The organism is Pseudomonas sp. AN-1, from assembly GCF_034057115.1.
Lineage (GTDB): Bacteria > Pseudomonadota > Gammaproteobacteria > Pseudomonadales > Pseudomonadaceae > Geopseudomonas.
This window is the reverse complement of record NZ_CP139195.1, coordinates 1,521,864-1,578,106: the sequence shown is the minus strand read 5'-3', so window position 1 is coordinate 1,578,106 and position 56,243 is coordinate 1,521,864. Positions and strand designations below refer to the sequence as shown.

General features: G+C 69.8%; 50 protein-coding genes, 1 tRNA gene and 2 pseudogenes (2 of these 53 cut by a window edge). 30 read left to right on the top strand and 23 right to left on the bottom strand.

The features are described from left to right. A protein-coding gene (locus SK095_RS07320; RefSeq protein WP_320548435.1) for an NUDIX hydrolase crosses the window boundary here: on the top strand, positions 1–44 show its end. 655 nt of this gene lie to the left of the window's left edge; the window shows 44 of its 699 coding nt (coding positions 656–699); its start codon lies beyond the left edge, outside the window; its stop codon occupies positions 42–44. Between the two features lie 52 nt (positions 45–96). Here SK095_RS07320 and SK095_RS07315 read toward each other — a convergent pair whose 3' ends face one another. From SK095_RS07315 to SK095_RS07300, 4 genes are all read right to left on the bottom strand, one after another. After that, the gene (locus tag SK095_RS07315) at positions 97–543 is read right to left on the bottom strand and encodes a DUF411 domain-containing protein (protein ID WP_201487662.1); all 447 of its coding nucleotides are present in this window, start codon (positions 541–543) and stop codon (positions 97–99) included. 16 nt (positions 544–559) lie between these two features. Further along, positions 560–829: a heavy-metal-associated domain-containing protein gene (locus SK095_RS07310; protein ID WP_201487663.1), complete on the bottom strand. Its 270-nt coding sequence runs from the start codon at positions 827–829 to the stop codon at positions 560–562. Positions 830–915: 86 nt separating this feature from the next. Next, positions 916–2,997 (bottom strand): copper-transporting P-type ATPase, encoded by a 2,082-nt coding sequence (locus SK095_RS07305; protein WP_268932807.1) that lies wholly within the window; start codon positions 2,995–2,997, stop codon positions 916–918. A gap of 117 nt (positions 2,998–3,114) precedes the next feature. Beyond that, positions 3,115–3,363: a DUF2933 domain-containing protein gene (locus tag SK095_RS07300; protein ID WP_236574813.1), complete on the bottom strand. Its 249-nt coding sequence runs from the start codon at positions 3,361–3,363 to the stop codon at positions 3,115–3,117. Between the two features lie 205 nt (positions 3,364–3,568). Between SK095_RS07300 and SK095_RS07295 the strand changes: the two genes are divergently transcribed. After that, entirely contained in the window at positions 3,569–3,973 is a 405-nt protein-coding gene (locus SK095_RS07295; protein WP_320548434.1) for a hypothetical protein, read from the top strand. A 35-nt stretch (positions 3,974–4,008) separates the two neighbouring features. Here SK095_RS07295 and SK095_RS07290 read toward each other — a convergent pair whose 3' ends face one another. Both SK095_RS07290 and SK095_RS07285 read right to left on the bottom strand, forming a co-directional pair. Further along, positions 4,009–5,196, bottom strand: a complete 1,188-nt coding sequence (locus tag SK095_RS07290; protein WP_320548433.1) for an EAL domain-containing response regulator — start codon at positions 5,194–5,196, stop codon at positions 4,009–4,011. Positions 5,197–5,212: 16 nt separating this feature from the next. Continuing rightward, positions 5,213–8,821, bottom strand: a complete 3,609-nt coding sequence (locus SK095_RS07285) for a CHASE domain-containing protein (protein ID WP_320548432.1) — start codon at positions 8,819–8,821, stop codon at positions 5,213–5,215. Between the two features lie 255 nt (positions 8,822–9,076). Between SK095_RS07285 and SK095_RS07280 the strand changes: the two genes are divergently transcribed. After that, a complete protein-coding gene (locus SK095_RS07280) occupies positions 9,077–9,754 on the top strand; it encodes a heavy metal response regulator transcription factor (RefSeq protein WP_320548431.1) in 678 nt (225 codons plus the stop codon). Then, positions 9,754–11,145 carry a heavy metal sensor histidine kinase gene (locus SK095_RS07275; protein ID WP_320548875.1) on the top strand — a complete coding sequence of 464 codons (1,392 nt, stop codon included), beginning with the start codon at positions 9,754–9,756 and terminating at the stop codon, positions 11,143–11,145. The genes SK095_RS07280 and SK095_RS07275 overlap by 1 nt, the downstream gene beginning before the upstream one ends. Here SK095_RS07275 and SK095_RS07270 read toward each other — a convergent pair. Further along, positions 11,114–11,920, bottom strand: coding sequence for a general secretion pathway protein GspB (locus tag SK095_RS07270; protein WP_320548430.1), 807 nt, complete (start codon positions 11,918–11,920; stop codon positions 11,114–11,116). The two genes, SK095_RS07275 and SK095_RS07270, sit on opposite strands and share 32 nt — an antisense overlap. A 2-nt stretch (positions 11,921–11,922) precedes the next feature. Continuing rightward, positions 11,923–13,740 (bottom strand): AAA family ATPase, encoded by a 1,818-nt coding sequence (locus SK095_RS07265; RefSeq protein WP_320548429.1) that lies wholly within the window; start codon positions 13,738–13,740, stop codon positions 11,923–11,925. A gap of 229 nt (positions 13,741–13,969) precedes the next feature. On the opposite strand from SK095_RS07265, the gene csgE reads away from it, so the two are divergent. The 3 genes from csgE to SK095_RS07250 are packed head-to-tail and all read left to right on the top strand — an operon-like array spanning position 13,970 to position 15,706. Further along, a complete protein-coding gene (csgE, locus tag SK095_RS07260) occupies positions 13,970–14,401 on the top strand; it encodes a curli production assembly/transport protein CsgE (RefSeq protein WP_372239889.1) in 432 nt (143 codons plus the stop codon). A 2-nt stretch (positions 14,402–14,403) separates the two neighbouring features. Further along, the gene (locus SK095_RS07255) at positions 14,404–14,805 is read left to right on the top strand and encodes a curli assembly protein CsgF (RefSeq protein ID WP_136490608.1); all 402 of its coding nucleotides are present in this window, start codon (positions 14,404–14,406) and stop codon (positions 14,803–14,805) included. Between the two features lie 46 nt (positions 14,806–14,851). After that, positions 14,852–15,706 (top strand): CsgG/HfaB family protein, encoded by an 855-nt coding sequence (locus SK095_RS07250; protein ID WP_136490607.1) that lies wholly within the window; start codon positions 14,852–14,854, stop codon positions 15,704–15,706. A 35-nt stretch (positions 15,707–15,741) separates the two neighbouring features. On the opposite strand, the gene SK095_RS07245 is transcribed toward SK095_RS07250, so the two are convergent. From SK095_RS07245 to gspG, 7 genes are all read right to left on the bottom strand, one after another. Beyond that, positions 15,742–16,080, bottom strand: coding sequence for a hypothetical protein (locus SK095_RS07245; RefSeq protein ID WP_320548428.1), 339 nt, complete (start codon positions 16,078–16,080; stop codon positions 15,742–15,744). A 65-nt stretch (positions 16,081–16,145) separates the two neighbouring features. Next, a complete protein-coding gene (locus SK095_RS07240; protein ID WP_320548427.1) occupies positions 16,146–17,603 on the bottom strand; it encodes a curlin in 1,458 nt (485 codons plus the stop codon). A gap of 54 nt (positions 17,604–17,657) precedes the next feature. After that, entirely contained in the window at positions 17,658–18,149 is a 492-nt protein-coding gene (locus SK095_RS07235) for a curlin (RefSeq protein WP_320548426.1), read from the bottom strand. Positions 18,150–18,300: 151 nt separating this feature from the next. Further along, positions 18,301–20,529, bottom strand: a complete 2,229-nt coding sequence (locus SK095_RS07230) for an Ig-like domain-containing protein (RefSeq protein ID WP_320548425.1) — start codon at positions 20,527–20,529, stop codon at positions 18,301–18,303. A gap of 49 nt (positions 20,530–20,578) precedes the next feature. After that, positions 20,579–21,916, bottom strand: coding sequence for a hypothetical protein (locus SK095_RS07225; RefSeq protein ID WP_136490602.1), 1,338 nt, complete (start codon positions 21,914–21,916; stop codon positions 20,579–20,581). A gap of 345 nt (positions 21,917–22,261) precedes the next feature. Then, positions 22,262–23,452 (bottom strand): type II secretion system F family protein, encoded by a 1,191-nt coding sequence (locus SK095_RS07220; protein WP_320548424.1) that lies wholly within the window; start codon positions 23,450–23,452, stop codon positions 22,262–22,264. A 15-nt stretch (positions 23,453–23,467) separates the two neighbouring features. Continuing rightward, on the bottom strand, positions 23,468–23,899 hold the full coding sequence (gspG, locus tag SK095_RS07215) for a type II secretion system major pseudopilin GspG (RefSeq protein WP_136490600.1): 432 nt from the start codon (positions 23,897–23,899) through the stop codon (positions 23,468–23,470). Between the two features lie 152 nt (positions 23,900–24,051). On the opposite strand from gspG, the gene SK095_RS07210 reads away from it, so the two are divergent. From SK095_RS07210 to SK095_RS07130, 17 genes and pseudogenes are all read left to right on the top strand, one after another. Next, on the top strand, positions 24,052–24,678 hold the full coding sequence (locus SK095_RS07210; RefSeq protein WP_136490599.1) for a lytic transglycosylase domain-containing protein: 627 nt from the start codon (positions 24,052–24,054) through the stop codon (positions 24,676–24,678). Positions 24,679–25,015: 337 nt separating this feature from the next. Beyond that, positions 25,016–30,682 (top strand): manganese-oxidizing multicopper oxidase MnxG, encoded by a 5,667-nt coding sequence (mnxG, locus tag SK095_RS07205; protein WP_320548874.1) that lies wholly within the window; start codon positions 25,016–25,018, stop codon positions 30,680–30,682. A gap of 78 nt (positions 30,683–30,760) precedes the next feature. Then, entirely contained in the window at positions 30,761–32,719 is a 1,959-nt protein-coding gene (locus tag SK095_RS07200; protein WP_320548423.1) for a beta-propeller fold lactonase family protein, read from the top strand. Positions 32,720–32,760: 41 nt separating this feature from the next. Further along, positions 32,761–33,459: an SCO family protein gene (locus tag SK095_RS07195; protein ID WP_320548422.1), complete on the top strand. Its 699-nt coding sequence runs from the start codon at positions 32,761–32,763 to the stop codon at positions 33,457–33,459. Continuing rightward, positions 33,456–34,091, top strand: a complete 636-nt coding sequence (locus SK095_RS07190; RefSeq protein ID WP_320548421.1) for an SCO family protein — start codon at positions 33,456–33,458, stop codon at positions 34,089–34,091. The genes SK095_RS07195 and SK095_RS07190 overlap by 4 nt, the downstream gene beginning before the upstream one ends. 63 nt (positions 34,092–34,154) lie before the next feature. After that, on the top strand, positions 34,155–35,717 hold the full coding sequence (locus SK095_RS07185) for an ABC transporter substrate-binding protein (RefSeq protein WP_320548420.1): 1,563 nt from the start codon (positions 34,155–34,157) through the stop codon (positions 35,715–35,717). Continuing rightward, positions 35,714–36,376 carry a SurA N-terminal domain-containing protein gene (locus SK095_RS07180; RefSeq protein WP_136490594.1) on the top strand — a complete coding sequence of 221 codons (663 nt, stop codon included), beginning with the start codon at positions 35,714–35,716 and terminating at the stop codon, positions 36,374–36,376. The genes SK095_RS07185 and SK095_RS07180 overlap by 4 nt, the downstream gene beginning before the upstream one ends. Before the next feature lie 285 nt (positions 36,377–36,661). Continuing rightward, the gene (locus SK095_RS07175; RefSeq protein ID WP_256659114.1) at positions 36,662–37,054 is read left to right on the top strand and encodes a response regulator transcription factor; all 393 of its coding nucleotides are present in this window, start codon (positions 36,662–36,664) and stop codon (positions 37,052–37,054) included. A gap of 72 nt (positions 37,055–37,126) precedes the next feature. Next, positions 37,127–38,842 carry a GspE/PulE family protein gene (locus SK095_RS07170; RefSeq protein WP_136490592.1) on the top strand — a complete coding sequence of 572 codons (1,716 nt, stop codon included), beginning with the start codon at positions 37,127–37,129 and terminating at the stop codon, positions 38,840–38,842. After that, positions 38,823–39,641 (top strand): hypothetical protein, encoded by an 819-nt coding sequence (locus SK095_RS07165; RefSeq protein ID WP_320548419.1) that lies wholly within the window; start codon positions 38,823–38,825, stop codon positions 39,639–39,641. The genes SK095_RS07170 and SK095_RS07165 overlap by 20 nt, the downstream gene beginning before the upstream one ends. A gap of 16 nt (positions 39,642–39,657) precedes the next feature. Continuing rightward, entirely contained in the window at positions 39,658–40,194 is a 537-nt protein-coding gene (locus SK095_RS07160) for a PilN domain-containing protein (RefSeq protein ID WP_201487714.1), read from the top strand. Continuing rightward, on the top strand, positions 40,181–40,726 hold the full coding sequence (gene pilO, locus SK095_RS07155) for a type 4a pilus biogenesis protein PilO (RefSeq protein ID WP_320548418.1): 546 nt from the start codon (positions 40,181–40,183) through the stop codon (positions 40,724–40,726). Before SK095_RS07160 ends, pilO begins: the two co-directional genes overlap by 14 nt. 2 nt (positions 40,727–40,728) lie before the next feature. Beyond that, positions 40,729–41,265 (top strand): secretion system X translation initiation factor, encoded by a 537-nt coding sequence (locus SK095_RS07150; RefSeq protein ID WP_320548417.1) that lies wholly within the window; start codon positions 40,729–40,731, stop codon positions 41,263–41,265. 8 nt (positions 41,266–41,273) lie between these two features. Then, a pseudogene (locus tag SK095_RS07145) lies at positions 41,274–43,145 on the top strand (secretin N-terminal domain-containing protein); the annotation flags it as partial. Between the two features lie 429 nt (positions 43,146–43,574). Further along, the gene (locus tag SK095_RS07140) at positions 43,575–44,048 is read left to right on the top strand and encodes a type II secretion system protein (RefSeq protein WP_320548416.1); all 474 of its coding nucleotides are present in this window, start codon (positions 43,575–43,577) and stop codon (positions 44,046–44,048) included. A gap of 4 nt (positions 44,049–44,052) precedes the next feature. Then, positions 44,053–44,427: a type II secretion system protein gene (locus SK095_RS07135; protein WP_136490957.1), complete on the top strand. Its 375-nt coding sequence runs from the start codon at positions 44,053–44,055 to the stop codon at positions 44,425–44,427. After that, positions 44,414–44,971, top strand: coding sequence for a type II secretion system protein (locus SK095_RS07130; protein WP_320548415.1), 558 nt, complete (start codon positions 44,414–44,416; stop codon positions 44,969–44,971). The genes SK095_RS07135 and SK095_RS07130 overlap by 14 nt, the downstream gene beginning before the upstream one ends. Before the next feature lie 9 nt (positions 44,972–44,980). Here SK095_RS07130 and SK095_RS07125 read toward each other — a convergent pair whose 3' ends face one another. Further along, positions 44,981–46,816, bottom strand: coding sequence for a sulfatase-like hydrolase/transferase (locus tag SK095_RS07125; protein WP_320548414.1), 1,836 nt, complete (start codon positions 46,814–46,816; stop codon positions 44,981–44,983). 349 nt (positions 46,817–47,165) lie between these two features. On the opposite strand from SK095_RS07125, the gene SK095_RS07120 reads away from it, so the two are divergent. Next, entirely contained in the window at positions 47,166–47,852 is a 687-nt protein-coding gene (locus SK095_RS07120; RefSeq protein WP_136490954.1) for a phenylalanine--tRNA ligase beta subunit-related protein, read from the top strand. 4 nt (positions 47,853–47,856) lie between these two features. On the opposite strand, the gene alkB is transcribed toward SK095_RS07120, so the two are convergent. The 3 genes from alkB to SK095_RS07105 form a co-directional block, all read right to left on the bottom strand. Continuing rightward, entirely contained in the window at positions 47,857–48,534 is a 678-nt protein-coding gene (gene alkB / locus SK095_RS07115) for a DNA oxidative demethylase AlkB (protein ID WP_168772543.1), read from the bottom strand. 126 nt (positions 48,535–48,660) lie between these two features. Then, a complete protein-coding gene (gene dmeF, locus SK095_RS07110; protein WP_320548413.1) occupies positions 48,661–49,635 on the bottom strand; it encodes a CDF family Co(II)/Ni(II) efflux transporter DmeF in 975 nt (324 codons plus the stop codon). An 8-nt stretch (positions 49,636–49,643) separates the two neighbouring features. After that, entirely contained in the window at positions 49,644–49,922 is a 279-nt protein-coding gene (locus SK095_RS07105; protein WP_136490952.1) for a metal/formaldehyde-sensitive transcriptional repressor, read from the bottom strand. Between the two features lie 145 nt (positions 49,923–50,067). On the opposite strand from SK095_RS07105, the pseudogene SK095_RS07100 reads away from it, so the two are divergent. Next, positions 50,068–50,226: pseudogene (locus SK095_RS07100) on the top strand (MFS transporter); the annotation flags it as partial. 290 nt (positions 50,227–50,516) lie between these two features. Here SK095_RS07100 and SK095_RS07095 read toward each other — a convergent pair. Further along, positions 50,517–50,606: transfer RNA gene (locus tag SK095_RS07095), tRNA-Ser, on the bottom strand. Positions 50,607–50,768: 162 nt separating this feature from the next. Here SK095_RS07095 and earP point away from each other — a divergent pair. Further along, complete coding sequence (earP, locus tag SK095_RS07090; protein WP_320548412.1) at positions 50,769–51,914, top strand: elongation factor P maturation arginine rhamnosyltransferase EarP; 1,146 nt, start codon at positions 50,769–50,771, stop codon at positions 51,912–51,914. A 34-nt stretch (positions 51,915–51,948) separates the two neighbouring features. Continuing rightward, a complete protein-coding gene (gene efp / locus SK095_RS07085; protein ID WP_136491432.1) occupies positions 51,949–52,524 on the top strand; it encodes an elongation factor P in 576 nt (191 codons plus the stop codon). A 59-nt stretch (positions 52,525–52,583) separates the two neighbouring features. On the opposite strand, the gene SK095_RS07080 is transcribed toward efp, so the two are convergent. Next, positions 52,584–53,537 carry a LysR family transcriptional regulator gene (locus SK095_RS07080; protein WP_320548411.1) on the bottom strand — a complete coding sequence of 318 codons (954 nt, stop codon included), beginning with the start codon at positions 53,535–53,537 and terminating at the stop codon, positions 52,584–52,586. 98 nt (positions 53,538–53,635) lie between these two features. Here SK095_RS07080 and SK095_RS07075 point away from each other — a divergent pair, with 98 nt between their 5' ends. Next, the gene (locus SK095_RS07075; protein ID WP_201487691.1) at positions 53,636–54,391 is read left to right on the top strand and encodes a sulfite exporter TauE/SafE family protein; all 756 of its coding nucleotides are present in this window, start codon (positions 53,636–53,638) and stop codon (positions 54,389–54,391) included. On the opposite strand, the gene SK095_RS07070 is transcribed toward SK095_RS07075, so the two are convergent. Continuing rightward, positions 54,381–55,232, bottom strand: coding sequence for a LysR substrate-binding domain-containing protein (locus tag SK095_RS07070; protein ID WP_320548410.1), 852 nt, complete (start codon positions 55,230–55,232; stop codon positions 54,381–54,383). The two genes, SK095_RS07075 and SK095_RS07070, sit on opposite strands and share 11 nt — an antisense overlap. A gap of 96 nt (positions 55,233–55,328) precedes the next feature. Here SK095_RS07070 and SK095_RS07065 point away from each other — a divergent pair, with 96 nt between their 5' ends. Further along, on the top strand, positions 55,329–55,556 hold the full coding sequence (locus tag SK095_RS07065; protein ID WP_320548409.1) for a DUF1127 domain-containing protein: 228 nt from the start codon (positions 55,329–55,331) through the stop codon (positions 55,554–55,556). On the opposite strand, the gene SK095_RS07060 is transcribed toward SK095_RS07065, so the two are convergent. After that, positions 55,553–56,243, bottom strand: partial view of a class II 3-deoxy-7-phosphoheptulonate synthase gene (locus SK095_RS07060; RefSeq protein WP_320548408.1) — the 3' portion only. Its footprint extends 656 nt past the window's final position; 691 of the gene's 1,347 nt are visible here — the last part of the coding sequence; its start codon lies off the right edge, out of view; it ends in the stop codon at positions 55,553–55,555. The genes SK095_RS07065 and SK095_RS07060 overlap by 4 nt on opposite strands.

Here is a 56,243-nt window from a genome sequence, read left to right as displayed (position 1 = left end):
CGAAGGGCGAGGTGTTCGTCTTTGACCGCAGCCTGCTGGCCTGAGCCTGGCCGGTTGCCGGGGCCTACACGGCTCGGCCGGCAGCCGCGCAGCCGGTCACTTGGCCGGGTAGTCGGCCACCACCTCGTCGGTGCCGTCCCTGGTCAGGCCGATCACCTGGTAGGCGTCCCGGCGGTCGCCGTATTCCATGCCCGGCGAACCGGCCGGCATGCCCGGCACGGCGAGGCCGAGCAGGTCGGGGCGCTGGCGCAGTTCGAGGATCTGCGCCGCCGGCACGTGGCCCTCGACGAACTTGCCGTCGATCACCCCCGTATGGCATGAGGCCAGCCGCGGCGCCACGCCGAGGCGCTGCTTGACCGCGCTCATGTCCGGCTCGACGTGGTCGCGCACGCTGAAGCCGTTGGCCTCCAGGTGCTTGATCCAGTCCTTGCAGCAGCCGCAGTTGGCGTCGCGGTGGACGTCGATGGTCAGGGCGTCGGCGGCCTGGACGGCGCCGCTCATCAGCAGGGCGGCGAGGGTGGCGATACGCAGTTTGGCGTGCATGAGAATCCTCCGTTGGTTAACCGTGACAGCCGCAACCGACGCCGCAGCCGCCGGTCTTGGCGGCTGCCGGTGCGCTGGCCGGGCCGGCCAGTTGCGCCGGGTAGCCGGCGTCATCCAGGGCGGCGATCAGGGCGGCGCCGTCGGCGCTGCCGCTGACGAGCACGCGACCGGCCTGCAGGTCGACTTCCACCGCCTCGACACCGGGCAGCGGGCTCAGGGCCTGGGTGACGTGCTTGACGCAGGAACCACAGGTCATGTCCTGGACGTTCAGTTCGATGCTGCTCATCGTGGAACTCCTCTCATGGTGGCCGGCGATTCCGGCCTTGCCATCATCTTCGACCTTGACCTCGTGGCAAGGTCAAGGGTTTTTCTTCAGTCGATCCGAGCCTGGCGCAGGCGCAGGGCGTTGAACACCACCGAGGCCGAGCTGACGCTCATCGCCAGGGCGGCGATCAGCGGCGACAGCAGGTGGCCGGTCAGCGGGTAGAACAGGCCGGCGGCCAGCGGGATGCCCATGGCGTTGTAGAGGAAGGCGAAGGTCAGGTTCTGGTGCATGTTCTTCACCGTGGCCACCGACAGGCTGCGTGCACGCAGGATGCCGAGCAGGTCGCCCTTGACCAGGGTGATCTGGGCGCTGCTCATCGCCACGTCGGTGCCGGTGCCCATGGCGATGCCGACGTCGGCGCGGGCCAGCGCCGGGGCGTCGTTGATGCCGTCGCCGGCCATCGCCACGCGGCGGCCTTCCTGTTGCAGGCGGGCGGCCAGGCGCTCCTTGTCCTGCGGCTTGACCTCGCCGTGCACTTCCTCGATGCCCAGCTGGCGGGCCACCGAACGGGCGGTGGTGAGGCCATCGCCGGTGGCCATGATGACGTTCACGCCAGCCGCCTGCAGACGCTCGACCGCCAGCTTGGAGGTCGGCTTGATCGGGTCGGCCACCGCCAGCAGGCCCGCCAGCGCACCGTCCACCGCCAGGTACATGATGCTGGCGCCCTCGCCGCGCAGCGCTTCGGCCTGGGGCTGCAGGGGCGCGGTGGTAACGCCGGCGTCCTCCAGCAATGTGGTGTTGCCGAGCAGCAAGGGACGGCCGTCGACCTGGCCGCGCACGCCGATGCCGGAGGCGGACTCGAAGGTCTGCGGCGTGCTCAGCGCCAAGCCCTGGGCGCGGGCCTGCTCGACGATGGCATGGGCCAGCGGATGCTCGCTGCCCTGGTCGAGGCTGGCGGCCAGGCGCAGCACTTCGTCGTCGCTGAAGCCGGGGGCGGCGAGGGCGCTGTGGAAGGCCGGGCGGCCCTCGGTGAGGGTACCGGTCTTGTCGACGATCAGGGTGTCGATCCGGCGCAGGTGCTCGATGGCCGCGGCGTCGCGGAACAGCACGCCGCTGGTGGCGGCCTTGCCGGTGGCGACCATCACCGACATCGGTGTGGCCAGGCCGAGGGCGCAGGGGCAGGCGATGATCAGCACCGCCACCGCGTTGATCAGGCCGAACACCCAGCTCGGCTGCGGTCCCCACAGGCCCCAGCCGAGGAAGGTCAGCACGGCGATGGCGATCACCACCAGCACGAAATACCCGGCGATCACGTCGGCCAGGCGTTGCAGCGGCGCCTTGGAGCGCTGGGCCTGAGCGACCATCTGCACGATCTGCGCGAGCATGGTCGCGCTGCCGACCTTCTGGGCTTCCATCACCAGGCTGCCGTGGCGATTGAGGGTGGCGCCGATCAGCGTGTCGCCGGCGCGCTTGGTCACCGGCAGCGGTTCGCCGGTCAGCATCGACTCGTCCACTGCGCTTTCGCCTTCCAGCACGCGGCCGTCGACCGGCACCTTCTCGCCGGGGCGCACGCGCAGCTTGTCGCCGCTGTGTACGTGGCTCAGCGGGATGTCTTCTTCCGAGCCGTCGGCATTGATCCGCCGCGCGGTCTTCGGCGCCAGCCCAAGCAGCGCCTTGATTGCCGCCGAGGTCTGCGAGCGCGCCTTGAGTTCGAGGATCTGGCCGAGCAGGGTCAGCGAGATGATCACCGCCGCGGCCTCGAAGTACACGCCGATGCGCCCGTCCATCACGAAATTGGCCGGGAACACGCCGGGTGCCAGGGTGGCGGCGACGCTGTACAGCCAGGCGGCGGCGGTGCCCAGGCCGATCAGCGTCCACATGTTGGGGCTGCGGTTGAGCACCGACTTTACGCCGCGCACGTAGAACGGCCAGCCGGCCCACAGCACCACCGGGGTGGCCAGTGCCAGCTCCACCCAGTTCTGCGTAGCGCCATGGAACAGCATCAGCTGGTGGCCGGCCATCGCCAGCACGGTGACGACCACGGTCAGCGGCAGGCTCCACCAGAAGCGCCGGCGGAAGTCCTTGAGCTCGGGGTTTTCCTCCTCTTCCAGCTCGGGGATCACCGGCTCCAGGGCCATGCCGCACTTGGGGCAGGTGCCTGGACCGATCTGGCGCACCTCCGGGTGCATCGGGCAGGTGTATTCGCTGCCGGCTGCAGCCTGGGCCGCCGTGGGCGAGGGCGCCGCGTGCGCATGCTCATGATGGCCGGCGTGGTCGTGCGGGTGGGGAGACGATGAGGTCATGCGCTAGTTCCTTTTCCGCTCCGGATCGTCACGCTGCGCGGAGCGATGGGTGTGGCCACTGTGGGAGTGGCCGAACAGGTGCATCAGCGGGCAGAGCAGCAGGATCAGGTAGGGCAGCAGCCCGGCGGCGTGGGCGTAGTGTTCGCGCGCCAGGTAGAACAGGGCGATGACGGCGAGCATGCCCAGCACGATGCCGGGCTTGCTGCGCCAGAATGAGCGGGACGGTTCGCCCGGGGCGTGGCCTGGATGCATGGTGGGATCTCCTGAAAGAAACGGCGTCCAGTGGACGCCGATTGTCCGAAGGGGCAATGCCAGACAGAAATACTTGCATCGTCATGCTAGACGGCCCTTGCTTACGGAAGGCTGAGCGGCGGATTACATTTCCGTCAGCTACCCGCAGCGTCCGGCGCCCGGGACTAGAGTGAAACTCTCAACCCGCCTTCGCGAGGGCTTGCAGATGAACCGGACGATTCTTTGTGGCGCAATCCTGCTGCTGGCTGCAGCGGGTAGCGCCTGGGCAGAAGAGCAGGCGGCGCCGCCCGAGCAGCAGTGGCAGCAGCACATCACCGAGATGCGCACGCTTCACCAGAACTGGATGGCCGGCAAGACGCCCGAGGAGCGGCAGAAGCTGATGGAGCAGCACTGGCAGGCCATGGGCCGCGGCATGCAGAGCATGGGCGGCTGCATGGGCGGTGGCCATGGCATGGGGATGGGCATGGGCCAGGGTATGGGGCCGGGCATGGGCGGCGGCTGGGCGAGCATGGATACGGTCGAGCAGGTGGATCTGCGCATCCAGCACATGGAGCAGATGCTCGAGCAGTTGCGTGCGCATCGCGAGATGCTGGCCAAACCCAAGCCCTGAGCAGCCGCCTCGCCCGGGGCTGCGTGCGGGGTGGCTCAGGCCAGCTCGCTGCGCCGCGCCTCCCAGCCCTCCAGCCAGGCCGGCAGGCGTTCGGCGGGCATCGCCTTGGCGATGAACCAGCCCTGGGCGACGTCGCAGCCGGCGCCGCGCAGGTGATCCCAGTCGGTGCGGTCCTCGATGCCTTCGGCCACCGTGCGCATGCCCAGCCGGCGGGCCATCTCCAGGCTGGCGCCGAGAATGCCGTCCAGCGACTTGTCGCGCCAGGCGCCGTGCACGAAGCTGCGGTCGATCTTCAGCTCGTTGAAGGGTATGTCGCGCAGCTGCACCAGCGAGGAGTGGCCGGTGCCGAAGTCGTCGATCGACAGGCCGATGCGCTTGAGGCGCAGGCGGGTGAGGATGTCGAGGGCGGCCTGGCGGTTCTTCATCAGGTGGCTCTCGGTGACTTCCAGCACCAGGCTGGTCAGCGGCGCGCCGGCGGCCAGAGCTTCCTGCTCGACCAGGTCGGGGAAGTCCAGCCCCACCAGATTGTCCATCGACACGTTGACCGCCACCTGCAGCTCGATGCCCCGGGCGCGCCACTGCCGCGCATCGGCCAGGGCGTTGCGCAGCACGTCGAGCATCAGCGCGTCGATCAGGCCGTGCTCCTCGGCGAGGGTGACGAAGCGGTCTGGGTAGACCAGGCCGTCCTCGGGGTGCTGCCAGCGCACCAGGGTCTCGACCCCGCTGACCTGCCCGCTGGCGAAGTCGACCTTGGGCTGGTAGTGGTTGACCAACTGGCCGGCGCGGATGCCGTTGGCCAGCTCCTCGGCGCCGTAGCTGCGCGCCTCGCCGGTCCGTGGGGCATCGCCGCCGGGCAACGCCTGCAGGAGGCGCTGCAGCTGCTCGCTGGAGACCGGCTTGTACAGCGCGCCCGCGACCCGCAGGCGGTGACCGCGGGCCAGGCGCTCGGCGCTCTGCAGGATGCGCTCGTCCTCGCCGCTGACCAGCACCAGGGCGCCGGGGTAGCCCAGGCGCACCAGGTGGCGGATGAACTCGATGCCGTCCATCCCCGGCATCTGCAGGTCGCAGAGAATCAGATCGGTGCCGTCGGGCTGCCGCTCCAGGTGCTCGACCGCGGCCTGGGCCTGCTCGCAGGCGAGTACCTGCTGGTAGCCGAGGGTCTTCAACTGGCGGACCAGCAGCTTGCGGATGAACGGGTCGTCGTCGACCACCAGGATTCTCATCGGGATTGCCTCCTGCTCAGACTGGGTTGCCTTCTTTCAGCAACCGGTCGATCCATGCTGCCGTGGCGTGATGAAGGGGATGGAACTCGGCCATGCCGTGGGCCAGCGCGGCACTGTCGCTGTCCTTGATGGCCTGTTCGAGTGCCGTGCACAGCTGGCCCAGGCGCACCGCGCCGACCGCGCGGGACGACGACTTGAGGCGGTGGGCGATGGCGTCGATGCTGTCGCAGTCGTTGCGGGCGAAGGCCTGCAGCAATTGCGGCGCCAGGCTGCGCAGCGACTCGGCGTAGTCGCCGAGAATCTCGCGGATCATCTCGCGGTCCGTGCCGACCAGTGCCGCGAGGACTGTCGCGTCGACCAGCGGCTGGTCGTCCGGCCCCGGCCCGGCGTCAGCCGGCGCCGGGCGGGCCTGCTGGGGCAGCCAGCGCGCCAGGGCGGTCTGCAGGGTGGCCAGGCGGATCGGCTTGGTCAGGTACTCGTCCATGCCGGCCTCCACCGCCCGTGCGGCTTCGCCGCGCATGGCGTTGGCGGTCAGCGCGAGGATCGGAATGCGGCGCTGGCCGGCTTCCTCGGCGCGGATCCGCCTGGCCAACTGGTAGCCGTCCATTTCCGGCATGTGCAGGTCGCTGAGGATCAGGTCGAAGCCGCCCTGGCGCCACAGGCTCAGGGCCTCGCTGCCCTGGCTGGCCAGCGTGAAGTCGTAGCCGAGCAGGGCGAGCTGCTGGCGGATGACCTTGCGGTTCACCGCGTCGTCCTCGACCACCAGCAGGCGCCGGCTGGCGGGGGCCCCGGCGACCGGTGCGGCCGGTGCCGCTGGCTCGGCGGCCGGCTGCGGCGCGCTGGCCAGGGTCAGCGGCAGGCTGACGGTGAAGCGGGTGCCGTGCCCCGGGGTGCTGGCGACGGCGATCTCGCCGCCCAGCAGCTCGACCAGGCGCCGGCAGATGGCCAGGCCCAGGCCACTGCCGCCGAAGCGGCGGGTGGTCGAGGACTCCGCCTGGCTGAAGGGCTGGAACAGCTGGCCGAGATGTTCGGCGGCGATGCCGATGCCGTTGTCCGTCACATCGATGAGCAGGCGCTGCGGGTCGTCCGCGGCCGGACGCACGCCCACCACGACCCGGCCGGGCTGCTCGTCGCGGCCTCCGGAGAACTTGATGGCGTTGCCGATCAGGTTGAAGAGGATCTGCCGCAGGCGCATGGCGTCGGAGCGGATCCAGGGCGGCACCCCGGCGGCGATCTCCGCGTCGAGACGCACCCCGTGCGTGACGGCCAGCGGGCGCAGGGTATCGCACAGGTTGTCGAGCAGCTCGACCAGGTTCAGCGGCGCATGCTCGATCTCCAGCCGGCCGGCCTCGATCCTGGAGAAGTCGAGGATGTCGTCGATCACCCCCAGCAGGGTGCCCGATGATTCGCGGATGGTGCGGACCAGGTCGGCCTGGTGGGGCGGCAGCTGGTCCTGGGTGAGCACGTCGATCAGGCCGACCACGCCGTTCATCGGCGTGCGGATCTCGTGGCTCATGGTGGCGAGGAAGGCCGACTTGGCGCGGCTGGCCTGTTCGGCCTCCTCGCGGGCCTGGGTCAGGCTGGCGATCAGCGCCTTGAGCTCGCGGATGTCGCGCAGGGTGCCGATGAAGAAGCGCTGCCCGTGCACGCGGTACTCGGAGACGCTGAGTTCGAGGGCGATCGGCTGGCCGTCCTTGTGCCGGCCGCTGACCTCGCGGCTGGAGCCGACGATGTGCCGCTCGCCGGTCTGCAGATAGCGCGCGATGTAGTCGTCGTGGTGCTCGCGCAACGGCGAGGCCATCAGGCAGGAGATGTTGCGACCGACCAGCTCCTCGGGACGGTAGCCGAGCAGCGGTTCGATGGCCGGATTGACGCTCTGCACGATGCCGCGGCTGTCGATGGTGATCACGCACTCGAGCAGGTGGTCGAGCACCGCGTGGATCTCCGCCTCCTTGGCGTGCAGGTCGGTCAGGGCCTGGCCGCGCTCCTCGATGCGCTGCTGCAACTGGCTGTTCAGTTCGGCGAGCTGGGCGGTGCGCTCGGCGACCACGCGCGAGACCAGCGCATGCCGTCCGGCACTGCCCAGGGTCGCGAAGGTGGCGAGAAAGGCGGTGAGCACGGCGAAACCGAGGAACAGGCGCTCCTCCGCCGTCGAACCGGGCCGCCACAGCGGGAGCCGCGGGTACATTTCCAGGCGCCAGACGCGTCCGCTGGCGTGGACGTCGCGATGCCAGTCGGGCTCGGCCCCGGCCGGCAGCGAGTTGCTCAGGATGCGCCGGGGCATGCCGGCGGTGACGTCCGAGATGCGCAGGGCGAACTGGCGATCCTCCGCCTTGCGCCGCAGCGGGGCGAACAGCTGCTGGATGTCCAGGGCGCCGACCACGTAGCCGACCGGCGCCTGCTGCGCAGCGGCGTCGAGCCTGTGCACCGGCACGAAGAGCAGCGATGCCTGGCGTGCGCTGCGGACCAGCCGGATGCGGTCGGAGGCGATGGACTTGCCGTGGTCGAGGGCCTGCCTCATCGCCGTGTGGCGCATCGGCTCCGAGCCGTGGTCGAGGCCCAGCACCGTGCGCCCCAGCGCCAGCGGCTCGCTGTACAGGACGGGAAAGTATTCGGCGCGCTCGGCGGCCGGCTGCAGCCGGCCGCGGCTGTCCAGCTCGACGATGCGATAGCCGGGGAAGCCGCTGGCCGCGACGGCGGCCTCGAAGCCGGCCCGCTGCCGGGCGTCGACCCGCGGCGCCCAGTCCACCCAGAGGATGGCGGGGCGCTGGACGAAGCTCTGGGTGTACTTGCGGAACTCCTCGCGGGTGACCTCCGGGCTGGCGGCGATGAAGTGCGCCAGGCCCTCCAGCGGCAGCAGGGTTTCCGCGACGTCCTGGGTGATGCTGTCGCCGATCACCTCCATCAGCGTGCGCGCCTCGCTGCGGGCGCGCAGGTCCTCCAGTTGCGACAGACCGAGGTGGCCGACGATCAGCAGGGTGAGGGTGACCACCAGCGGCAGGGCGAAGCGGTGGTTGCCCTCGCCGCCGCGCAGGGTCCGGCGGCCCGGCCACAGCAGCAGCGCCAGCGGCGCGAACAGCAGCACGCCGAGGGTGTCGCCGGCCCACCAGCGCAGCCACTCGTTGAACAGGTCGTCGCTGGCGATCCTGCCGCCGGCGACCAGCACGGCGCTGCCCAGGGTCGGCGCGATCAGGCAGGTCAGCGGGCCGGCGGCGAACAGGATGGACACCAGCCGGCGGTCGCGGGCGACCTGCCAGCGTCCCTGCAGGTAGCGCTGCACCAGCCAGACGCAGAGCAGCGTCTGGACGGTCGCGGCTGCGGCGGTGAGGCTGGCCAGGCCGATGCCTTGCAGCGACGCGTCGCGCGACAGGTCGATCAGCAGGTCGCCGAGGAACACGCCGGGCCAGCAGCGCCAACCCCAGATAAGCAGCCCCGCCGTGGCCATGCCGGTCGCCGGCCAGATCGGCGAGGCATAGCCGGTGGACTGGCTCAACAGGACGCCGACGATGCCGGCCAGCAGGTAGAGGCCGGTGAGGGCGAGCACCTTCCAGAGGTAATGCCGCCAGCTGCCCGGAGGCGTGAAGAGTGACGCACCGGTCGGGGTGTCGTGGTCTGTCGCGTGCATCGGCGTCCCGCTCGGTGAAACATCCAGCCCCGGGTGCCGGGGTGATTCGGCCCGCATCATATTCAGGGGGGAGCGCTCATGCCAATGATCCGTGCTCCGCGACGGTGCACCGACCCGGGCGGGCAGATTACATTCGCGTCAGCTTCTGGCTGTCGCGGGCGGCCGGTTGCACAATCCGCCTGGCACTGATGGCCAGCACTTGTGGCCGGAACTTGTGGCCGGAACTTGTGGCTGGAACTTGTGGAGAGTAGCGCGATGAAGATCCTGGTGGCCGAGGACGATCCGAAGATCGGTGCCTACCTGCGGCAGGGCCTGAGCGAGGCGGGGTTCGCCGTCGACCGGGTCGCGGATGGGAGCGAAGCGCTGCACCGTGCCCTCGGCGAGCGCTACGACCTGCTGATCCTCGACGTGATGATGCCCGGCCTCGACGGCTGGGAGGTGCTGCGCCGCCTGCGCGGCGCCGGGCAGGGCGAGCCGGTGCTGTTTCTCACCGCGCGCGACGGCATCGAGGACCGGGTCAGGGGGCTGGAGCTGGGCGCCGACGACTACCTGGTCAAGCCGTTCGCCTTCGCCGAGCTGCTGGCGCGGGTGCGCACCCTGCTGCGCCGCGGCCAGGCCAGTGCGGCGCCGACCCGCCTGCAGGTCGCCGACCTGGAGGTGGACCTGCTCAAGCGCCGCGCCAGCCGCGCGGGCCAGCGCATCGACCTGACCGCCAAGGAGTTCGCCCTGCTCGAACTGCTGCTGCGCCGCCAGGGGGAGGTGCTGCCCAAGTCGCTGATCGCCTCGCAGGTGTGGGACATGAACTTCGACAGCGACACCAACGTCATCGAGGTGGCCATCCGCCGCCTGCGCGCCAAGATCGACGACGGCTTCGAGCCGAAGCTGATTCACACCGTGCGCGGCATGGGCTACGTGCTGGACCTGTCCGAGTGATCGCCCGCCTGTCGCTCACCGCGCGCCTCGGCCTGCTGTTCATGCTGGCCCTCACCGGCGTGCTGCTGGCCGCCGGCCTGGCGGTCAGCCACCTGAGCCGCGAGCACTTCCTCGATCTCGACCGCCACGCCCTGCACGACAAGCTGCAGGCCAGCCGGCGCCTCCTCGGCAGCCTAGAGCGCGCGGACCGGCTGGAAACCCTGGGCCCGCAGCTGCACACGCTGCTCGGCGCGCACCAGGACCTGCGTGCGCAGATCCTCGCCGGCGATGGCCGGGTGCTGTTCGCCGAGCCCTCCGAGGCGGCGATTCCCGCGCGCTTTCGCACCCGGATCGGCGGGCTGTGGGAGTGGTGGGAGGGCGAGCGTCTGCTGCGCGGAATGACCGCCGAGGTGGCGCTGGCCGAGCCGGGGCAGTCGCTGACCCTGCTGCTGGCGCTGGACGTGACCCACCACGAGGACTTCTTCGCGGCGCTGCAGCGCTGGCTGTGGATCGCCCTGGGGGTGTGCGCCCTGCTCAGCGCCGGGCTCGGCTGGCTGGTGGCGCGCAGCGGCCTGCGCCCGCTGCGCGAGGTGACCCAGGTGGCCGCCGGCGTGTCGGCGCGCTCGCTCAAGGAGCGCATCCCCGAGCAGACGCTGCCGGTGGAGCTGCGGCCGTTGGTGTCCTCGTTCAACGGCATGCTCGAGCGCCTGGAAGAGTCCTTCGTGCGCCTGTCCAACTTCTCCGCCGACATCGCCCACGAGCTGCGCACGCCGCTGACCCAGCTGATGACCCACACCGAGGTGGTGCTCGGCCGCGCGCGCAGCCTGGAGGAATACCGGGAGGCGCTGTATGGCAACCTCGAGGACCTCAAGCGCATGGCGCGGATGATCGACGACATGCTGTTCCTGGCCAAGGCCGACAACGGCCTGATCGCCCCCGAGCGGCGGCCGCTGGCGCTGCACGAGCTGGTCGAGCAGCTGCTCGACTACTACCGTCTGCTGGCCGAGGAGGCCGGGGTCGAGCTGGCGCAGGGCGGCGAGGGCTGGATCGAGGGGGAGCCCGGGATGCTGCGCCGGGCGCTGTCCAACCTGCTGGGCAATGCCCTGCGCTACACGCCGGCCGGCGGCTGCATCCGCGTGCGCATCGGGCAACGCGGCGGGCAGGTGCTGCTGGAGGTGGAGAATCCCGGGCCGACGATTCCCGCCGAGCATCTGGGGCGGCTGTTTGACCGCTTCTACCGGGTCGACCCGGCGCGCCGCGAGGGCGGCCACGCCGGGCTGGGGCTGGCGATCACCCGCTCCATCGTCGAGGCCCACCGCGGCAGCATCCGCTGCACCTCGGCCGACGGACTGACCCGCTTCGAGCTGGGTTTCCCCGCCCTCAGCGCTGCGGACGGAAGCGGTAGCCGCTGAAGCTCAGCACCACGCCGTCGCTGGCGATGCGCTCCAGGGTGATGCCCGGCGCGGCGCTTTCGCCCTGGCGCAGCACCTTGTCGTTGATCACCGCCATGCGCAGGTCCGGCTGTTCGGCGTAGGAAAATCCGGACACGGACAGCGGCGGGATGCGCTCGCGCACCGTCGGCGGCAGCTCGTAGAAGGCCAGCACCCGGTTGGGTGGGGCGGGGAGCGCGGCGGCCGGCGCCGGCTGTGCCGGGGGCGGGGCGGCGGGCAGGGACCTGGCGGCGATGGGCGTGGGTTCCTGAGCGGGGAGCACGGTTCTGGGCGCCGGAGCCGGCAGCGGCTCCGCGGCTGGCGCAATGGCTGGCTGCGGCTGCGGCTGCGGCTGCGGCTGCGGCTGCGGCTGCGCGGCGGGAGCGCTCGGCGGCGGCGCAGCGACCAGCGTCTGCACCGCCGGGGCGCTCGTCGTTCCGACCGGTGGCTCGACGGGCGGCGCCGCGACCGGTGCAGCTACGACCGGCGCGGCGCTGGCCACTGGGGCCGGCATGGCGGCGACGGGCGAGGCGGCCGGGGCAACGGTCGCCTCGGGCGGCGGCGACTGCCAGGGGCGCCACCAGCCGGTCACCGCCACCGCCAGCAGCAGAGCGCCGCCGGCCAGCAGCGGCAGGCGGTCGGCGGCGAACGGCAGGTCCGGCGATGCCTCCGTGGCGGGCAGGGTGGCGAGATCCGGCACCCTGCCTTGCTGGCGGGCGTATTCGGACTTCTTCAGGGCTTCGAGTATGTAGGACATGGCTAGTGGTCCTGCTGGGCCAGAACCGGCGCTTCGGCGTCGGTGAGGGCGGCGAGGCGGGCCAGGGTCATCCGGCCGACCAGGCCGTCGGCCTTGAGGCCGTGGGCGCGCTGGAAGTCGCGCACCCGCCGGGCCAGATCCTCGGTGAACAGGTTGCCGGCGCTGTCGCGCGGGGACGCGCCCTCCCAGCGCGCCAGACGCTGGTCGATCCAGGCCACCGCCGGATCGCGGGCGCCGATGCCCAGCCCGCGGCCCCAGCCCTCAGGGGCGCGCCAGAGCAGGGTGTAGCGGCCGGTCCACTGGCGCATCAGGCTGTCCAGCGGCACTTCCTGGATCTTGCCGGCCACGGCCAGGCGGACCTGCTCCGGCCCCAGCTCAAGCAGGGTGGCGAGGAAGTCGGGACCGTCGGTCTGGCGCAGTTCGACGATGGCCGGGCTGTTGAAGCTGCGCAGCGAGGCGAGGCCGTCGTTCATCGGCAGGCAGTGCAGGTCCACCTGGCCGGCGCGCCGGCAGGCGTCCTCCAGGGCGGTCGGTTCGGCGACCTCGATCTGCCACTGGGCGAACAGGCTGCGTACCGCCATGGCCTCGTGCAGCCAGTGCTCCTCGCGGCCCGGGGCGGCGATGATGCCGGGAGAACTCTCGCTGCTGGCGGGTTGCCGCTCGGCGGGCGGCGCGGGCTCTGCCGTGTCAGCGGCAGGCCCGCTACTGGCGAGCGGCTCGGCAGTGGCCGGCGCGGGAGCGCTGTCGCTGGCCGCCAGCGGCGGCGTCTCCTGCTCTGCCGGCGCAGGTTCGCGGTCCGCTGCCGGGACGACGGCAAGCGGCGGGGCGGGGCGGTCCGCGGCCACCGGCGCGGTCGCTTCGCTGCGCTGCTCGATCTGCATCGGGGGCGCGGGGCGCGGCAGCTGCGGGACGGGCAGGCCGTGCTGTATGGCCACGGCCAGCCCGGCGAGCACGGCCACGGCGAGGGCCGTGGTCAGCGTCGGCGGCAGGCGTGCCGGCGGTCTGCCGACGGGTTCGCCCAGCACCTCGCGGGCGGCGCGCTTCAGGGTGGCGCTGTCCACGGCCTGCCGGCCCCTGACGTAGGCGCCGAGCAGGGCGCGGTCGCAGATCAGGTTGATCAGCCGCGGCGTGCCGCCGCTCAGGTGGTAGAGGCGTTGCAGCACGCGCGGCGGAAACAGGGCGGCGCGCGCGCCGGCCACCGCCAGGCGGTGCTGCACGTAGGTACTGACCTCCTGGCTCGACAGCGGCTCCAGGTGGTAGCGCGCGACTATGCGCTGGGCCAGCTGGCGCATCTGCGGCTGCGCCAGGCGCTCGCGCAGTTCCGGCTGGCCGAGCAGGATGATCTGCAGCAGCTTGCGCTGGCTGGTCTCCAGGTTGGTCAGCAGGCGCAGCAGCTCCAGCACGTCGTTGGACAGGTTCTGCGCCTCGTCGACGATCAGCACCGTCTTGCGGCCGCGGGCGTGGCTGGCCAGCAGGTGGGCATTGAGGCGGTCGACCAGCGCCTTGAGGCCGCGCAGGTTGGCGGGCAGCTCGATATGCAGTTCGTCGCACAGGGTGCGCAGCAGCTCCAGCACGTTCACCTTGGGATTGAAGATGAAGGCGATGTCGCAGTGTTCCGGCACCTGCTCCAGCAGGCAGCGGCACAGGGTGGTCTTGCCGGTGCCGACCTCGCCGGTGAGCAGCACGAAGCCGCCGTCGATGCGCAGGCCGTAGAGCAGATGGGCGAGTGCCTCGCGGTGCCGCGCGCTCATGAACAGATAGCGCGGGTCGGGCGAGATCGAGAAGGGCGTCTCGGTGAGGCCGAAATGCTGCTTGTACATGATGGCTTTCCGTGTCTGCTGCACGGCGCAGGGCGGCGCCGTCCCCCGCAGGTCTTCTTCCAGGGTTGAGCATAGTCCGCCTGGCGCAGGGCGCGAGTCGGCCCGACCAGCAGTTTTTTGCTACTGGCGCATCAGGGGCGATGGACTACGCTCGAAATGGGGAAACAAAAAACAGGCGGGAAACGCCATGGAAACTCAAAGACCATCAACGGGGGATTCGTCTGGTTGCGTGCTGGCCTGCCTGCTGCGCAGGCCAGCGCTTTTCCGCGCCTTGGGTCTGGCCTGCGCGCTGCTGGCGGCGCCCCTGCAGGCGCCCCTGCAGGCGGCCGAAGAAGAGGACGAGATCCGTGGCTTCATCGTCGACAACAGCATTTCCCACATCGGCCACGAGTTCTACCGCTACTTCTCCGAGCGACTGCGCGACACCAGCCGGCTGGACTTCAACCTGGTGGTCAGGGAACGGCCTTCGGCGCGCTGGGGGAGCCTGGTATGGGTCGAGTACGAGGGCCGCACGCTGTACCGGCGCTTTCTGGCGCCGAACGTTTCCGAGGTGCAGCCGGTGGCCTACGAGGCTGCCGACCTGATCCAGGAAGCCGTCACGCGCCAGAAGCTGGAGAGCCTGCTGCAAGACACCTACGACTTGGACAAGGATGAGCTATGACCATGAAAAAACGCCCTCTCGCGGCCTGTCTCGGGCTCACCGGTGTCTGCTTGCTGGCGCCGGTGCAGGCCACCGAACTGGTCTACACCCCGGTCAACCCGGCCTTCGGCGGCAACCCGCTGAACGGCCCCTGGCTGCTGGCCAACGCCCAGGCGCAGAACGACCACAAGGACCCGGACCTGGGGGGCACGGGGACCGGCACCACGGCCCTGCAGCGCTTCACCAGCCAGCTGGAGTCGCGCCTGCTTTCGCAACTGCTCGCCAACATCGAGAACGGCAATACCGGCAGCCTGACCACCGACTCCTTCCTCATCGATATCGTGGATGTCGACGGTTCCCTGACGATCGTGATCACCGACCGGCTGACGGGGGAGGTCGCCGAGGTCATCGTCGACGGACTCTAGCCCATCAATCGACCGCCGCTGGCATAGAAGCAGGAAGCTCAGGACCATGAACAAGATCATCGCGATGGCAGTGCTGCTAGCCGCCGTGCAGGGGTGCGCCCTGCGCGAGCCGATGCCCGCCGAGAAGGAGCCGGAGATTCCGACCCTCACCCCGCGGGCTTCCACCTACTACGACCTGCTCGCCCTGCCGCGTCCCAAGGGGCGCCTGGTGGCCGCCGTGTACGGCTTCCGCGACCAGACCGGCCAGTACAAGCCGACCCCGGCCAGTTCCTTCTCCACCAGCGTGACCCAGGGCGGCGCCAGCATGCTGGTGGATGCGCTGCAGGCCAGCGGCTGGTTCGTGGTGCTGGAGCGCGAGGGCCTGCAGAACGTCCTCACCGAGCGCAAGATCATCCGCGCCTCGCAGAGCAAGCCGGACACCCCGGCCAACATCCAGGCCAACCTGCCTTCGCTGCAGGCGGCCAACATCCTGCTGGAGGGCGGCATAGTCGCCTACGACACCAACGTGCGCAGCGGTGGCGAGGGTGCCCGCTACCTGGGCATCGGCCTGTCCGCCGAGTACCGCGTGGACCAGGTGTCGGTCAACCTGCGGGCGGTGGACGTGCGCAGCGGCCAGGTGCTGGCCAACGTGATGACCAGCAAGACCATCTACTCGGTCAGCCGCAGCGCCGGGGTGTTCAAGTTCATCGAGTTCCAGGAGCTGCTCGAGGCCGAGGCCGGCTACACCACCAACGAGCCGGCGCAGCTGTGCGTGCTGTCGGCCATCGAGGCGGCGGTCGCCCACCTGGTGGCCCAGGGCATCGAGCGGCGCCTGTGGCAGGCCGCGGATGCCGGCACCTTCGAGAATACCTCGTTGCCCAAGTACATGACCCACGGGCAGGCCACCGCCGCCGCGCAGTAGCGCCCAGACGCCCATGGCCGGCCCGTGGGCTGCGGCTATTCGAGTCGCAGCTCGCGGGTTTCGGCGGGCTGCTCCAGTCCATCCACCCACCAGAGCAAGCGGCCCTCGATCCGGCTGGCGCCGGCCATCCGCACGCCGTCGGCCAGCGGGCAGCGCGCCTCCTCGCCCGCTTCGAGCCGGCCCGCCTGGCGCGAGCGGCTGCGTCCCGCCGGCCCCAGGGCGAGTACCTCCAGTTCGTAGCGGACCTGCTGTCCCGTGCCGCGGAAGCACAGGTGCACCGCGGCTTGGCGGGGCGCCGGCTGGCGCAGTTCGAAATCGACGGCGACACTGCCGGTCGCGGCCAGCAGCAACCCGGTCAGGCTGAGAAGCGGCATGCGTGCCTACCTCCGCTGGACAGAAAAATGCCGCCCGCGAGGGGCGGCAGGCAAGGACGGCAGGCTCAGTTCTGGTTGACGTTGGCGACGTTGCCGGTACCGAACTGGCTGACGTAGGCGGTGTGGCCGAAGTTCACCTGGTTCACGTAGGCCTCGTTGCCAGAACCGCCCTGGGTGACGATGGCGTAGTTGCCGCTGTCGCTCTGCACGATGCTGGCGAGGTTGTTGTCGCCGTACAGCTGGGCGACCTCGGCGACGTTGCCGCTGCCCGACTGATCCAGCTCGACCATGTTGTCGGTGCCGCTGCTGGTGCCGCCGGCATAGTTGTAGCTGCCGCTCTGGTTGACCACCAGCATGTTGCCGCTGCCTTCCTGCTCGAAATACAGCTCGTTGTAGCTGTCGGTCTGGGCCACCGTGGCCTGGTTGCCGTTGCCGCGCTGGCTCAGGTCGAGGGTCTGGTCGCTGCCGTCCTGGCGCATGCTGATGACGTTGTCGCTGCCCTTCTGGCGCAGCGAGGCGTACTGGTAGCTGCCGTACTGGCCGCCGTTGTTCGGATCCAGCGAGGTGCCGGCGTAGATCTGGTTGCCATTGCCGCGGGAGGAGGCGGTGAGGATGTGGTCGCTGCCTTCCTGGTAGACGTAGCCGAGGTTGCCGATGCCGCTCTGGAAGACTTCCGCGCGCATGCCGAGGGCGTCGTACTGCTCCACCTGCACGGCGTTCTCGTCGCCGAGCTGCACCACCGAGGCCTGGTTCCAGGCGCCGTCGGTCTGGTCGATCACCGCCTCGCTGAGGCTGCCGTCCTGGCGGATGGAGGCGTCGCTCTGGTACTGGTTCTCCTGCCAGGTTGTCGCGTAGTTGTTGTAGCCCTTCTGGTTGGTGCGCGCGTAGTTGTCCTCGCCGCCCATCTGCTCGACATAGGCATCGTTGCCTTCGCCGTACTGCTTCACCTCGATCTGGCTGGCCAGGGCGTTGCCGTCCTGCAGGGTCGCTGCCCGGTTCAGGTCGCCCTCCTGGCGGATATGGGCGACGTTGTCCATGCCGCCGATCTGGTCGATATTGGCCGTGTTGCCGCCGACGGCATGGCCCTCCTGGTGGATGACCGCCTCGTTGTAGAGGGTGCCTTCCTGCCAGGTGTAGGCGCCGTTGTCCGGGCCGCGCTGCACCTGCCTGGAGAGGCTCTCCAGGGTGCCGAAGACCTGGCTGCTGGCGGCATCGTTGCCGGAGCCGTTCTGCTTCTGCTCGGTCAGGCTCATCCAGTCGCTGTCCTGCTCGATGAAGCCGGTGTTGGTGCTGCCCTTCTGCGTCTGGGTCGCGGTGCTGGTGGTGTAGCTCTGCCAGATGGCGGCGCCGTTCTGGCTGCCGTTCTGGCTCTGCTCGGCGGTGCTGTAGCTGGCCGAACTCTGGATCACGTCGGCGAGGTTGTAGTTGCCGCTCTGGCTCTGGCTGGACGTGCTGTCGTCGGCCATGGCCTGGACACTGATGACGGCCAGTACTGCTGCGGCGAGGGGTTTGAACTGGAACATGGTGTTGCCTCCTGGTATGCCTTTTGTTGACGCATGACGAGAGAGTCACCGACCTCAGCGGTACTGGTTGATCAGCACGCTCTGGTTGTTGCCGTATTGCGCGATGCTGCTGTGCAGCCCTGCTCCGGATTGCTCGATGCGAGCGGAGTTGTAGGCGCCGTTCTGCACGATGAGCGCCTGGTTGTCGGACCCGTTCTGCACGATGGCGGCGCGATTGCCCGTGCCCTGCTGACTGATCAGGGCGAACTGGTCCGTGCCTTGCTGGAGGATGAAGGCTTCTTGGGCGCTGCCGTCCTGGACGATCTGGCCCAGCAGGGACTGGCCGTTCTGGGTCAGCGTGGCCCGGTTGGCCTCGCCCTGCTGCCGCACCACGGCCTGTTGGCCGGGCGGCAGGAAAGCGGGAAGGTTGAACTGCTCGAACAGATCGGCATTGCCTGCCAGATCGAAGTTCTCCATCAGGTCTGCAGCCTGCACGGCCGTGCTGCCGAGGCAGAGGGCGAGCAGGGTTGCGAAGCAACGCCTGTCAAAGCGGGTAAGCGGTGGCATGGCAATATCCTTTCACCGTCCTTTCACCACCCGGACGTGACCATCTGTCCGGATTCGATGTCGTGTGGCTTCTCAGCCTCGAGAAGCCGAACCGGCCTCCCGACTCAGGCGCTTACCGGGCGACCTGAGGAGCGGGAGGCTGGTGCAGGGCTCAGCGGACCTGCAGCGGTACTGTCACCACCCGGCCGAAGGCCGAACGAACGGTGGCGGTGGGGTTGGCCGACGGCCCGGCCCCGGTGGTTTCCACCGACATCCGCCAGCGACCGGCGGCAGTCAGGGTGGCGGTGCCGAGGTTCAGCGGCCCGGCGGTGGTGGAGACGCTGACCGTGATGGTGTTGCCGTTGGCCCGCGAGGTCTGCCCACTCAGGTCCCAGCGGAAGCGGTTGCCGGTGCGGGCGCGCACGGTGGCGGTCGCCACGGTCAGGTTCTCGGCCACGGCCGGCGGCGGGGTGACCGCCACGGTCACGGTCGCCGGAGTCGCCGAGACGGCGCCGAGCGAGTCGCGGGCCTGGTAGGTGAAGGTCGCGTTGAAGGCGGTGGTCACCGTGGCCGGCGGCGTGTAGGTCACCGTGGTGCCGTCGGTGCTGACGGTGCCTCCGCCGGTCACCGCGGAGAGGTTGACCACGCTGAGCGGCACGTTGCCTTCCGGGTCGGTGTCGTTGTTCAGCACGGCGATGGTCACCGGTGCCGTCGAGGCGGCGGCGGTGTCGTTGTTCGCCGTCGGCGCCCGGTTGGCCGCCACGGTGACGGTGACGGTGGCCGGAGTCGACTGGCCGCCACGGGCGTCCTGCACGCGGTAGGTGAAGGTTTCCACCAGCGGTGCGCCGTTGACCACGGTCGGCGGGGTGTAGACCACCGAGTTGCCGCTGCGCGTGATGCTGCCGCGCGCCGGGGCCGGCGCCAGGGCCGAAAGGTCGATCAGGGTGAGCGGCGTGTCGTTGTCGGGATCGCTGTCGTTGGCCAGCGGGTTGATGGTCACCGGCACCCCGGCGGTGGTGGAGGCCGAGTCGGCCACGGCCAGCGGCAGCTGGTTGGCGCCGACCACCGGAGCGCTGCCGACCACCGTCACCATTTCGGTGTCCGAGCCGCCGGCCGCCGACTTCACGGTGACGCTGGCCGGCGGCTGCTCGAGGTTGGTCACGGTCAGGGTCTGCAGGGTTCCCGACTTGCTCAGGCGGCCGTAGCCGTCCGCGGCCATGTCCGGCACCACCACTTCGTCGCTCGATCGGGCCTCGATGGTCAGCGTGCGGTTGGCCCAGGAGAAGCGGGCGGTGCCGATCTTCACCACGTCGGTGAGCCGGCTCGACAGCGCGGTCGGCCGGGTCGTGCCGTTGGGGTCGGTCGCGGTGACCACCAGGAAGGGCGGCAGCGCCTGCTGCGGCGGGTTGTTGGCGAAGAAGTAGCCGTTGTTGTTGCTGGTCAGGTTGAACAGGCACGGCGACGGGGTGGTGCCGGGGACCAGCGCCAGGGTTTCGCGGTAGCAGACGTTGGTGCTGGCGTTGGCCGGCGGGGTCTTGGCGAACACCGAGATGCGGGTGCCGGCGCTGGTGCGGTTGTAGGTGCTGCGCTCGACCTCCACCTGGGTCGGCGCCCGCGTGTCGGCGACCTTGCCCGACAGGGTGAACAGGTTGGTCTGCAGCGTGCCCGCCGGGCCCTGGATGCGCACGAAGTTGACGCCGTTCAGGCCGCCGGTCACCTGCTCCGGCAGGTTGGGGTTGCCGATGAAGGTCTCGGTCTCGCCGGTTTCCGGGTTGGTGGCGGTGATCGGCCCGCCGACCCGGGTCAGGAAGGGGCCGACATCGCCGGTCATGGCGCCGGTGAACACGCCCGGAGCGCCGATGCCGATGTCGCGGGTCATGTTGATCGCCCGCCGACCGGGGGTGGTCACCACCACGGTGTCCACGCCATACGGGTGGGTGATGGTGTAGGTGCCGGCCACCGGCACCGAGGCGCGGATGCGGATGCGGCTGAAGCTCACCTGGTCGCCTTCCTGCGGCAGTTCCTGGCCGAAGGCTGCCTCGATGCCGGCGACGTAGGCATCCAGCGAGTAGCCGGCGACGGCACCGGCAGGAATGGTGGTCTCGGCCAGGAACCAGAACAGTTCTGACGGCCAGTTGGCCGGGAAGATCAGCGGCTGGGTGTCGTCGAACACGCCCGGTTCGGGGATCAGCGTGCACAGGTAGTTGCCGGGACCGCCGAGCACCGCCTTGGAGCGGCACAGTTCCAGCTGGAGATCGTTGTTGTCCTGGTACCAGAGGGGAAATCCGCCGGTCGCCCCCGTGTAGGGGCCGGGGTCGACGGCCTTGAGTACCGCTTGCGCAGTGCCGGTCAAGGCGAACAGCCCCAGAGCGGTCACTGCTATTCCTAGCTGCTTGTTCATGATGCCTCCAGGCTCGAATTCGAGTGAGCTTGTCTCGGGTGTTGCTGCCTCAGGGGAGAATGACCACTTCTTCGGTGTCGCTGCCGCCGCTGGCCGAGGTCACGGTGACCTTGGCCGGCGGGATCGGCGAGATGCTGGCCGACAGCGACTTGACCACCCCCGCGCCACCCAGGGCGCCGATGGCTGCGCCGCTGCTGGTGGCCGTTGCGTTGAGGGAAGGCAGGACGGTTTCGTCGCTGGAGCGGGCCTCGATGACCAGCTGGCCGGACGACAGGCTGTACTCGGCGCGACTGATGGACACGTGGTCGACCAGCGGCGAAACCCTGGTGGTCGGCGTGCTGGTGGCGATGGCCACACTGTTGTCGGCGGTGATGCTGACGTTGGCGCCGGGGGTCGGGGTGCTGGTCGACTGGCCGTACCAGTTGCCGGTGGCGGTGGCTTCGCTCATCTCCACCGCGGGGGCGCCGGCGGTGTCGACGAAGCTGGCCTTGCCGGGCGGCGGCGGCGCCTGGACGAACACGTCCTGCTGCACCACGCTGCCGCTGCGGGCATAGGTGCTGCGGTTGACCAGCAGCGGGGTCGGCAGCTGCACGCTGGACAGCTTGCCGGAGACGGCGAACAGGTTGGTGCGCAGGTCGATGCCGTTCGGGCCCTGGATGCGTACGTAGTTGGTGCCGAACGGGCTGCCGGTGACCTCCTCTTCCAGGTTGGGGTCGCCGATGAAGGTTTCGCTGGCGCCAGTGTCCGGGTTGGTCTCGGTGTAGGGGCCGTTGACGCTGCGCAGGAAGGGGCCGATGTCGCCCTTCAGGGCGCCGGTGAACACGCCTGGAGCGCCGATGCCGATGTCGCGGGTCATGTTGATGGCGCGGGTGCCGGGGGCGTCGACGTTGAACACCTCGACCCCGTAGGGGTGGGTGACGATGTAGGTGCCGGCCACCGGCACATCCACGCGGATGCGGATGCGCGCGAAGCCGACCTGATCGCCGTCGATGGGCTCTTCGGCCGCGAATGCGGCTTCCAGGGCCGAGATGTAGCCGAGGTCGATACCGGTGGCGGCGTCCTGGATGAAGGCGTCGCCGGTGAACCAGAAGGTTTCGCCGGGGAAGTTGCCCGGCAGTACCAATGGCTGGCTGAGATCGAGCCCCGGCTCCGGGAGCAGCGAGCACATGTAGCTGGGCGCATCCGGTGTTCCTGCCACGCGGGAGCTGACCGCCTTGGACAGGCACAGGTCCAGAGCCCGACCGTGGGTGTCCTGGAACCAGGCTGGATAGCCGGCGGTAGCCGCGGTATAGGGACCGGGATCCACGGCATTCAGCGCCGCCTGGACAGAGCCGGCCAGTAGCCCGAGTCCGAGCAAGGCCGCCATTTTCGATGATGGTTTGTGCATGATTTTGCCCTTTCTTGCAGATGGACGTCGTCTCGGGTTGTGCCGTGCTTGCGTCACGGATTTGCTGCTAAGCATGAATGGCAATATCCGTACCACCGTTCGCAGGCCCCGGCGAGATCGGAAAATCCATTGCAGAACAATGGGTTGCGGAAGATTTGTGGCGGCGCGGCAAGGCCCGGAAAGTGGGGGTCAGTCCCCACAAGTGGGGGATTTCCGGTGGGGAGTGGGGGGCGAGGTACGCAATGCCGGGAGGCCTGCGGTGCACCATGACGAACGACAGGTTCCACCGCCTGCGCAAGCGGGCGGTGGAACCTTGGGTAACCGTGAGGGAAGGGGAGTTGCGACCTACTGGATGCTGGAGGCCAGTTCGAAGATCGGGATGTACATCAGGATCACGATGACGCCGATGATCAGGCCGATGAACACCATCAGCAGCGGCTCGAAGAGACGCACGAACCACTCGACCCAGCGGCCGGTTTCCTCATCGTAGAAATCGGCGGTGCGTTCCATCATCGCGCCGAGATTGCCGGACTGTTCGCCGGCGCGCAGCATGCGCAGGGAGACCGGGGTGGCGAGCTGGTTTTCCTCCAGCGCCTGGGACAGCGAGTGGCCCTCGCGGATGCGCTCGGCGGCGCGGTCGAGGCGCGCACGGCTGTTCACCCCGAGCAGGCCGCGGACCATGGCGATGGCGCCGAGGATCGGGATGCCGCCCTGCAGCAGGATGCCCAGCGAGCGGTAGAAGCGCGCCAGTTCGTAGATGAACAGGCGCTCGTGGATGGTCGGCACCCGCTCGATCAGCCGGCCGAGGGCGCGGCGCACGGCGCCCTGGCGCAGCAGCAGGGCGGCGCCCAGCAGGCCCAGCGCCAGGCCGCCGAACACCGCGGCCTGGTGGGCATGCAGGAATTGCCCGACCGTCAGCAGCACGCGCGACAGCCACGGCAGTTCGGCGCCGACGCCCTCGAACACCAGGCTGAAGCGCGGCACCACGTAGCCGATCAGGAACAGCAGCACGCCGCAGCCGACCACGAACAGCAGCGCCGGGTAGACCGCGGCGCTGACGATCTTCTGGCGCACCTCGTCCAGCCGCTTGCGGTAGGCCACGTAGCGGCCCAGCGCATCGCCCACCGCGCCGGTCTTCTCGCTGGACTGCACCAGCGCCACGTAGAGCGCCGGGAACACCTCGGGAAACTGGCCGAGCGCCTGGGAGAACGACTTGCCCTCGTAGAGCAGGCGCACGACGTCGGACAGCACTTTGCGCGCCTGCGGATCGGCTTCCTTCTCGGCCAGACTCTCGAGGGCGTCGATCAGCGCCAGGCCGGCGCCCAGCAGGGTGGTCAGCTCCTGGCTGAACAGCACCAGCGGGAAACCCTCGCGCGAGCGCCAGGGCAGCGCCGCCCAGCGCCGCTCGGCGCGCAGGGTCAGCACGCGCAGGCCCTGATGCTCGGCGAGGCGGCGGGCGTCGCTGGCGCTCGGCGCATCCAGCCGCAACGACACCACCGCCGACTGCTTGTCCACTCCCTTGACCTGAAAGCGCATGGCGTTTGGCCCCGCTCACTGCCAGTTGGCGATTTCGGCGTTTTCCCCGTCGCCGCCGGGCTGGCCATCCTTGCCCATCGACAGCAGGTCGTATTCGCCGTTCTCCCCCGGCGAGCGGTACAGGTACTCGCGGCTCCAGGGGTCGAGGGGCACGCCCTTCTGCAGGTAGGGGCCATCCCACTTGGGCTCGTCGCTCGGGCGGGCGACCAGCGCCATCAGGCCCTGCTCGGAGGTCGGGTAGCGGCCGACGTCGAGGCGATACAGGTCGAGCGCCTTGGCCAGGCCCTCGATCTGCGCCCGGGCCACCTTCGCCTCCGACTTGCCCAGCTGGGAGAAGTATTTCGGCCCCACGATGCCGGCCAGCAGGCCCAGCACCACCAGTACGACCAGCAGTTCGAGCAGCGTGAAGCCGCGTCCGTGCCGTTGAACATGCAGGCGAGTGTTCATCGCTCCGATCTCCCTGTGCGGCGATTAGCTGTCAGCTAAGGTCAGGATCGGAGGAGCGTCAAACGCGACCTGCATCACGGGAGGCCGGCATGCCGCTTGCTTCGCCGAGAGGGTTTTCCTCCGGATCGGAACAGGCAGGAGGCGCGACGAACATGCGGCGACTGACGTGGATCTGTCTGGGCATCCTGGCTGCCCTTGCGGCGCTGCCGGTGCGGGCGGACATCTACCGGGGGGTGTCGGCGGATGGCACGGTGATCCTCACCAACGTCTACCGGCGCGGGCACAACTACGTGCGCATCCGCAGCACGCCGAAGCCGCCGCCGGCCAGGGCCAGGCCGGTCGCCGCCGCCCGCTCGTCGCAGGCTCAGGCCCTGTCCGGCAAGCTGCCCTACGCCGCGCAGGTCGCGGCGGCGGCGGCCGAGCACGAGTTGCCGGAGGCCCTGCTGCATGCGGTGATCCGTACCGAGTCGAACTACGATCCGCGGGCGATTTCCGGGCGCGGCGCCATCGGCCTGATGCAACTGATGCCGGACACCGCCCGCGAGCTGGGGGTGGCCGATCCCTGGGACCCGGCCGCCAACATCCGCGGCGGGGCGCGCTATCTCAAGCGGCTGCTGGCGATGTTCGACAACGACCTGCAGCTCGCCCTGGCCGCCTACAACGCCGGTCCCGGCGCGGTGCTCAGCCGCGGCCGCACCATTCCTCCCTATGCCGAGACCCGCAGCTACGTGCCCAGGGTCATCGAGCACTTCAACCGGCTGCAGGCGAGCGGGCGCTAGACGCCCGCGCGGCCGTCCCTGTCCCGCCCCCTGCGATTTGCCCCGCCATTGGGGGAAACAGTGGGGGATCGGGTGGGGCAATTTCCCCGATTTCATCCTGCCATCACCGCAACCTTCGACAAATCGCGGGCCGGCGCGCTGGCACGGCTCTTGCCGTATCTCAACTGGCTGTTATCGCGTGCGGTGACGAGGCATTTGTCCCGTGCCCAGGGTGAGCGGAGGCAGAGCAATGAACACCAACGACTCTTTCGAACAATCGCCGGGTGGCAGTCCGGGGCGCAGGCCCGGGCATCGGGCAGGTTATGCGGCGCTGCTGCTCGGTGGCGTCCTGCTGGCGATGGCCGGCTCCGTCCAGGCGGCCATCAGTTGCCAGCGCAATCTGGTGGCCGACGTGGTGGCGATCGACCAGCCGCTGATGTTCAACCGCCTCGGCGCGCAGAACGTCAACGGCATGATGTTCGCGCTGCGCCGCGACGTGATCGACGAGGACGACAGGCCGCTGCACAAGGGCGGCCGCGCGCTGCCGGGGCGGGTCCTGCTGCGCCCGGACAAGCGGCCCAAGCCGCTGGTGCTGCGGGTCGCCGAGGGCGACTGCCTGACCGTCAACCTGCAGAACCTGCTGGCCACCCGGGCCAACCCGCGCAAGGGCGAGGTGGTGCCTGAGCTGCAGATCGACGACCAGGTGACCGACCGCCACATCGGCTTCAAGGTCACCGGCATGCAGGCGGTCAACTCCATCGCCGACATTTCCGCCAACACCGGCAAGAACGGCAACTTCCTGCTGGCGCCCGGCGCCAGCCGCAGCTACAAGCTGTACGCCGAGAAGGAAGGGGTGTTCGTCGCCATCAGCGACGGCGCGACCTTCGGTGGCGAGGGCACCGCCGGCAACATCTCCAACGGCCTGTTCGGCCAGATCGTGGTGGTGCCCAAGGGCGGCAAGACCTATCGCAACACCCTGACCGAGGAGGAGATGCGCCTGGCCACCACCGGCCGTACCCAGGCCGGCCAGCCGATCATCGACTACGAGGCGCGCTACCCGATGCGCGAACCGTGGATCAGCGAGGGCAAGGCCGGGGCACCGATCGTCGCCATGGTCGACGGCAGCCAGATCGTCTCCAGCGAGACCGACGCGATCGTCATGGGCCCCAACGCCGACGGCAGCTTCCCGGCCAGCACCTACCCGCTGGAGCGCGTGGGCCAGCGCAACCCGGCGCTGCCCAACCGCCTGGAGGCGTTCCGCGACTTCTCCGCCAGCTTCCAGGACGAGGCCGTCGCGGCCCAGGCCTTCCCCGGCTACTGGCGCGACCCGGTGTTCGCGCACGTGCTGCAGCCGGTGCGCGACGCCTTCATGATCAACTACGGGGCCAACGGCGTGGGCGCGGAGGTGATCGCCAACCGCCTGGGCGTCGGGCCGATGCACGACTGCCTGTCCTGTGCCTACGAGGAGTTCTTCCTCAGTGCGCACACGGTCGGCGACGCCGCCATGCTGGTGGACGTGCCGGCCAACGTCGGCCTGGAAGGCCTGGCGCCGGGGCAGGTGCCACCGCCGGAGGCGACCGGGATCAAGGCCTCCATGGCCCTGTACCCGTCCGAGCCGTCGAACGTGAACCACAGCTATACCGGCGACTTCGTGAAGATCCGCAACACCCACGTGGGCCACGAGCAGCACGTCTTCCACCTGCACGGCCACCAGTGGCTGTACAACCCCAACGACGACAACTCCGACTACATGGACGCCCAGGGCATCGGCCCGGGAGCGGGCTACACCTACGAGATCGCCTACGGCGGTTCGGGCAACCGCAACCGCACCGCCGGCGACGCCATCTACCACTGCCACTTCTACCCGCACTTCGCCCAGGGCATGTGGAACATGTGGCGGGTCCACGACGTGTTCGAGGAGGGCACCCGCCTGGCGGTGTCCGAGGAGGGCGACGACGGCTTCCACGAGCAGCCGTTCGCCCTGCGCAGCGGCCTGCCGGCGCCCGGCGCCCGTGCGCTGCCGGACGGCGAGATCGTCGCCGGCACACCGATCCCGGCCATCGTGCCGCTGCCCGGCAAGGCGCTGCCGCCGATGCCGGGCAAGGTGACCGTGGTGCCGAAGATCGCCCAGGGCGGCGAGGATGACGACGGGCGGATCGTCGGCTCGCTGGCCAGGGTCGACCGCAGCGAGACCAACCGCAACGCCGACGGCACCCTGAAGAATCCGGGTTACCCGTTCTGGATCGGCGGCATGGAAAGCAGCGTCGGCCAGCGTCCGCCGACCCCGCCGCTGGACATGCTCGATCCGGCCAAGGCCCAGGCGCTCAGGGACAGCGGCAAGGCCCTGTGGGCCAACCTCGATCCGACGCAGGCCGGCGGCTGGGACGGCGGTCTGCCGCGGCACTCGCTGGACGGCTGGTCGGCCGGCGGCGAAGCCGAGGTGACCACCAGCGCCCTGGACTTCTCCAAGATCATCGAGAAGGCCAAGCCGATCTACTTCCCCGAAGAGGGCACCGAGGTCGAGCAGGCCGCCATGGCCTTCCACGCCAAGCCCGAGCATCCCAGCTTCGCGGTGATGCCCGATCGCAGCGTGGTGGCGAAGAACTTCCGCACCAACGGCGCGCTGCCGGTGGGCGGGGCGCCGTTCTTCGAGCCGTGCATGGACGACCGCGGCGTACGCCTGACCTCCTCGGCGGGCGCCGGGCAGTTCTTCGGCGGCAGCGGCCTGTCGTTCACCGGCTCCTCGACCTTCACCGCGGACCGGCCGCGGGTCTACAAGGGCGCCAACATCCAGTTCGACGCCGTGTTCAACAAGGTCGGCTACCACTTCCCGCAGGCGCGCATCCTCACCCTGTGGGAGGACGCGGTCCCGGTGATCGACAAGCAGAAGCCGCCGGAGCCGCTGGTGATGCGGATGAACACCTTCGACTGCACCATGTACCACCACACCAACCTGGTGCCGGCGTTCTACGAGCTGGACGACTACCAGGTGCGTACGCCGACCGACATCATCGGCCAGCACATCCACCTGCCCAAGTGGGACCTGACCTCCGCCGACGGCTCCGGCAACGGCTGGAACTACGAGGACGGCGTGCTCTCGCCGGTCGCCGTGGTCGAGCGCATCCGCGCCATCCGGGAGTACAACGACTGCACGGCCAACGATCCCCGCGAAGGCACCGCGGACTGCCCGGTGGCCAAGCAGCACCCGTACTTCGGCCGCTACAACCGGGCCGACTGGCTGGGCGCCCGCACCACCATGCAGCGCTGGTTCGCCGACCCGGTGGTCAACCGCTGGAACGTCGACCGTGGCCTGGGCAACATCTTCACCCACGACCACTTCGGCCCGTCCACCCACCAGCAGGTCGGCCTCTACGCCACCGTGCTGACCGAGCCGGCCGGTTCGCAGTGGTTCCATGCCGAGACCGGCACGCCGCTGTACACCCGCCAGGATGGCGGCCCGACCTCCTGGCAGGCGGTGATCGCCACCGGCGACCTGGAGGGCGACGGCAAGAACGACAGCTTCCGCGAGTTTTTCATGGAGTACAGCGACTTCCAGCATGCCTACGAGGCGGGCGTGTATGTCGGCGCCGGCCCGGACGGGGTGCCCAACCCGACGGCCTACCCGGCGACCGCCAACAGCTTCCGCTACGCGGTCAACCCGCCGATGCGCAAGAACTCCGCCCGGCTGCTGGAGTCGATGGTGGAGGTGGCCGGCGGCCAGGTGATCGGCTGCCCGACCCGCCCGTGCCCGCAGGCCATCTCGGCCGACGACCCGGGGATCTTCGTGGTCAACTACCGGCATGAACCGGTGGGCCTGCGGATCTTCGACCCGCAGCGCATCGCGCCCGACGGCAAGCCGGGCATGCAGGCGGCCGGCCTGGCCGGCGACCTGGCCTATGCCCTGCAGAGCCGTACCGACCGGGCCATCGCGGCGCTCAACCTGGCGCCCAGCGCGGTCACCCAGGCGGTCGGACCGACCGGTGGCACCACCACCTTCCCGCCGCACATCAACGCGGCCGGCGACCAGCCGGGCGACCCCTTCACGCCGCTGCTGCGCACCTACACCGGCGACAACGTGCGGGTACGCATGCACGCCGGCGGCCACGAGGAGGAACACAACGTCACCATCCACGGCGTCAAGTGGCTGCAGAACGGCACCGGCTACGGCACCAGCTCCAACTCGGGCTGGAAGGCCTCGCAGATGGTCGGCATCTCCGAGCAGTTCGGCTTCGTCGCCCCGGTGGCGATGATGTCCAGCGCCGCCGCCGAGACCGCCGACTACCTGTACTCCATGGACGCCTCCCTGGAGGGCTACTGGAGCGGCATGTGGGGGGTGATGCGCAACTACTCGACCAGCCGCAACGACCTGTTCGCCCTGCCGAACAACCCGCGTCCGGTGGCCGCGCGCAATACCGTGGCCTTCGACGGCGTGTGCCCGCGCTACAGCCCCAACCCGACCGGCAGCGGTACCCGGCCGACACCCAAGCGCAACATCGAGGTGGTGGTGGCCCTGGCCAACGACATCCTCGACAACCCGCAGGGGCTGACCATCGGCGACCCGCAGGGCGCGGCCGACCATGTCGGCGGCCCGCTCAAGGCCAACGGCGGCACCCTGGTGTTCAACCCGCGGCAGGTGAGCATCCCGCAGGTCAGCGTGGTGGACGACGAGACCGGCCAGGTGACCACCGTCGGCGGCCAGAGCGGCCCGCTGCACGACCCGACTGCCGTGCTCTACGTGCGCAAGGACGACCTCGATCCGGCTACCGGCAAGCTCAAGGCCGGCGTCCCGGTCGAGCCGCTGATCCTGCGCGCCGCGGCGGGCGACTGCATCACCGTGACCCTGGAGAACCGTCTGCCGGAAGCCATGCCGGACCTGCCGACCTACGCCATCATGCAGGGCGTGGTGAAGCGCGACCGCAACGGCCCGCAAGGCTCGACGACCTTCAACAACAACCTGATGCGCCCGTCCAGCCATGCCGGCTTCCATGCCCAGTTGCTGTCGTACGACATCACCAGGTCGGACGGCGTCAACGTCGGCATCAACCCGGTGCAGACGGTGCCCCCGCGCGCCGCCGGCCAGAGCGCCTGGCCGACCCGCAGCTACCAGTTCTACGCCGGGCACCTGGAGCGCGAAGGCAAGCCGGTGTCGCAGGTGGTGCGCAACGTCGACAACATCAACGCCACGCCCATCGAGTTCGGCGGCCTGAACCTGCTGCCGGCGGACCCGATCAAGCAGGCGCAGAAGGGCCTGTCCGGCGCCATGTCGATCCTGCCGGCCGGCTCCACCTGGACCGAGGACCCCGGCATGCGTGCCGCGGCCACGGTGCAGGCGCCGGGGCAGACGACGTTCCGCGACTTCTCGCTGATCTGGCAGAAGGGGCTGAGCATGCGCTGGGCCAACGGGCGGCCGGTGGAGAGCATGTCGACCGAAGGCATAGGCGTGCCCAACGATCCGAAGGACAACTCGGCCATGGCGGTCAACTACAAGAGCGAACCCCTGTGGTACCGCTTCGCCAAGGCTCCCGACGCGCCCTTCGGGCATACCGGCTGGGGCGACATCCCCAATGCCCACATGGCCTACAGCAACGCCCTGGTGGGCGGCGACCCGGTCACGCCGATCCTGACGGTGGCGCCCGGCCAGCCGTTCCGCACCCACGTGACCATGCCGGCGGGCGGCAGTCGCGGGGCGACCTGGCAGCTGGATGGGCATATTCACCCGCAGGAGCCGTATCAGTCGGAAAAAAACGACGCCAGTGGCTACCCTCTGAAGTATGCGGGCATCGGTTCGGTGCGCATCGGCAACAACCCGCTGTCGCGCTGGAGCGGCTCCCAGGAAAGCGTGCTGCCGGCCGCGCACTTCAACTTCGTGTATCCAAGCGCAGGGGGGATGAACGCAATACCGGGGGACTACCTGTACCGGGACTACGCGGTGTTCGGCAACACCGGCGGGATGTGGGGGCTGCTGCGGGTGATCAACCAGCAGAGCGCCACGACGACCACCACTACCCCCCCCCGGAGGCGCTGACCGCGTAACGCATAACAACAACACGGTGCGTTCGGTCGGCCTGGAGCTGTCAGCCAGGCCGGCCGCTTGCAGGAGCGAATGGGGGCGACGATCGTGAAACCCGTAGGCAGAAATGGATTTGGCGTTCTCTTGCTGTTATCCGCACTTGGCCTGGTGGCTTCCGCCAGTCTGGCTGCCGAGCCCGGCGCCGGCGCGGCGGCGCAGCCGGACAATCCCAACCGCCTGGTGCGCAACGGCGTGGCGATCGAGTTCGAGGCCAGGCCGGTCGATACCGCCCGGCTGCTCGAAGGTGGGTTCGCCGACATCCGCTTCCGGCTGACCGATGCCAACAGCGGGCAGCCGCTGACCGGCCAGACGCCGGGCGCCTGGCTGGACCTGGCCGCCGTCGCCGGGGACAAGCGCGAGGCGATGTCGTGCCGGGCCAAGGTCGGCCTGTTCCTCAAGGGCACGCCGGGCATGCGCCCGATGCTCGACCTCAACAGCTATTACCTGCTGATCCTGAACAAGGACCCCAGCATCTCGGTGATCGACCCGCAGACCTCGGTGGGCGGCATCACCAGCACGCTCGGGCGCATCCAGCTCAGGCGCGCGCCCATGGACTGGGTCGCCAGCGCCGACGGCAAGCGCCTGTTCGTGTCCATGCCGGATGCCGGCGAGGTGGCGGTGGTCGATACCGAGAGCTTCAAGGTGATCGACAACCTCAAGGCCGGCCACGACCCGGTGCGCCTCGCCCTGCAGCCCGACGGCCGCTACCTGTGGGTCGGCAACAACGCGCGCCGCGAGGGTGACAGCGGGGTGACGGTGATCGACACCCAGACCCTCAAGCCGGTGCTGAGCGCCGCCACCGGCAAGGGCCACCACGAGATCGCCTTCGACGCCGCCTCGCGCCATGCCTTCGTCGGCAGCCGCGATGCCGGCACCCTGACGGTGTTCGACGTGGCCAGCCTGAAGACGGTGCGCGAGATCCGCACCGGCCCCATGCCGCTGGCGGTGGCCTTCTCGCCGCTGTCCGGGGCCGTCTACGTGGCCGACGGCAAGGCCGGCACCATCAGCGTGATCGACGCCGGCAGCCTGAAGCTGCGCAAGACCATCCAGGCGAAGCAGGGCATCGGCCCGCTGCGCTTCACCCCGGACGGCCGCTACGGCTTCGTCCTCAACACCCTGGAGAACACCGCCACGGTGTTCGACGCCGCCAGCGACGAGATCCTGCACACCCTGGAGGTCGCCGCCGAGCCCTGGCAGATCGCCTTCACCCGCGGCTTCGCCTACATCCGCGGGCTGGCTTCGCCGAAGGTGACCATGGTCGACCTCGCCTCGCTGGGCAAGGACCGCCAGCCCGGCGTGCTGGGCTTCGACGCCGGTCCGGCCGCGCCCAAGCTGGCCGGCGACCTGCCGCTGGCCTCGGGCATCGCCGCGGCGCGCGACGATGCCGCGGTGTTCGTGGTCAACCCGGTGGACAACACCACCTATTTCTACATGGAGGGCATGAACGCGCCGATGTCCGGCTACCTCAACCGCGGGCATACCTCGCGGGCGGCCACGGTGGTCGATCGCAGCCTGCGCGAGCTGGAGCCCGGCGTGTTCGGCGCGCGGGTCCAGCTGCCGGCGGCCGGCCGCTTCGACGTCGCCTTCCTGCTCAACCAGCCGCAGATCACCCACTGCTTCGCCACCGAGGTGGAGGCCAACCCCGAGCTGCAGCGCCAGTTGGGCGCGCCGCGGGTGGAGTTCCTCCTCGACAGCCCGACAGTACGCGCCGGCTCGCAGGTGAAGGCGCGCTTCCGCGTCGTCCAGGGCAGCCCCAGCCAGCCGCGGACCGGGATACAGGATCTGCGCGTGCGCTACTTCCTCGCCCCGGCCTCGCGCCCGCGCGAGGTGGCGGCCAGCGAGGTCGGCGAGGGCGTCTACGAGGTCACGGTGGATGTGCCGGAGGTCGGGGCCTGGTACCTGCACGTGGGCTCGGACTCGCTGGGGATGAAGTACGGCGACCAGCCCTACGTCAGCCTGCGCGCCACCAGGGCCAGCGGGACACAACCATGATCCCGGGCGGCAGCCGCCCGGGTACAGCGGAGAACAACAACATGCAAAGACTCCAACGACTGCAACTGGCCCTGGCCATCGCCCTGTGCAGCCTCGGCCTCGCCGTCGCGCCGGCCCAGGCCCACTCGCCGGAAGAACATGCCGGGCATCAGGGCCACGCGGGGCATGCCGGCCATGCCGCCGCGCCGACGCCGCCGGAAGGCACCCGGGTGCGCTTCGCCGACGTGCTGCTGACCGACCAGCACGAGCGCCAGGTACGCCTCGGGGACGAGGTGGTGGACGACCGCATCGTGGTGATGGGCTTCGTCTACACCAGCTGCACCACGGTCTGCCCGGTGGTGTCGGCGATCATGCAGAAGGTCCAGATGCAGCTGGGCGAACGGGCCGGGCGCGAGGTGCAGCTGGTGTCGATCAGCGTCGACCCGCTGCGCGACACGCCGGCGCGCCTGCGCGAGTACGCCAGCCTCTACAAGGCCGGGCCGGGCTGGACCTGGCTGACCGGCCCGGTGCCGGCGGTCAACGACACCCTCAAGGGGCTGGGCACCTGGAGCGCCGACTTCGAGAACCACACGCCGGTGATCCTGGTCGGCGACGCGCGCAGCGGGCAGTGGACGCGCTTCTACGGCTTCACCGATCCGGCGGTGCTGCTGGCCAAGGTCGAGGAGCTGAGCGCCCAGCGGCAGGACCACGAGGGGCATGAGGGGCACCAGAGCTTCATGGTCAAGGGAGAGCGGCCATGAGCCGGCGCCGCCGGATCGCCCTGGCGCTGGCCGCCTGCCTGGGCTCTGGCCTGCTGCAGGCCCACGAGGAGCACGCCGGCCACCAGGCGCCGCCCGCCGCCGGCCCGGTGGCGCAGGAGGTGAAGGGCGGCGGCACCCTGGATGCGCGCAGCTATTTCACCGATACCCCGCTGCTCGACCAGGATGGCCGCCAGGTGCGCTTCTACAGCGATGTGCTGCAGGGGCGGGTGGTGCTGCTCAACGTCATCTTCACCAGCTGCGAGGACGCCTGTCCGCTGATCACCCGCAAGCTGCGCGAGGTGCGCGAGGCCCTGGGCGAGGATGCCGGGCGGGTGCACTTCATCTCGCTGACCAGCGACCCGCAGAACGATTCGCCGCAGGCGCTCAAGGCCTATGCGCGCAAGCAGGGCGCTGACGATCCCAACTGGATCTTCCTCACCGGTAGCAAGGAGCAGATGGACGTGGTGCTGGGCCGCCTCGGCCAGCTGTCGCACAGCCCCGAGGAGCACTCCACGCTGCTGATCGCCGGCGACGTGGCCAACAAGCGCTGGAGCAAGATCCGTCCGGATGCGCCGCCGCAGGCCATCGCCCAGCGCCTGCAACTGCTGACCCTGCCGGTGGCGGGGCGCTGACGCGCGGACGGGGGCTGGGGCGCAACAGGCCGCCGAGTGGAGGAGCGACAGGGAGGAACGGGCATGGGTGCTATCCGGGCGTTGCTGTTGGGCGTGCTGCTGGGCTGGGCCGGCATGGCCGTGGCTCTGCAGCTGACGCCCGAGGAGGCGGCCGGCCGGCAGATCTACCTGCACGGCACCAGCGCCTCGGCCGATGCGCTCATCCACGCGCGCATCGGCGCCGCCGGCACCTCGATGCCGGCGGCGGTGGTGCCCTGCGCCAGTTGCCATGGCAGCGACGGCCGCGGCCGGCGCGAGGGCGGCGTGCGGCCGCCGGACATCACCTGGCGGCGGCTGAGCGCGCCCTACGGCCAGGTGCTGCCCAGCGGGCGCCGGCACCCGGCCTACGACGAGGCCGCCTTCGCCCGGGCGCTGGTCGAGGGGCGGGACCCGGCCGGCAACCGCCTCGACCCGGCCATGCCGCGTTTCGTCATGTCGCAGCGCGACATGGCCAACCTCACTGCCTACATCAAGCGTATCGAGGAGGATCGCGACCCCGGCCTGCACGAGGACGTGGTGCGCATAGGTACGCTGCTGCCGGCCAGGGGGCCGCTGGCGAGCCTGGGCCGGACCGTGGAGGCGGTGCTGCGCGGGGCGATCGGCGGCATCAACGAGACCGGCGGGGTCCACGGCCGGCGGCTGGAGCTGGTGATCGCCGACCCCGGCGCCGACCGCTCCAGCGCGGAGGCGGCCCTGCGCGAGCTGATCGAAAGGCGCGACGTGTTCGCCCTGGTCGCGCCGCTGGCGCCGGTGCTCGAGGGCCACTACGGCGAGCTGCTGGCGCCGGCCGGAGTGCCGCTGATCGGCCCGCTGGTGCAGTTCGCCGACGGCGCCGACAGCCGCTTCGTCTTCGAGCCGCTGCCGGGGCTGCGCGAGCAACTGTTCGCCCTGGCCGCCTACGCCGACGACCAACTGGGGATGGGCGATGGGCAAACCCTGATCGCCTATCCGGACGAGCCGCGCCACCGGGAGCTGGCCGAGATGCTGGCCGGGCACCTGCAGCAGCGCGGCTGGCGCAAGGTGGGGCTGATGCGCTACGGCGGCGCGCCGGCCAGCCTCGACAGGCCGTTGGCCGGCGAGCTTGCGGCGGTGTTCTTCCTCGGCCTGCCCGAGGCCTTCGTCGCCCTGGCGACGACCCTGGATGAGGCCGGCCAGGCGCCGCTGCTGTTCGCCTCGTCGAACCAGGTGGCCGGTTCGGCGCTGGGCATTCCGGCGAGCTTCAGCGGCCGGCTGTTCCTCGCCTATCCCTTCCTGCCCGGCGACTGGACGCCCTCGGGCAGCGCGGCCCTGCAGGCGGTGCGCCGGCGCGGCGGGCTGAACGGCCAGCATGCGGCCTTGCAGGTCAGCACCTACAGCGCCGCGCTGGTGCTGGTCGAGGGGCTCAAGCGCGCCGGGCGCGACGCCAGCCGGGAGAAGCTCTTGACCGCGCTGGAGAACCTGCACGCCTTCCAGACCGGCGTGACGCCCGAACTCGGCTTCGGGCCGGGCCGGCGCATCGGCGCGCCGGGTGCGCACATAGTGACGGTGGATCTGCAGCGCAAGCTGTTCCGTCCCACCGGTCGTTACCTGAAGGTGGAGACGCCATGATCAAGGGACTCTTCCAGGCGCTGATGGCGCTGTTTCTGGTCCTGCTGGTGGGCTACGAGCTGTCGGCGCAGGAGTACGGCAGCGCGGCGCGGGTCAATGGCGCCGAGATCAGCCAGTTCCGCCTCGAGCGGCACTTCGAGGACTACCTGCGCGAGCAGCAGCGCAGCGTCGCGCAGATCCGCAACCCTTCGGTGTACAAGCGCCTCAAGCGCGAGGCGCTGGAGCAACTGATCGACAAGGAACTGCTCTGGCAGGAAGCCCGGCGGCTGTCCATCGAGGTCGGCGACGAGGAGGTGGCGCGCGCCCGCGCCGCGGTGGCGGCCGGCTTCGCCAACCCGGCCGCCTTCGAGCGCCGCCTGCAGGCGGCCGGTTTCGACGAGGCGGGCTACGCCGCCTACCTGCGTCGCGAGATCGCCGCCAGCCGCGTGCTCGACCGCCTGCTGCCCGTCGTCACGGTCAGCGACGAGGAAGTGCGCAGTTTCTACCAGGCCCTCGGCACCCAGCTGCAGGCGGCCGGCGCGGAGCAGGGCGGCGACGAGGCCCGGCGGCTGGCCGTGGTCCGCCAGTTGCTGCTCGCCCGGCGCACCGCCGAGGCGCGCCAGGCCGTGCTCGAGCGGCTGCGCGCCGGAGCCCGCATCGAGCGCCTGGTGCCGCTGTAGCGGCCGGGGCGGTTTTCCCCACTTTCGGGGAAAACCGCCGGAGAAAATGGGGGATGGCCCGCGCCCCCGCTGCGCGTTGCCCCCACGCATTTCCCCCACGTCCCTCGCGCTCGAAATAATCCTTTCCAGATCAATGACTTGAGAGTCCATTGCGGGCGCCTCGGCGCTGGCGTGGAGCGTGCATGGGCGAGCGTGCGATGGCGAGCGGCCCGCTGGCCACAGGCATCGCAGGAGGTGTGCGCAGCTTGCGGACACCCGGCCCCCAGCGTATCCGGAGTCCCAGCCGTGGATGCCTTCTCCATACCCAGTGCGGCAGTCAAGGTTCTGGTCGTCGAGGACGAGTCGGTCCTGGCGGAGAACATGAACATCTATCTGTCCGCCCTGGGCGGCGAGGTGCGGGTGGCCAGCGATGGAGCCAGCGCCGTAGGCCTTGGCTGCAGCTTCGCGCCGGACGTGCTGGTGCTCGACTACAGCCTGCCGGACATGACCGGCTTCGAGGTGCTCGATGGCCTGCGGCGCTGTGGCTGCCTGTCTCCCTGCGTGCTGATCACCGCCCATCCCGGGCATCGGGTCAGCGAGGAGGTGCGTCGGCGCGGTATCGCGCATGTGCTGTTCAAGCCCTTCGCGCTGGCCGATCTGGCTGCCCAGGTGCTCGGGGTGACGGTCGGCCGCCGCTGAGGGGCGCGCGGCCGTGCGGAGTTGCAACGCCAACTATACTCAGTCTGCCGGACGGGGTCGGAGAGCATCACCATGGATCGAGTGATAACAATAACTACACCTGCGCCGAACGTTTCCGCCGAGATCCATCCAGAGCGCATCGAGACCGTCCAGCTGCATGCCGCCCGCGAGCGGGCCGCGGCCAGCGGGCGGCGGGTGCTGGACGAGCTGGAGGAGGGGCTGGAGGGCGAGCCTGCGGAGTTCATCCGTCGTCTGGGGGCGACCCTGTGCTATCCGGTACTGGCCGGCGATGCGCTGTTCGCCTGCGCGCCGCTGTTCGACCGGGTCTCCCTCGCCCAGGCGCTCAAGCGCGAGTTCGCCTTGGTCAGCCGCGACGGCGAGACGGTCGGCGTGTTCAGCGACCCCTTCGATGCCCAGCGCCTGGCCTGGATCGACGAGCAGCTGCGCGGCGCACCGCTGTACCTGGTGCATCCGGCCGACCTGGCCGGCTACCTGGCCCGCCATGAGGAGGACTTCCACGCCGTCGAGTCGCTGGCCGGCGAGGCCGAAGGCAGCGTCGAGGTGGAGGCGGTCGAGACCCTGTCGCTGGCGCAGATCAGCGAGGACGCCAGCGTGGTGGTCAAGCTGGTCAACTCGACCCTCTACGACGCCCTGAAGATGCACGCCAGCGACATCCACCTGGGCGTCACCGGCAACGGGCTGGTGATCAAGTACCGCATCGACGGCGTGCTCAACGGCATCAGCCGGGTGCCGGGCGCGGAAGTGGCCGAGCAGGTCATCTCGCGGATCAAGGTGATGGCCGAGCTGGACATCGCCGAGAAGCGCGTGCCCCAGGACGGCCGCTTCAAGGTCGGCATCAAGGGCCGGCAGATCGACTTCCGCGTGTCGATCATGCCGAGCATCTTCGGCGAGGATGCGGTGCTGCGGGTGCTCGACAAGCAGGACCTGAGCGACCAGATCAGCGGCGTGCGCCTCGAGGCGCTGGGCTTCGACGAGCCCACCAAGCGCACCCTGCGCCGCCTGGCCGGCGAGCCCTATGGCATGGTGCTGGTCACCGGCCCCACCGGCAGCGGCAAGACCACCACGCTGTACGCGCTGATCAGCGAGATCAACCACGGCGTCGACAAGATCATCACCATCGAGGACCCGGTCGAGTACCAGCTGGCCGGGGTGCTGCAGATCCCGGTCAACGAGAAGAAGGGCCTGACCTTCGCCCGCGGCCTGCGCTCGATCCTGCGCCACGACCCCGACAAGATCATGGTCGGCGAGATCCGCGACCCGGACACCGCGCAGATCGCCGTGCAGTCGGCGCTCACCGGCCACCTGGTGTTCACCACCATCCACGCCAACAACGTGTTCGACGTGATCGGCCGCTTCGTGCAGATGGAGGTCGATCCCTACAGCTTCGTCTCCGCCCTCAACGGCATCCTCGCCCAGCGCCTGATCCGCCTGGTCTGCCCCGGTTGCGCCCAGCCGCACCAGCCCGACCGCGAGCTGCTGCTGTCCTCCGGCCTCGATCCCGAGCGGGTCGGCGACTACCGCTTCGTGCACGGCACGGGCTGCGGCCGCTGCCGCGGCACCGGCTACCGCGGGCGTACCGCCATCGCCGAACTGCTGCTGCTCGACGACGAGCTGCGGCAGATGATCATCGAGCGCCAGCCGATCACCCAGGTCAAGGAACTGGCACGCCGCCGCGGCCTGCGTCTGCTGCGCGAGTCGGCGCTGCAGCTGGTGCGCGAAGGGCGGACCTCACTGGAGGAGATCAACCGTGTCACTTTTGTCGCCTGAACGCTATATCGTCGTCCTCGGCGCCACGCGGGTGCAACTGGTGCGCCGCCGTGCCGGCCAGCTGCTCGACCTGGGCAGCGCCGACTACGCCAGCCGCGACCTCGGCGACTGGGCCGCTCCGGCCGACGCCCTGGAGCGCCTGCTGGCCGGCCAGCCGCGCCGGCGCGGCAGCCTCAGCGTGGTGCTGTCCGAACATTTCGCCCGCTTCACCCTGGTGCCCTGGAGCGAGGCCATCGTCTCGCCTGCCGAACTCTCCGCCTATGCGCGCCTGCGCTTCGAGGAGATCTACGGCAGCGATGCGGCCGGCTGGGCGCTGCAGCTGTCGCCGGAGGCGGCCGGCCAGCCGCGCCTGGCGGTGGCCGTCGCCAGCGGCCTGCTCGACCGGCTGGCGGCACTGGCCAGGGGGGCCGGGCTGCGCCTGGCGTCGGTGCAGCCCTACCTGATGAGCGCCTTCAACCGCCTGTGCCGCCCGCTGGCCGGCGACGACTTCCTGTTCCTGCTGGCCGAGCCTGAGCGCAGTTGCCTGCTGGTGGCCCGCGAGGGGCGCTGGGTGGCGGTGCGCTCGGTGGCCGGCAGCGACGCCGATGCGGCGCTGGCCGTGCTGCTGGAGCGGGAGAGCGAGCTGCAGGAGCTGGATGCCAGCACGCCCACGGCGATCTACGTGCATGCGCCGGGGCGTCCGGACCTGATGCCGGCCAGGGTGCACGGCGTGCGGCCGCAGGTGCTCGGCGCGCCGGCGCGCGGCCCCTCCGGCGAGGCGGTCAACCCCCTGTGGGCCATGGCGGCGACGGTGAACTGAGATGAAGACCAAACGGATGCGGCCCCTCGATCTCGACTTCCGCCGCCCGCTGGCCGGCCCGGCGGGCTGGCTGCTGCTGGCCGCCGGGGTGCTGCTGCTCGCCCTGGTGCTGCTGGCCCGCCAGCAGCTCGCCATGGCCGGCGCCGCGGCGCGTGCCGACCTCGCCGAGAGCGAGCGGCGCCTGCCGGGGGTGGCGGCGCTGCCGCTGTCGGCGGCAGAGACGCGCGCCCAGCAGGCGGCGCTGGCCGAGATGCAGCGCCTTTCGGCGCAACTGAGCCTGCCCTGGGAGCGGCTGTTCGGCACCCTCGAGGCCCTGGCCAATGACGACATCGCCTTGTTGAGCCTGACTCCCGATGCGCGCAAGCAGCAGCTGCGCATCACCGCCGAGGCGCGCGACCTGGCGGCCATGCTGGCCTACCACCGCAGCCTCGAGGACAGCGACGACCTGCGCGACGTGGCGCTGGTCAACCACGAGATCGTCAGCGAGGTGCCCGAACGCCCGGTGCGCTTCAACCTGACCGCCACCTGGATGGTGCAGCATGCGAAGCCATAGCCTGATCCTGCGCGAAGCCTGCCAGCGGCTTGGTCGGCCCGGAGCCGTCGGCGCCGCGCTGCTGCTGGTCGCCCTGGGCTGGAGCCTGTTCGGCCTGTGGCCGGCGAGCCGCGAAGTGCAGCAGCTCGAGGCCCGCGCCGCGGCAGCCCGCGAGCGGGTGACGCGGGTCGCCAGCGGGGCCGAGGCGGCGCCTCTGCGGCCGGGGCAGCAACTGGCCAGCCTGCAGCAGAACCTGCCGGCGCAGCAGGAGGCCACCGCCGCCATCGAGCGCATCTACGCCACCGCGACCCGCGAGGGCATCTCCCTGGCCCGCGGCGAATACGCCCTGGCACTCGATCCGCAGACCCGCCTGGCGCGCTACCAGATGCTCCTGCCGGTGCACGGCAGCTACCCGCAGCTGCGCAGCTTCCTGGCCGCCGTGCGCCGCGAGCTGCCGGCGCTGGTACTGGAGGACATCGACCTACAGCGCAAGCAGATTTCCGAAAGCCAACTGGATGGCCGTATCCGTATGGCCCTGTACCTGACGAGGTAGCCATGGACAACAGGCGAGCCGTGTTCTGGTTGCTGTTTCTCGGCGGCGCGGCGGTGGTGGCGCTGATTCCGGAGTACTTCTTCGCGCCGGAGGAGGAGGCGCTGCTGGTACCGCCGGCGACCCGTGACGGCAAGGTGGCGGCGCCGATCGCCGCGCCGTTGCCCGTCGAGGCCGGGACGGTAGCCGCGCCGGCGCCGGCGCTGGCGATGCTGACGCCGGGCAGCGGGCTGTTCAGCCCGCACAGCTGGCGGGTGGAGCCGCCGCCGGCCCCGGTGTCGGCCTGGACGCCGCCGCCAGCGCCGCCGGTTGCGCCGCCGCCACCGACGGCCCCGGCGCTGCCCTTCGAGTTCATCGGCAAGCTGGACGATGCCGAGCGCCTGCGGGTGTTCCTCACCCGCGGCGAGAAGATCTACACGGTGACCGTCGGCGACGTGATCGACGGCACCTATCGGGTGGAGCGGATCGGCGGCAGCGAGATGGTCCTGACCTATCTGCCGCTGAACCTTACCCAGACTTTGTCCGTGGGGGGCAAGTTATGACGACGACCATGGGGCATCCGGCGGGACGCTGGTGTGGGGTGGCTTTCTCGCTGGTGATGTTGGCCGGCTGCGCCGGCAACGCCGTGCGCGAGGGGGTCGAGCTGATCGACGAGGGGCAATACGAGGAGGGTCTGGCGACCCTCGAGGAGGCGGCCCGCGCCGCGCCGCGCGATACCCGCACGCAGATGGCGCTGACCACCCAGCGCGGCCGCGTGGTGACCACCCTGCTGACCCAGTCCGACCGCGCGCGGGCCGGTCGCGACTATGCCGCCGCGGCGGAGGGCTACCAGCGGGTGCTGACCATCGAGCCGGACAACAGCCGCGCCGCCGATGCGCTGCACCAGCTCGAGCAGATGGGCAGCCTGGCCGAGATGCAGCGCCAGGGCCAGCTCGCCATGCGCCGCGGCGACCTGGAGGGAGCGCAGCGCCAGGTGGAGGCCATCCAGGCGCTGGAACCCGGACACGAGGGCGCCAGCGAACTCAAGCGGCAGGTCGACGCCGTGCGGATGCGTACCGTGCAGCCCTACCCGCAGCTGCGCTCCAAGCTCGGCCAGCCGGTATCGCTGGAGTTCCGCGACGCCAGCCTCAAGCTGATCTTCGAGGTGCTGGCGCAGACCGCCGGACTCAACTTCATCATCGACAAGGACGTGCGCCCCGATCTCAAGGCCACCATCTTCGTCCGCCAGGTGGCGGTGGAGGATGCGGTGAACATGCTGCTGCAGCAGAACCAGTTGCTCAGCAAGGTGGTCAACGACAACACCATCGTCATCTACCCGGACACCCCGCAGAAGCTGCGCGACTACCAGGACCTGGTGATGCGCACCTTCTACCTGACCAACACCGACGCCAAGACCGCGCAGGACATGGTCAAGACCATGCTCAAGACCCGCGACGTGTTCATCGACGAGCGCCTCAACACCCTGACCATGCGCGACAGCGCCGAGGCGGTGCGCCTGGCCGAGAAGCTGTTCCAGGCCCAGGACCAGTCCAACCCCGAGGTGGTGCTGGAGGTCCAGGTGATGGAGATCTCGCGCACCCGCATCCTCGATCTCGGCCTGCAGTGGCCCAACACCTTCGGCGTGGTGAACGTGATCAGCAACACCGACGGCACCCAGACCATCAGCGCGGTCAACCTGCTCGACCAGCTGCGCGGGATCAACTCCGGGCGCATCTCCATCTCGCCGCCGCCGCAGCTGAAGATCAACGCCAACGACAACGACATCAACACCCTGGCCAGCCCGGTGATCCGGGTGACCAACCGCGAGAAGGCGAAGATCCACATCGGCCAGCGCGTGCCGGTGGTCAGCGCCACCTCGACGCCCTCCAACCAGGGCCCGGTGATCACCGAGAGCATCACCTACCTGGACGTCGGCCTGAAGCTGGAGGTGGAGCCGACCGTGCACCTCAACGACGAGGTGGCGATCAAGGTGGCGCTGGAGGTGAGCAACGCCACGCCGCTGGCGGAGACCCGTTCGGGAACCATCCCGGTGCAGGTCGATACCCGCAACGCCGAGACGATGCTGCGCCTGCGCGACGGCGAAACCCAGGTGCTGGCCGGGCTGATGCGCAACGACCACAGCAACAGCGGCGACAAGATCCCCGGCTTCGGCGACATTCCCGGCGTCGGCCGGCTGTTCGGCAGCAACAAGGACACCTTCGGCAAGTCCGAGCTGGTGCTGTCGATCACCCCGCGCATCGTGCGCAATCTGCCGTACATGAGCCCCCACGAGATGGAGTTTCCCTCCGGCACCGAGGGCAGCATGCGCGTGCGCCCGGCCAACCTGCGCCCGGTCACCGGCGACAGCCTGACCCTCGAGCTGCCGGCGGAGTCCGCTGCGCCGGCCGCCCTGACGGCGCCGTCGGCCTCGACGCCGGCACCTGCCGCCAGCGGCCTCACGCTGTCCTGGGAAGGGCCGACCCAGCTGCGCGCCGGCGAGGAAGCGACCATCGTCCTGCATGTCGCCGGCAGCCAGCCGCTGCGCAGTTCGACCCTGCAGCTGGCCTACGATCCGGCCGCGCTGCAGGTCACCGAGGTGGTCGAGGGCGATTTCCTCAAGCAGGGCCAAGCGGGCACCTCGTTCGCTCCGCGCCTCGACCCGGACAGCGGGCGGGTGTACGTCGCCCTGTCGCGCAGCGGCAGCAGCGGGGCGACCGGCGAAGGCGGCCTGCTGCGCCTGCGCGTCCGCGCGCTGGCGCCCAGCGAGGCGGCGCCGATCCGCCTGCTGACCTTCTCGGCGGTGGGGCAGGGCAACCGCCTGGTCGCGGCGGCCCTGCCGCAGCCGATGACCCTGGCGGTCGGACCCTGAGCCATGAAACGCGCCCAGGCTGGCTTTTCGCTGGTCGAGGTGGTGGTGACCGTGGCCATCGTGGCCCTGCTCGCCGGAATCGCCGCCCCCCTGACCGAGACGGTGGTGCGCCGCGGCAAGGAGCAGGACCTCAAGCAGGCGCTCTATCAGCTGCGCGACGCCATCGACGCCTACAAGGTCGCTGCCGATGCCGGCTACATCGAGAAGAGCGCCGACAGCTCCGGCTATCCGGAATCGCTCGAGGTGCTGGTGGAGGGGGTGCGCGACATGCGCAGCCCCAAGGGCGCCAAGGTCTACTTCCTGCGCCGCATCCCCCGCGACCCCTTCGCCGACCCCGAGCTGCCGGCAGCCGAAAGCTGGGGCCTGCGCAGCTACGACAGCCCGGCGGACGACCCGGAGGAGGGCGAGGACGTGTTCGACGTCTACTCGCTGGTCGACGGCGTCGGGCTCAACGGGATTCCCTACCGGGAGTGGTGACAGCATGAGAAGACAGGCCGGCTTCACCCTTATCGAGCTGATGGTGGTCATGGTGATCATCGCCACCCTGCTGACCATCGCCGTCCCGCGCTACTTCACCAGCCTGGAGAATTCCAGGGAGACGTCGCTGCGCCAGAGCCTGGCGGTGATGCGCGAGGCGCTCGACCACCACTACGGCGATACCGGGCGCTACCCCGATTCGCTGCAGGCGCTGGTGGAAAAGCGCTACCTGCGCCAGCTGCCGGTGGACCCCATCGTCGAGCGCAGCGACAGCTGGGTGACGCTGCCGCCGCCGGCCGGGGCCGAGGGCGCGGTGGGCGACGTCAAGAGCGGTGCGCCCGGCATGGCGCGGGACGGGACGGCCTATGCGGAGTGGTAGCGCGGGAGGCGGTCGCCAGGCTGGCTTCACCTACCTCGGCGTGCTGTTCCTGGTCATGCTGATGGGCGCGGCGCTGGCCGGAGCCGGCCAGTTGTGGTCGACCGCCAGCCAGCGGGCCCGGGAACGCGAGCTGCTGTGGGTCGGCACCCAGTACGCCCAGGCGCTGCGCAGCTACTACCGCGCCTCGGTCGGCGTCGCCCAGTATCCGCAGCGGCTCGAGGAGCTGCTGGAGGACAAGCGCGTGCCGAACGTGCGCCGCCATCTGCGTCGCCTGTATCCCGATCCCATCACCAACAGCCTCGACTGGGGGCTGGTGCGCTCCTTCGACGGGCGCATCACCGGGGTGTACAGCCGCTCCGAGCGCGCGCCGCTGAAGGTGGCCGGCTTTCCGCCGCAATGGACGGATTTCGCCGGCACCGCCAGCTATTCAGGCTGGCGCTTTGTGGCCGAAAGCGCCTTCCTCGAAACGCCGCAGTCCGGCGGGGGCGGCGAGGACGACGCACCGCCGGCCCCCGGCGCCCCGGCCGACAGCGGCCGGCCGTAGACGCGCGGCTCAGTGGGCGAGGAAGCGGCGCAGGCTGCCCATTTCCACCTGGATCAGCGGCATCTTGGTCTGCAGCACCCTGGTGCTGTTGCTCACCTGGCGGTCGTCGGCGTGGCTGACGTCCATGCCGGCGAAGCTGCCGCTGGCGAACGGCAGCACCAGCTTGTACTGCTCGCCGAGGAAGGCCAGGCGGTCCCAGTCGCCGGCCAGCAGCAGGCGGTCGGCCTTGGGTTCGAACAGGCTGTGACCGATGGCGTAATCCTGGCCGGGGTTGCGCACGCCGAGCAGCGGCAGCAGGGTCGGCAGCAGGTCGACGTGGCTGGTGCGCAGGCTCTCCCGGTGCGGTTCGCGGCCGGGAATCCACAGCACCAGCGGCACGCGGATCTGCTCGTCGACGAAGGTGGAGTTGTGGCCCCAGCGGCCCTTCTCCATGAACTCCTCGCCATGGTCGCCGGTGATCACCACCAGGGTGTTGTCCAGCAGGCCGTTCTGCTCCAGGTGCGCGGTGACCCGCGCCAGCTGGCTGTCCAGGTGGTGCACGGCGTTCAGGTAGCGGTTGTGGATGCCCTTGATGTCGCGGGACAGATCCATGCTGGCGTAGCTGAAGTCCGGCAGATAGTCAGGCTCGATCACCGACTCGGGCGGGAAGTTGTAGTTGGCGTGCGGCGACTCGAAGAACAGGAAGGTCATGAACGGCTTGGCCGGATCGCGCCGGTCGACGAACTCCAGCAGACGGTCGACGTTGCGGCGGTCGCGCTCCCAGGTATTGCCCTTGTCGTCCTCGACCATCTGCTCGCGCGGCACCTTGACGAACAGGGTCTTGTCGAACTCCGGATAGCTGAAGCGCGCACTGGTGAACAGCTTGATCTGGTAGTCCTGCTGCTGCAGCACGTCGATCAGCGGGCTGCCGACGCGGGCGTCGAGCACCGGGAACCACAGGTTGGCCGGCAGGCCGTAGAACTGGCTGAACATGCCGATGCGCGTGCCGTTGCCGCCGGAGAAGTGGCTGACGAAATGCTGGGCGCGCTGGGCGAAGGCGTGGGTCTGCGGCATCACCCGCTCGTTCAGGGTATCGGCGCGCCACGACTCGGCGACCAGCCAGACGATGTTCAGCGGCTTGGCCGGAGCCTCGATGCGCAGCGGTGCCTGCGGGTAGCGCAGCTGGCCCTTGAGCTCGGCGCTGGCCACTTCCATGCGCTGCGGGCGCTCCAGGCCGAACTGCTTCTCCAGCACGCGGCGCATGGTCAGCGGCTGGTAGAAGGGCACGCGCTGGGCGCTCTCCAGCAGCGGGCTATAGCCGTAGAAGTGGCCGACCCCGTAGCTCACGCGCTCGCCGAGGGTGGCGACCAGGAACAGCGGCAGCACCCAGGCCAGCCGCGGCGCCGGCAGGCGCAGGCGGGCCAGGCCGTGGGCCAGCAGGCGCAGCAGGCCCTGGCCGGCGAAGATGCCGACAGCCAGCAACGCCACCTCGCGCTCGGTGGACGCCGAGGAGCCCAGTGCCTCGATGCCGCCCGGGGTGGTGACGATGTTCCAGACGAAGCCGTTGAGGTGGAAGCCGTACAGCTGCCAGAGCAGGTGGTCGCCGTACAGCGCCAGTTGCACCACGCCGGCCAGCAGCACGGAGAGCGCCGCGCCGGTCCGGGGGGCGAAGCGGCCCACCAGGCGACTGATGGCCCAGGCCGGGGCGACGAACAGCAGCGCATAGCTGCCGATCAGCACCAGTTGGTAGACCAGCAGCCAGGAAGACGGGGCGAGATCGAAGAAGCGCCCGAGGTTGACGGCCACGGCCAGCCAGGTGAGCAGCCAGTAGAAGGCGCCGGGGCGGCGCGGTACAGCAAGCGGCATGGTTGATCCTTGCGTTGTCGGGTTGTTGTTGGATAGGACCGGGTGGACAGGGTTTCCCGGTCAGGATGACCGGAGACGGTAGCGCGGGAGACTTAAGGCAGACTTAATCGAAACGGGAGCGATCCTTTGCAGTGCGTCGTGGTCGCCATTGTGACACTTGCTTCGTTTTGTCGCACTGCGCGGCGGCAGATGCAGCCAGAGCCTCGGCAATGACCTTGATCTGCAAGGAAAACGCCATCTGGCACGGATAGTGCTTGGATATGCGCCATATGCTGCCGCTCGACACGGCCTGCCCGGGGCAGGACCACAACGCATCGTCACGGCGCCAGTCCCCATCGGAGCTCCCACCATGCTGATGCCAGTTTTCCGTCTCGATACTCCCGCCGAACTGGGCCTCAAGGCCATCGCCTTCACCCTCCACGGGCTGAACAACCGGCTGGCGACGGCCCGCCTGCAGCATCGTCTGGTCGAGCTGCGCGCCGCCTTCGACGCCGAGCGCTGCCGGGGCGTGCAGCAGGGCTTCGGCGTCCTGCGCCGGCAGATCGGGCGGCTGCCCGCCGCCCTGCCGCCGTCGCCGCAGGCCCTGCTCGATCTGTACCAGGCCCGCGGCCGCCTGCCCAACGTCTCGCCGCTGGTCGATCTGGCCAACCAGTGGTCGTTGAACAGCGGTCTGTCGATCTCGACCCACGACCTGGCGCACCTGCGCCTGCCGGTGACCCTGGCCCTGACCCGCGGCGGCGAGCGCTTCCAGGTGCGCGACAGTCTGCCGCCGGTGGCGCTGCCGGCTGGCGAGTACGCCTGCTTCGACGGTCGCGGCCAGGTGCTGAGCCGCCTGGAGGCGCTGCAGTCGGCCGCCACCGCGGTGCGCAGCGAGACCCGCTCGGTGCTGGTGATCGTCCAGGGACACGCGCAGACCGAGAGCGACTACCTGTACGGCGTGGCCCAGGGGCTCAAGGCCGATCTGCAGGAGTATTGCGGCGCCAGCCTGGTCCGCCCGGTGACGGCGCCGCTCGAGCGCTACGCCATCGCCCGCTAGGTGTTCAGCCGGCCTTGCGCAGGGTGAAGTTGATCCGCCGGGCGCCGAGCAGCGGGTGCACTGCCGCCTTGACCGGCAGGATGCCGTGAAAGCGCAGGCGGTCCTCGCCACCCCACACCAGCACATCGCCGTGGACCAGCGGCACCCGCCGTGCCGGCTCGCGGCGCGTGTATCCGCCGAACAGGAACACCGCCGGGATGCCCAGCGAAACCGAGACGATGGGGTGCGCCAGGCTGCGCTCGGCGCGGTCCTGGTGCAGGCCCATGCGCGTGCCGGGCAGGTAGCGGTTGACCAGGCAGGCGTCCGGCGCGAAGTCGGCGAAGCCCGCGGCCGCCGCCGCTTCCCGGGCCAGATGCAGGAATGCCGGGGGCAGCGCCGGCCAGGGGCGGCCGCTCAGCGGATCGAGCGGCTCGTAGCGATAGCCGCGGCGGTCGCTGGTCCAGCCCAGGGTTCCGCAGTTGGTCAGCGCCACCGACATCGTCTGCCCGCCGGGGGTGAGCATCTGCCGGAACGGCGCCGCCTGCTCGACTTCCGCCAGCGCCGGTAGCAGCGCCTCGACGAAGGGCAGGGCGAAGCCGCGCAGCAGCCAGGCCTGTGCGCCCAGCCGCTCCGTGGCAGGCAGCGGTTCGGCGAGGCTGGCGAACAGGTCGGGGGTGATCGGTGGCGGGGTCTGCTGCGGCATGGCGAAGCGCCGGTTGGCGTGGGGGTTCCCGACTTTACCCCGTCGCTCAGTACAGCGAAATGCCCGCAGAGCGCACTCGCCCGGCAAGCCTGCGGGCGATCCCTTCTGGTGACCGTCGCAGCGTTTTCATGCGCTCGCTCCAGCGGACAGCTCGGGGCAGTGATGGATCTCGATGGTCGAGTGGACGATTTCCTCGTGCACCGACAGGCGCTCGCGCACGTCATCCGGCGTCAGCGTCGCGTCCTGGGTCACCACCGTCATGGCGCAGGAGTAGACCTGCTTGCCCACCCGCCAGACGTGCAGGTCGGTGATCCGGGTTGCTCCGGCGTCGCTCGCGGTCTCCACGACTGCGCGGATCTCGTCGACCACCGGGTGATCCATCTCGCGGTCGAGCAGCACCTTGCCGGTGTCGACGATCAGCCCCCGGGCCCACACCGCGACCAGCACGGCACCGACGATCCCCATGAGCGGGTCCAGCCAGGCCCAGCCATACAGCCAGCCGCCGAACAGGGCCACGATGGCCAGCACCGAGGTGGCCGCATCGGTGATGACGTGCAGGTAGGCCGACTTCAGGTTGAGGTCGTGATGATGGTCGTGGTGATCGTGGCCATGCCCGTGGCCATGGGTATGACCATGGTCGTGATGGTGCGCCTTGCCGAGGATCAGCGCGCACACCAGATTGACCAGCAGGCCGAGGATGGCGATGGCGATCGCCTCCAGGTACTGGATGGGCTGCGGCGAGAGGATGCGCTCCACCGAACCCACCACCATCATCACGGCCACGCCGAGCAGGAAGATGGCGCTGGAGAAGCCGCCGAGGATCTCGATCTTCCAGGTGCCGAACGCAAAGCGCGGATCCCTGGCGTAGCGCCGGGCCGTGGCGTAGGCCAGCGCGGAAAGGCCGATCGCCACGGCATGCGAACTCATGTGCCAGCCATCCGCCAGCAGGGCCATCGAGTTGAACCACCAGCCCGCGGCAATCTCGACCACCATGGTCGCAGCCGTGATCCACATCACCACCCGGGTGCTGCGTTCGGCGGCGGAGTTGCCGGTATCGAAGACGTGGTCGTGCATCCATCGGGACAGTTTGTCGGCGTGCATGGCAGCTCTCACTTCAGGTAGGTGCGCAGGACGGCGATCAACTCATCGGCACCTTGACGGCGCTCGGCGTCGCTGGTGATCGCCGGGTCGGCGATGTGCGCGCGCACGTGCTCCTCGAGCACCTCCACCATCAGGCCGTTGATGGCGCCGCGCACGGCAGCGATCTGGTGCAGGATGTCGGCGCAGCCCTTCTCGGCCTCGAGCGCGCGCTCCAGGCCCTCGACCTGACCCCGGATGCGTCGCACCCGTCCCAGTAGCTTCGACTTCTGATGGATGATGTGGCCCATGCTCGCCCGCCCGGATATGGTATAGGGGGGTATGGTATCAGAGGCGGAAGAAAGGCGTCGGCGGAGGCCGGACGGGCGAGGGCGAGAGGCTCGTGCCGGGCGGGACCCTCACAGGCGGGCCGGCGGCCCGGCAGGAGCGACGAGCATGCAGGCAGGCGATGGTTCCACCCTGAAGCAGATCCCGGCGGGCATCTGGATTCTCGGCCTGGTCAGCATGCTGATGGATATCTCGTCGGAGATGATCCACAGCCTGCTGCCGATGTTCATGGTCACGACCCTGGGCGCAAGCGCCCTGGTGGTCGGCCGATGTTGCTGTGGGTCAACGATTTCCGCGCGGTGTTCTGGGTGGCGGTCATTCACGGCCTACGGCTTCTTCAGCCTGGTCAGCGGCATCGCCATGCTGTTCGCCAGCGCCGTCGCCGGTCTGCTGTGGGACAGGCTGGGGGCGGCGGCGACGTTCCAGGCGGGGGCCGGTTTCTGCGTGATTGCCCTGATCGGCCTGGCTTGGCGCGCGGTTGTGCGGCCGCCCCGAGGTTGATCGGGGGAAAACGAAAAAGCCCCTGATTCTCCAGGAGAATCAGGGGCTTTCGAATATGGCGGTGAGGGAGGGATTCGAACCCTCGATACGGTTTCCCGTATACACACTTTCCAGGCGTGCTCCTTCAACCGCTCGGACACCTCACCATATTTGACATCGCCGGGGCGTTGCCCTGTCGACGGCGCACAATGTATTCGAAGCCTTTTCGAAAAGCAAAGGTTTTTTCAAATTTTTCATTGGCTTAGGGCTGCGCAGAGGCGTGGCGGGGTTCCTGCTAGACTGCGCGCCGGCAAGTGACGGAGGCGCGCATGGCGAGCTGGGACATTTTCTGCAGTGTGGTGGACAACTACGGCGACATCGGGGTGACCTGGCGGCTGGCCCGTCAGCTGGCGGCCGAGCATGGCCACCGGGTGCGCCTGTGGGTCGACGAGCCGGCAGCGTTTGTCGCGCTTTGTCCCCAGGCCGATGCCGGGCTGGCCTGCCAGGTGGTGGCCGGGGTGGAGGTCTGCCACTGGGCGGCGGACTGGCAGCCCCGGGCCCTGGCCGACGTGGTGATCGAAGCCTTCGGCTGCACGCTGCCGCAGGCCCTGGTGGCGGACATGCGCGCCGCCGAGCGCCAGCCCCTGTGGCTGAACCTGGAGTATCTCAGCGCCGAGGACTGGGTGGTCGGCTGCCATGGCCTGCCGTCGCCCCAGGGCCAGGGGCTGCGCAAGTACTTCTTCTTTCCCGGTTTCGTCGCCGGTACCGGTGGCCTGCTGCGCGAGCGCGAGTTGCTGGCGCGGCGGCAGGCGTTCCAGGCCGATGAAGCGGCGCGGCGCGCGTTTCTCGCCGGCGTCGGCGTCACCGTGCAGGCGCAGGCGCGGCTGATCTCGCTGTTCGCCTATGAGAATCCCGGCCTTGGCGAATGGCTGGATGCCCTGGTCGCCGACGCGCAGCCGACCCTGTTGCTGGTGCCGCGCGGGCGCATTCTCGGCGATCTGCGCCAGTGGCTGGGCGAGACGGCGGAGCTGGAGCCGGGGTTCGTCGCCCGCCGCGGCAATCTGCAGCTGCAGGTGCTGCCTTTCGTCTCCCAGGATGACTACGACCGCCTGCTGTGGTGCTGCGATTTCAATGCGGTGCGCGGCGAGGACTCCTTCGTGCGCGCGCAGTGGGCGGGGCGGCCGTTGCTCTGGCACATCTACCCGCAGCAGGAGGACGCCCACTGGGACAAGCTGGAGGCGTTCCTGGCGCTCTACCGGCAGGGGCTGTCCGCCGGGGCGGGGCAGGCCCTGCAGCAATTGTGGCGGGCGTGGAATGCCGGGGCGGGCATGGGGGAAGCCTGGCTGGCGGCGCAGCGGCACTGGCCGGAGTGGCAGGAGCATGCGCAGAACTGGTGTGCGGAGCAGGCCTCTCGTCCTGATCTTGCCGCTGCGCTGGAACAGTTTTACCAAAATTCGCTATCATGCGCGGCTTAGATCTTGTACCTCCAGTCACATCCGGATATTTCGCATGAAAACCGCACAAGAAATGAAGGCCAACAACGTTGCCCTGATCGACGGCCAGCCGTGGCTGATCCAGAAGGCCGAGTTCACCAAGTCCGGTCGTAACAGCGCCATCGTCAAGATGAAGCTGCGCAACCTGATCAACGGCTCCAAGACCGAGACCGTTTACAAGGCCGACGACAAGATGGAGCAGGTCATCCTCGATCGCAAGGAAGTGACCCTGTCCTACATCAGCGGTGAGGACTACGTGTTCATGGATCCGGAGTACAACTCCTATGAACTGCGTGCGGAAGATCTGGAGAGCGTCCTGCCGTTCATCGAGGAAGGCATGACCGACGTCTGCGAAGCCGTGTTCTTCGAAGGCAAGGTGATCTCCGTCGACCTGCCGACCACCATCGTGCGTCAGGTCGTCTACACCGAAACCGCTGCCCGTGGCGACACCAGCGGCAAGGTGATGAAGCCGGCCAAGCTGCGCAACGGCACCGAAGTCAAGGTGGCCGATTTCGTCAACATCGACGACTGGATCGAAATCGACACCCGCGACGGCTCCTACAAGGGCCGTACCCAGGCTCCGCAAGCCTGAGTCTGACGCGAGTACCCCAGAGCCCGGCCTAGCGCCGGGCTCTTTCGTTTCTGCGCGGCCTATCTGTCGAAGCGGGCCTGCAGCGCCTGGTCCCACGGGGGCAGCGGACCGAAGCGGTCCTTGAGGAACTCCAGCAGCAGGCGGGTGCGCGAGGCGGCGGGCTGGGGCAGGCGCAGGGCGTAGATGCCGCTGGGTTCGGGTGGCGGCAGGCCGGCGTCGCAGAACAGCGGCACCAGTTCGCCGCGCAGCAGGTGGTCGCTGATCAGCCAGGTCGGCAGGTGGGCGATGCCGAGGCCGGCGACCGCCGCGAACAGCAGGGTCTCCGCGTTGTTGGCGGTCATCCGCAGGCGCCCGGGGCGGATCAGGCGGCTCTGTCCGTCGATCTCGAAGCGCCAGGCGTGCGGCGGCGCCAGGGCATCCCAGTCCAGGCCGTCGTGTTCGGGCAACTGGCGCGGATCGCTGGGCGTGCCGCGGCGCTTCAGGTAGTCCGGGCTGACGCAGGCGATGCGCCGCATCGGCGCCAGCGGCGTGGCCACCAGGCGGGTGTCGGCCAGCGGGCCGATGCGCAGCACCAGGTCGACCTCGCCGAGATGCTCGCCCTGCAGGTCGACGAAGCTGTCGATCAGTCGCAGCTGCACGTCCAGTCCCGGCCAGGCCACCAGGAACTCGGCGATCGCCGGCGCCAGGTGGCGGCGGCCGAAGGGCGCCGGGGCGTCGATGCGGATCAGCCCCTCCGGGGCCTCGCTCAGCGACACCGCCTCGGCGCGCGCCAGACGCAGCTCGTCGAGGATACGCCGGGCGCGGTCGGCGAAGGCCAGTCCTGCCGGGGTGGCCCTGACCGCATGGGTGCTGCGCTGGAACAGCGGGCTGCCGAGGGACTGCTCGAGGGCGTCGATGCGCCGCGCCACCGCCGAGGGGGTGAGCTGCTGGCGGCGGGCGGCGGCGAAGAAGCTGCCGCAGGCCAGCACATCGAGGAACAGGGCGAGCTGGGTGGTCAGGGCGTCGGGATTCATGGCGTATCTGCTTTGCAGGATCTGCACAGCCATTGTGCGTGGCTTTGCGTTTCCCGGCCAGCCATGGCTGCGTAGCATGCGCCTTTTCCGGAGGTGCCATGACTCTCTCGGTGTTCTTTCTCGATCTCGGCCTCGGCCTGCTGCTCGGCGCGCTGGGCGGCCTGTTCGGCATCGGCGGCGGCCTGCTGGCCATTCCCGCGCTGGCTCTGCTGTTCGGCCTCGACCAGCAGCTGGCCCAGGGCACGGCGCTGGTGATGGTGGTGCCCAACGTGCTGCTGGCGCTGTGGCGCTACCACCAGCGCAACCGCATCGAGTGGCGGCACGCGCTGCTGCTCGGGGCGTCCTCGTTCTGCCTGGCCTGGATCGGCGCCGCGCTGGCGGTGGGGCTGGAGGCCGAGGCGATGCGTCGCGGCTTCGTCGGCTTCCTGCTGGCGCTGGCCGCGTGGAACCTGACCCAGGTGTTCCTGCGCACCGGCGCCGGCAGCGCCGGGCTGAGCCGCCCCTGGCCATGGCTGGGCGCGCTCGGCGGCGGTGCCGGGCTGGTCGGCGGACTGTTCGGCGTCGGCGGCGCGGTGGTGGCCACGCCAGTGCTGACCCTGCTGTTCGGCGTCAGCCAGGTGGTGGCCCAGGGGCTGTCGCTGGCGCTGGCGGCGCCCAGCACGGCGGTGGCGCTGGCGACCTACGCCGGCCACGGCCAGGTCGACTGGGCGACCGGTCTGCCGCTGGCGGTCGGCGGCCTGCTGAGCATCGGCTGGGGCGTCCGACTGGCCCATGCCCTGCCGCAGCGGCTGCTGCGCGGCCTGTTCACCCTGTTCCTGCTGCTGTGCGCCGCGCTGCTCGGCCTCAAGGCCTGAAGCCGTCGGCAATGTGCTCGGCGAGGGCGTCGGTGACCGGCGACTCCGAGCCGGGGCGGCGCAGCAGGACGATGCTGGTGGTCGGCAGCGGCGGCAGACCCTCGGCCTCGCCGAGGATGCGCAGGTCGGCAGGGATCAGGCTCTGCAGCTGGGCGGTGACGGCCAGGCCGGCGCCGACTATCGCCAGCAGCGCCGCGAGGCTCGGGCTGCTGTAGGCGATGCGGTAGGGGCGGCCGAGGGCGTCCAGGGCGTTGCACGCCCAGGCCCGGCAGAAGCAGCCGCTGTTGAACATCGCCAGCGGCATCGGCGACTGCTCGTGGGGGCTGAAGCCGCGCGCCTCGGCCCAGACGAAGCGCTCCTGGCGCAGTAGTCGACCGATCTCGCTGCCCGGCTCGCGGGTGACGATGCTGAAGTCGAGGTCCTGGCGCTGCAGCAACTGGTACGACGGCTCGCAGTGCACCTCCACCTGCACCAGCGGGTGGCTCTGCGCGAAGCGCGAGAGGATGCCGGGCAAAAAGCGCATCACGTAGTCGTCCGGGGTGCCGATGCGCACCGCGCCGACCATGTGCGGCTCGCGCAGGGTGGCCAGCAGCTCGCCCTGCAGCTTGAGGATGCGCCGCGCGTAGCCGAGCAGCACCTGGCCCTCGGCGGTCAGCCGTACCTGGCGGCCGTCGCGCGCGAACAGCGCGCGCTGCAGCACGTCCTCCTCCAGGCGCTTCATCTGCATGCTCACCGCCGACTGGGTGCGGTTGACCGCCTCCGCCGCGCGGGTGAAGCCGCCCTGGTCGGCGATGGCGACGAAGGTGCGCAGCAGCTCGCTGTCGATGCTCGGATAGCTCATTCATCAACCTCCGAGATGTCTGTCATCACAAGTATTCGTTGGATTGATCCTATGCCCGCGCCGAGACTGAATCCACAGGCAGAGGAGGATCAGGCGATGAAAGGGCAAGTGCAGGTAGTGGGAAGCGGGCGGCGGGAGGTCCTGCCACCCTGGTGGCGGCGGGCGTGGCAGAAGGTGCGGCGCTGGCGGCAACTGGCGCGCCAGCGCCGCCAGCTGGCCATGCTGAGCGACGCGACGCTCAAGGATATCGGCCTGAGCCGTGCGGACATCTGGGTGGAGAGCCACCGGCCGTTCTGGGACGACCGGGGCTCGCGTCAGGATTAGCGCCGTACCTGCTTGAGGGTCTCGGCGATCAGGAACGCCAGCTCCAGCGACTGGTCGGCGTTGAGGCGCGGGTCGCAGTGGGTGTGGTAGCGGTCAGACAGGCCGGCCTCGGTGATCGGGCGGGTGCCGCCGATGCACTCGGTGACGTTCTGCCCGGTCATCTCGATGTGGATGCCGCCGGCGTAGCTGCCTTCGGCCTGGTGCACCTGGAAGAAGCGCTTCACCTCGTTCAGGACCTGGGCGAAGTCGCGGGTCTTGTAGCCGCTGCTGGCCTTGATGGTGTTGCCGTGCATCGGGTCCGAGCTCCACAGCACTAGGCGGCCTTCGTCCTCGACCGCGCGGATCAGCTGCGGCAGGTGCGCCTCGACCTTGTCGGCGCCCATGCGCACGATCAGGTTGAGGCGCCCCGGGTCGTTGTCCGGGTTGAGGATGTCGATCAGGCGCAGCAGCTCGTCATGCTGCATGCTCGGGCCGACCTTGACGCCGATCGGGTTGCCGACGCCGCGCAGGAACTCGACGTGGGCGCCGTCGAGCTGGCGGGTGCGGTCGCCGATCCACAGCATGTGCGCCGAGCAGTCGTACCAGCCGCCGGTCAGGCTGTCCTGACGGACGAAGGCCTGCTCGTAGTTGAGCAGCAGCGCCTCGTGGGCGGTGAAGAAGCTGGTCTCGCGCAGCTGCGGGGCATCC

Bases quoted from the DNA above. Each gene is read 5' to 3' on its own strand.
- earP (WP_320548412.1), top strand. From the start codon at position 50,769: ATGGCGAGCTGGGACATTTTCTGCAGTGTGGTGGACAACTACGGCGAC.
- SK095_RS07180 (WP_136490594.1), top strand. From the start codon at position 35,714: ATGATCAAGGGACTCTTCCAGGCGCTGATGGCGCTGTTTCTGGTCCTG.
- SK095_RS07280 (WP_320548431.1), top strand. From the start codon at position 9,077: ATGAAGATCCTGGTGGCCGAGGACGATCCGAAGATCGGTGCCTACCTG.
- SK095_RS07305 (WP_268932807.1), bottom strand. From the start codon at position 2,997: ATGCACCCGGAGGTGCGCCAGATCGGTCCAGGCACCTGCCCCAAGTGC.
- SK095_RS07270 (WP_320548430.1), bottom strand. From the start codon at position 11,920: ATGTCCTACATACTCGAAGCCCTGAAGAAGTCCGAATACGCCCGCCAG.
- SK095_RS07290 (WP_320548433.1), bottom strand. From the start codon at position 5,196: ATGAGAATCCTGGTGGTCGACGACGACCCGTTCATCCGCAAGCTGCTG.
- SK095_RS07075 (WP_201487691.1), top strand. From the start codon at position 53,636: ATGACTCTCTCGGTGTTCTTTCTCGATCTCGGCCTCGGCCTGCTGCTC.
- SK095_RS07315 (WP_201487662.1), bottom strand. From the start codon at position 543: ATGCACGCCAAACTGCGTATCGCCACCCTCGCCGCCCTGCTGATGAGC.
- SK095_RS07220 (WP_320548424.1), bottom strand. From the start codon at position 23,452: ATGCGCTTTCAGGTCAAGGGAGTGGACAAGCAGTCGGCGGTGGTGTCG.
- SK095_RS07170 (WP_136490592.1), top strand. From the start codon at position 37,127: ATGGATCGAGTGATAACAATAACTACACCTGCGCCGAACGTTTCCGCC.
- SK095_RS07295 (WP_320548434.1), top strand. From the start codon at position 3,569: ATGAACCGGACGATTCTTTGTGGCGCAATCCTGCTGCTGGCTGCAGCG.
- pilO (WP_320548418.1), top strand. From the start codon at position 40,181: ATGCGAAGCCATAGCCTGATCCTGCGCGAAGCCTGCCAGCGGCTTGGT.
- SK095_RS07200 (WP_320548423.1), top strand. From the start codon at position 30,761: ATGGGGGCGACGATCGTGAAACCCGTAGGCAGAAATGGATTTGGCGTT.
- SK095_RS07210 (WP_136490599.1), top strand. From the start codon at position 24,052: ATGCGGCGACTGACGTGGATCTGTCTGGGCATCCTGGCTGCCCTTGCG.
- SK095_RS07285 (WP_320548432.1), bottom strand. From the start codon at position 8,821: ATGCACGCGACAGACCACGACACCCCGACCGGTGCGTCACTCTTCACG.
- SK095_RS07130 (WP_320548415.1), top strand. From the start codon at position 44,414: ATGCGGAGTGGTAGCGCGGGAGGCGGTCGCCAGGCTGGCTTCACCTAC.
- SK095_RS07230 (WP_320548425.1), bottom strand. From the start codon at position 20,529: ATGAACAAGCAGCTAGGAATAGCAGTGACCGCTCTGGGGCTGTTCGCC.
- SK095_RS07150 (WP_320548417.1), top strand. From the start codon at position 40,729: ATGGACAACAGGCGAGCCGTGTTCTGGTTGCTGTTTCTCGGCGGCGCG.
- SK095_RS07080 (WP_320548411.1), bottom strand. From the start codon at position 53,537: ATGAATCCCGACGCCCTGACCACCCAGCTCGCCCTGTTCCTCGATGTG.
- SK095_RS07235 (WP_320548426.1), bottom strand. From the start codon at position 18,149: ATGCCACCGCTTACCCGCTTTGACAGGCGTTGCTTCGCAACCCTGCTC.
- SK095_RS07065 (WP_320548409.1), top strand. From the start codon at position 55,329: ATGAAAGGGCAAGTGCAGGTAGTGGGAAGCGGGCGGCGGGAGGTCCTG.
- SK095_RS07265 (WP_320548429.1), bottom strand. From the start codon at position 13,740: ATGTACAAGCAGCATTTCGGCCTCACCGAGACGCCCTTCTCGATCTCG.
- SK095_RS07120 (WP_136490954.1), top strand. From the start codon at position 47,166: ATGCTGATGCCAGTTTTCCGTCTCGATACTCCCGCCGAACTGGGCCTC.
- mnxG (WP_320548874.1), top strand. From the start codon at position 25,016: ATGGCCGGCTCCGTCCAGGCGGCCATCAGTTGCCAGCGCAATCTGGTG.
- SK095_RS07070 (WP_320548410.1), bottom strand. From the start codon at position 55,232: ATGAGCTATCCGAGCATCGACAGCGAGCTGCTGCGCACCTTCGTCGCC.
- SK095_RS07195 (WP_320548422.1), top strand. From the start codon at position 32,761: ATGCAAAGACTCCAACGACTGCAACTGGCCCTGGCCATCGCCCTGTGC.
- SK095_RS07190 (WP_320548421.1), top strand. From the start codon at position 33,456: ATGAGCCGGCGCCGCCGGATCGCCCTGGCGCTGGCCGCCTGCCTGGGC.
- SK095_RS07250 (WP_136490607.1), top strand. From the start codon at position 14,852: ATGAACAAGATCATCGCGATGGCAGTGCTGCTAGCCGCCGTGCAGGGG.
- SK095_RS07160 (WP_201487714.1), top strand. From the start codon at position 39,658: ATGCGGCCCCTCGATCTCGACTTCCGCCGCCCGCTGGCCGGCCCGGCG.
- alkB (WP_168772543.1), bottom strand. From the start codon at position 48,534: ATGCCGCAGCAGACCCCGCCACCGATCACCCCCGACCTGTTCGCCAGC.
- gspG (WP_136490600.1), bottom strand. From the start codon at position 23,899: ATGAACACTCGCCTGCATGTTCAACGGCACGGACGCGGCTTCACGCTG.
- SK095_RS07125 (WP_320548414.1), bottom strand. From the start codon at position 46,816: ATGCCGCTTGCTGTACCGCGCCGCCCCGGCGCCTTCTACTGGCTGCTC.
- SK095_RS07225 (WP_136490602.1), bottom strand. From the start codon at position 21,916: ATGCACAAACCATCATCGAAAATGGCGGCCTTGCTCGGACTCGGGCTA.
- SK095_RS07240 (WP_320548427.1), bottom strand. From the start codon at position 17,603: ATGTTCCAGTTCAAACCCCTCGCCGCAGCAGTACTGGCCGTCATCAGT.
- SK095_RS07135 (WP_136490957.1), top strand. From the start codon at position 44,053: ATGAGAAGACAGGCCGGCTTCACCCTTATCGAGCTGATGGTGGTCATG.
- SK095_RS07300 (WP_236574813.1), bottom strand. From the start codon at position 3,363: ATGCATCCAGGCCACGCCCCGGGCGAACCGTCCCGCTCATTCTGGCGC.
- SK095_RS07245 (WP_320548428.1), bottom strand. From the start codon at position 16,080: ATGCCGCTTCTCAGCCTGACCGGGTTGCTGCTGGCCGCGACCGGCAGT.
- dmeF (WP_320548413.1), bottom strand. From the start codon at position 49,635: ATGCACGCCGACAAACTGTCCCGATGGATGCACGACCACGTCTTCGAT.
- SK095_RS07185 (WP_320548420.1), top strand. From the start codon at position 34,155: ATGGGTGCTATCCGGGCGTTGCTGTTGGGCGTGCTGCTGGGCTGGGCC.
- SK095_RS07310 (WP_201487663.1), bottom strand. From the start codon at position 829: ATGAGCAGCATCGAACTGAACGTCCAGGACATGACCTGTGGTTCCTGC.
- SK095_RS07105 (WP_136490952.1), bottom strand. From the start codon at position 49,922: ATGGGCCACATCATCCATCAGAAGTCGAAGCTACTGGGACGGGTGCGA.
- SK095_RS07140 (WP_320548416.1), top strand. From the start codon at position 43,575: ATGAAACGCGCCCAGGCTGGCTTTTCGCTGGTCGAGGTGGTGGTGACC.
- SK095_RS07255 (WP_136490608.1), top strand. From the start codon at position 14,404: ATGAAAAAACGCCCTCTCGCGGCCTGTCTCGGGCTCACCGGTGTCTGC.
- efp (WP_136491432.1), top strand. From the start codon at position 51,949: ATGAAAACCGCACAAGAAATGAAGGCCAACAACGTTGCCCTGATCGAC.